Consider the following 52,521-nt stretch of genomic DNA (forward strand, 5'->3'; position numbering starts at 1 on the left):
CAGGTCGTAGAGCAGCCGGCCCTGGGGCGTCAGCAGCGCGCCGAACCTGGCTTCGCCCGGCGCCAGGGTCTCGACATCCTGGGTGATCAGGCCCTGGAGGAAGCTGCGCCAGTCCTCCCCGTCCAGGGCGATCAGGGCGCGGCTCTGCAAATGCGCGAAGGCGACACTTTCCGACATGCCGCCAATTTGGGCCCGCCGCCGGTGGAGCGCCAGCGGGGACGTGCGTATAGGGACGGGGATGCCCCCCGCGTCCGGATTCCCCATCCTCTTCATCACCGCCACGCGGATCGGCGACGCAGTGCTGTCGTCCGGCCTGATCCGGCGGCTCGCCGACGAGATCCCGAACGCGCGCTTCACGATCGTGGCCGGCCCCGACGCCGCGCCCCTGTTCGCCGACGTGCCGGGCCTCGACCGGGTGATCGTCTTCGAGAAGTCCAGGACCGGCAGTCACTGGTTCGAACTCTGGCGCAAGGTGCGGCGCCGCAAGTGGGGCCTGGTGGTCGACCTGCGCGGCTCGGGCCTGTCGCGGTTCCTCTCCACGAAGCGGCGGGCCATCCACCGCAAGCCGACGCAGCCGGTGCACAAGGTCATCGAGGCCGCGCGCGTCCTGAGGATCGAGGACGAGCCTGCCCCGCCGCACATCTTCACCAGCCCGGACGTCGAGGCCTACGCCGACGAGCTGACGGCCGGCAAAGGCCCGATCCTCGCCTTCGCGCCCGCCGCGAACTGGATCGGCAAGACCTGGCCCGTGGAGCGGTTCAGCCAGGTGGCGATGCGGCTGCTGCGCGAGCCGTGGAGCCCGCTCCAGGGCGGCCGGCTGATGGTGCTGGGCGGCCCGGGCGACGAGAGGCTGAGCCGCCAGCTCCGCGACGCGGCCGGGCGCAACTTCATCGACCTGGCCGGGAAGGCCGACGTGCTCACGGCCTATGCCTGCCTGAAGCGCGCCCGCCTGTTCATCGGCAACGATTCCGGGGCCATGCACCTGGCGGCGGCGGCGGGGACGCCCACGATCGGCCTGTTCGGCCCCTCGGACGAGCGTCTGTACGCGCCATGGGGCGAGGCGACGCGGGCCGTACGGGGCGCGCGCAGTTTCGAGGAGATCAAGGCGGCCGACCCTGGCTTTACCCAGATGGTCTGCCACATGATGGACCTGCCCGTGGACAAGGTCGTCTCCGCGGCGCGGGAACTGCTGAAGGCGACCGAGAAGGCCTAGAGACCCGATGCCCGAAACCTTCGACCTGATCGTCCGGGGCGGCGAGGTGGTGAACCATGCCGGGCGCGGCTTCGCCGACATCGGCGTTCGCGGCGGCCGTTTCGCCGCGATCGGCGACCTCTCCCAGGCCAGCGCCGGCGAGGTGTTCGACGCCACCGGCCTCACGGTGATGCCGGGGGTGATCGACACCCAGGTCCACTTCCGCGAGCCCGGCCTGGAGTGGAAGGAAGACCTGGAGACGGGGTCGCAGTGCGCGGTCCTGGGGGGCGTCGTCGCCGTGTTCGAGATGCCGAACACCGAGCCCACCACCACCGACCCGGACGCCCTGGCCGACAAGCTGGCGCGGGCGAAGGACCGGATGCACTGCGACCACGCCTTCTACGTGGGCGGCACGCACGAGAACGCCCGCTTCCTGGGCGAGCTGGAGCGCCTGCCGGGCTGCTGCGGGATCAAGGTCTTCATGGGCGCCTCGACCGGCACCCTGCTGGTGCAGGACGACGCGGGCGTGGAGGAGGTGCTGCGGCACATCAACCGGCGCGCGGCCTTCCACTCCGAGGACGAGTACCGCCTGGCCGACCGGCGGCCGCTGGCGCGCACCGGCGACTGGACCAGCCACCCCGAGGTGCGCGACGCCCAGTCGGCGATCCAGTCCACCGAGCGGCTGGTGCGGCTCGCCCGCAAGACCGGCAAGCGCATCCACGTGCTGCACGTGACCACCCGGGACGAGATCGAGTTCCTGGCCCACCACAAGGACGTGGCCTCGGTGGAGGTGACGCCCCAGCACCTGACGCTGGAAGGGCCCGAGGCGTACGAGCGCCTGAAGGGGTTCGCCCAGATGAACCCGCCGATCCGCGACCGCGCGCACCGGCTGGGGATCTGGGAGGGTGTGGCGAACGGCGTCGCCGACGTCCTCGGCTCGGACCACGCGCCCCACACCCGCGAGGAGAAGGCGCGGCCCTACCCCGCCTCGCCCTCGGGCATGCCCGGGGTGCAGACCCTGCTGCCCGTCATGCTGACCCACGTGGCCGAGGGGCGGCTCACCCTGGAGCGCCTGGTGGACCTCACCAGCCATGGCGCGAACCGCCTGTTCGGCCTGGCCGACAAGGGCCGCATCGCCGTGGGCTACGACGCCGACCTGACCATCGTCGACCTCAAGGCTCGCCGGACGATCACGCACGACCAGATGGCGACCCGCGCGGGCTGGACGCCGTTCGACGGCATGGAGGCCAGGGGCTGGCCCAAGGCCACGATCATCCGCGGCCAGGTGGTGATGCGCGACGACGAGATCGTCCTGAAGGGCCGGGGCCAGCCGGTCCGCTTCCAGGAGACGCTGAACGCCTGACGGCGCCCAAGGCCTTCACTCCACGCCTGAGAGGCGAGTGGGCTGGACCCCACAGGCGAGCGGCGATTAGCTCCTCTTTCGGGGGCTAGTGGGGAGAGGAAGATGACCTTCACCTTGAGAAGCGCCGTGCTGGGAATCCTGGCCGCCGGCGCCATGGCCGCCTCGGCGGGCGCCGCGGAGATCGCGGTCGTCAGCTACGACATGCCGAACGGCTCCGGGCAGGCGTCGGGCGGCAGCTTCAACTACTGGGACCTCGGCTACTCCGGCAGCGGATCGACGAACGTCGACGGCGCCGCGCTCACGGGCGGCGTGGGCGACCTGACCGACGGCGTCGTGGCGACCGACTACTGGTTCAACGTCGAGAATTCCGCCGGCAGCGGACCCTACGTCGGCTGGTACGCCTTGCGGACGCTGAACCCGCTGATCACGTTCAACCTGGCGTCGGCGGCCAACATCACCCAGATCGACATCCACCTCGACAACAGCTTCGTCGGGGGTGTCTTCGCCCCCAGCGCGATCTGGGTCGACGGCGTCGCCCAGGCCTTCACGGCTCCGGCGCCCGGGTCGATCGGGACGGTCAGCCTGACGGGCCTGAACCTCACGGGGACCAGTCACACGATCCAGTTCTTCCAGGCGAACCAGGGGTGGACCTTCGTCAGCGAGGTCGACTTCATCGGCACGACCGCCGTGCCTGAGCCAGGGACCTGGGCGCTGCTGATCGGCGGCTTCGGGATGGCAGGGGCGGCCCTGCGCCGGCGCCGCGCCGCCGCGGCCTGATCCTCCCGGCTGCGTCGCAGCCGCCCGCAACTTCGGGTGGATGGTCGCGCGATTACCTGCCAAGCTTCGCCTTAGGGAAGCATCTGGGGGGTGAGCGTGAGTGTATCCGAAGCGGACGGCGCGGGCGCGCCACTGTCGATCAGCCAGCGCGGCGACACCGCGTCATTCCTCGGGCTCAGCCTGAAGAACAGCCTGCTCAACATTGTGACGCTCTCCCTCTACCGGTTCTGGGGGAAGACGGAGATCCGCCGGCGGATCTGGAGTACGACACTCATCAACGGCGAGCCGCTCGAGTACACCGGGCGCGGCATGGAGCTCTTCCTGGGCTTCCTGTTCGCCCTGCTGATCGTGGGCCTGCCGTTCCTGCTGATCGTCTTCGGGGCGCAGTTGCTGGGCCCGGTACTGGCCGCGCTGGTGACGCTGCCGGCCTATCTCGGGCTTCTCTTCCTGTTCGGGTTCGGGGTCTTCACGGCTTTCCGCTATCTGGCCAGCCGCACGTCCTGGAGAGGGGTGCGCTGGAGGCTTCGCGGGTCGCCGGGAGACTACGGCGTCACCTACCTCGGCTACGCCCTCCTGAGCGCCATCACCCTGGGATGGTTCTGGCCAGCCGCGTCGCGACGATTGTCCGGGCGCCTGTGGGGCGGCCTGACCTTCGGCGACCTCCACTTCGCCTTCGACCTGGACGCCGCGCGCCGGGAAAAGGTCTACGGCGCCTATGCGCTGGGCTGGGTCATCGTGGCCGCCGCCTATGTGCTCTTCGTCGCCATGATGATGTCCGTGATGGGCGCAGCCGTGCAGGCCGGCGACGACGGCGCGCCGCCTGTCCCGGATACTGGGATGTTCGTGACCGTGTACATCGCCGCGATCGTCTTCGCCGTGGCGGCCGCGGTGGCGTTCGCCCCCTATACGGCCGCGGCGCTGCGCTCGGTGGCGGCGGGCGTCAAGGTCGGCGATGCCCGCTTCACGCTGACCGTCACCTGGCTCGAGATCGTGTGGCTCAGCCTCTCCAACTTCGCGCTGGTTCTGGTCTCCTTGGGCTTTCTGCTGCCTTTCGTGCAGATTCGTACGGCCCGGTTTGTGGTGTCCCGGCTGCGGCCCTCCGGCAACGTAGACCTCGACCGGGTGGCCCAGACGCCGGACACCGGCCCACGCACCGGCGAAGGGCTGGCCGACGCCTTCGGCTCGTCGGTGATCTGACCGCGGTGCACGGCAAGTTCCACGATGGGCTGACCAGCGCCGCCTGGGAGGTGACGGCCGAGGCGAGTGACGGCGCGCTGCGGTTCTCCGCGGGCGGGGTCGACCACGTCTGGCCGCTGGCCGACATTGGCGCCGAAACAGTGGCAGGGGGCGTCCGTCTTGCGCGACCTGGAGCGCCGGCCCGTCTCACGGTAAGCGCCGCGGACTGGCGCGGCCTAGGCTTGGCGCGGCGCTTCGACCGCCGGTCGCGTCGCGCGGAGCTGGCGCTGGTGGCGGGGCTGGCCGCGGCGGCCCTTCTGGTCGTCCTGGTGGTGTTCGTGGGCGTGCCGCTGGCCTCGGGTCCGCTCGCGCGGGCCACGCCGCCGGCCTTCGAGGCAGGCATAGGCGAGAACTTCCAAGCGCAGCTATCGGTGGCCTTCCCAGCTTGCACTGGAGCCGCCGGACAGGCTGCGCTCCAGAGGCTGGGCGCGCGGCTGGGCGAGGCGGCGGGCTCGCCGTTCCCGATCCGAGTCGAGGCCGTGGAGGCCCCCATGGTGAACGCCTTCGCCCTGCCGGGCGGCGCTATCGTGATCACCGACGACCTGATCGCGATGACCCGGAGTCCCGCCGAGCTCTCCGCGGTGCTGGCGCATGAGGTGGCCCACGTCGAGCGGCGCCACGTGATGGAGGCGGTGTGGCGCTCGCTGGGCTTCGGCCTGATCCTGGACGCCGTCGTGGGCGGCGGTTCGGGCGCGGGGCAGCAAGCGATCCTGCTGGCTGGGACCTTCGCCGATCTGCGCTACAGCCGCGACGTCGAGCGTGAGGCGGATGCCGCCGGGCAGGCCCTGCTGGCCCGGCTGGGCCTGTCGTCGCGAGGCATGGCCAGCTTCTTCGAGCGTCTGAGCGAGCAGGAGGGCTCGAAGAGCGCCGCCGGGGTGGCCGAGCTCGTCTCCTCGCACCCCGACACCCGGCGGCGGGCGGAGCTCAGCCGCGCGCGCTCGCGCGACGGCGGGGCCGCGCTGGCGCCGAGCGAGTGGGCGGCGGTCCGCGCCGCCTGCGCCCGCGACCCCAAGCGCGGCCTCATCCCGCGCTGAGCGCGATCGCCGCCAGAGAAGTTGCAGTGGGCGTCGCCAAGGCGGTCGAATCCCTGATCCGTCGCGCGTCTCTCCGGTGACGCTGGCATCGGCGTCGCGCAAACTCGCAACAGGACCCAGGAGACGACCATGCAGTACATGATCCTGATCTACGAGCCCGAGGACGCCTATGCCGGCGAGGCGGGTCAGGCGGCGCTGGGCGAGATCGTCGCCAGGCACATGGCGCTGGCCGAAGACCTGCGCGCCAAGGGCTGGATGAAGGACGGGTCGGGCCTGCAGGAGTCCTCGACCGCCACCACGGTCGTCACCCGCGGCGGCCAGCAGACGCTGCACGACGGACCGTTCGCCGAGACCCGCGAGCACCTGGGCGGCTACTATCTCATCGAGGTCGACAACCTGGACGACGCGCTGTCGGTCGCCCGCAGGGTCCCCGTCATGGACGGCGGCAAGGTCGAGGTCCGGCCCCTGGCGGTCTACGACTGATGGACCGCTTTGGCGCGGCGATCGCCGACGCGCGTCCCCGCGTGGTCGCCGCGCTCGCCGCCCGCCTGCGCGACCTGGACACGGCCGAGGACGCCTTCGCCGACGCCTCCGCCGCGGCCCTGGTCGCCTGGCCCAACCAGCCCCCGCGCGACCCGGCGGCCTGGCTGTGGCGCGCGGCGCTGCGGCGGGCGATCGACGCGCGGCGCCGGGCCGCCGTGCGGGATCGCGCCGTCCTGGACGCGCCGGAGCCGGGCCCCACGCCCGAGGAGGCCCTATTGGCCGCCGAGATCCCCATTCCCGACGACCGGCTGCGCCTGATCTTCGTCTGCTGCCACCCCGCGTTGGCGCCCGACAGCCGCGCGGCGCTGACGCTCAAGGTGGTCTGCGGCCTGTCCACCGAGCGCCTGGCCCGCGCCTTCTTCACCGCCGAGCCCGCCATGCTGCAGAGGATCACGCGCGCCAAGCGCAAGATCGCCGCGGCCGGCGTGCCCTTCGAGGTCCCGGGCCGCGAGGCCTGGCCCGAGCGGCTGGACGCCGTGCTGACCACGCTCGAGATCGCCTACGCCCAGGCGTACGAGGACGCGGCCCTGGCCGCAGAGGGGGCGATCTTCGCGACCGAGGTCCTTCGCCTGTCGGGCCTGCTGGCCGAGCTGATGCCCGAAGAGCCGGAGGTGCTGGGCCTGGCGGCGCTGGTCCGCTTCGCCGAGGCGCGGCGGCCGGCGCGGCTGGACGACGGCGGCGCCATGCTGCCCCCGCCCGAACAGGACGCCGGCCAGTGGAACCGGCGTCTGATCGCCGAGGGCGCGGCCCTGCTCGGCCGCGCCGCCCGCCTGGCTGCGAGCGGACCGCGGCAGATCCTGGCGACGATCCACGCCACGCACTGCGCCCGGGCCGAAACCGGCGCGACCGACTGGGCGACCATCGCCGCGCTCTACGACATCCTGCGCGAGCTGCGCCCGCACGCGGCGACCGAGGTCAACCGCGCCGTCGCGATCGGCGAGGCCGCGGGAGCGGAGGCCGGACTGGCGGCGCTGGATGCGGTCCGGGGCGTCGAGGGCTGGCTGCCGTACCAGGCCGCGCGCGCGGCGCTGAGCGCCCGGGCGGGCCGTCGCGCAGAGGCCCGGGCGGCCTACGATGCGGCGCTCGCGCTGGGCCCGGCCCTGGCCGAGCGGCTCTACCTCGAGGCCCGCCGCCGCGAGCTCGGCTAGGTTCGGCTCGACGCCCCGAAGGCCGGGATCCAGTTGGAATGGCTCAGATGTGGGTTCCGCAGGCTCGGCGCCCTTCCGAGCCTTCGCCGGGACGGTCGGAAGTCGTTGAATTCGCTGATATCGAAGTGAGCCTGAACCGTTAGTCCCTGCGACTGAGGTGGTAGAGCGGGAAAGTGCCGTAGCCCTTGGGCAGGTCGACCTGGCCCACGTAGTTGCACATGAAGCTGTGCTCGGCCTCCATCTCGAGGACGGCGGCGAAGGGTTCGGTCACATAGACGCTGCCGGGCGGCGTCACCGGCTCGATGCGGGCGGCGCGCGAGACCTCGGTGCCGTAGTAGTTGGTGCGGCGGGTCACCGGATCCTCGCCCCAGTAGGTCGGCCCGAAATGCAGGGCGATTCGCATGGCGGCGCCTTCGCGCACGCCGAGCGCCTGGGTGTCGATCGACTTCAGCGCCTCGCAGAGCTCCAGGGACGTGCGGGCCGCCTCCAGGGCGCCGTCGAACACCACGTACAGCGCGTCGCCCCAGGTGTTCGAGTAGCGGATCGCGTTGGAGTTCCGGTCGAGCGCCGCGCCGGCCCGGGCCATGACCTCGACCTGGAAGGTCGGCAGCACGCGCTCGTCCAGCCGCGCGAATCCCGGAAAGTCGGTGAACATCAGCCCGTGGGTCCCGCGGCCGACGTCGGACTCCGCCGCCGGCCCCGGCGGCTTCGGCGGGCGCCTTATGCCGTCGGCCTCCACGATGATCGAGGCGCCGCCGGTGTCCTGCCAGGCCCGGATGTCCGAGCGGGTGAGCGTGCCGCTGGCGTCGGCCGTCTCGGCGACCGCCACCTGGACGGCGCGCGAGTTGAGGTGGCGGGCCCGCAGCCGCGCCATGCCCATCGCCACCTTGGCGCCGTAGGCGAACTGCCCCTGCCCGCCCACGTGGCTCATGGTCGACGAGAAGGTGAGCGACGACGCTTGGGCCCGGCAGGCCCGGTAGCGCTCGGCCCAGGCCCCGCCGGCCGGCGCGACCGACTGCGCGACGAAGTCCTCTTCGGCGACGGGCAGGACCACGTGCAGTTCGCCCCCGCGCGCGAGCACGCGCTCGGCGATCAGGATGTCGCTGCCGGCCGCCAGCGATCCGTAGGCGTAGCCGACGTTCTCCTTCGCCAGCGCCTGGTCGACGCGGACGCGGAGATCCGCCTCCAGCGCCGGGTCCTCGAGGAAGATGTGCCCGCAGTAGCTGGCGACGGACGGCGGCCGGACCAGCGCGAGCAGCGGCCCGATCGCCTCGCGCTCGGGAATGGTCGGCTCCAGGCGCTGCAGCTGCAGCACGGTGGTGGAGCGCTTGCCCGCGTCCACGTCGGGGGCCGCGAGCGCCGCCTCCAGCGAGGCGGCGGCCCCGGCGAAGTCGCCGAGGACCAGCTTCGCCTCGGCGGCGGTGGCCAGTCCGTAGTAGTCGCTGGCCGCCTGGACGCCGGCGTTCGCCAGCACCGCGCGCGCCAGCTGCCGCGCCAGCGCCGCCCGGCCGGTGATCCACGCCAGCGTCGCCGCATTGACCGCCGGATACGAGTCCCGGGTCCGGCGGAAGACCCGGGCGTAGAGCCGGCAGGACTCCGCCAGCACGCTGGCCCGCTCCCGGCCGCTGGAGGCGAAGCCCTTGTCCTTGAGAAGCCGCGCCTGCAGCGAGAGCGCGTCGACGTCCTGGCGCTCGGCCAGGCCATAGGCCTCGTAGAGCTTCAGCGCCCGGTCGGTGTCGCCCAGGCGCGCCAGGGTGAGCACACGGAGGTAGTCCAGCGCGCCGTCCTCGCGGTCGGCGACCTGCTGCAGGATGTCGTACGCCTCCAGGAGCGCTCCGCGCGCCAAGGCCGCGCGAGCCCTCGTCGCGACGCTCCTCTCCGGCATCCTCAACGTCCCCTGCCCGGCCACTCATTTGCCACGTACGGCCGGGCCCCGAAAGGGTATGCAATCCTCGCGGGGCGCCGGGGGCGCGGCGCCACCTCGGGTTTGCGCACGGACCGCGGGGCTGTGCTACGACGCCGCTGAAAGCCAACCAGCCAAGAGCCACCGATGACCACGTCCCGCCAGATCCGCCTTGTCCGCCGCCCGCAGGGCATGGTGCGCCCCGACGACTTCGCCGTCGCGGCGGTCGAGACGCCCGACGCCGCCGAGGGCCAGGTCCAGCTCGAGGCGCTCCTGGTCTCGGTGGACCCCTACATGCGGCCGCGGCTGGACGCCGACCAGCCGCTCGACGCGCCCATGCTCGGCAGCGGCATCGCGCGGGTCGTGCAGTCGCGGAACGCCGAATTCCGCGAGGGCGATCTCGTGCGCCACTTCGCGGGGATGCAGGAGCGCTTCGTCTCCGACGGCCGCGGGCTCCAGAAGCTGAACCCCGACCCCGACCTCCCGCTCAGCGTCTACATGCACGCCCTCGGCGGCACCGGGATCACGGCCTACGGAGGCCTGCTGGAGACGGGCGCCCTCAAGGACGGGGAGCAGGTGTTCGTCTCCACCGCGGCCGGCGCGGTGGGCTCGGTCGCCGCGCAGATCGCCAAGATCAAGGGCTGCTGGGTCGCCGGCTCGACCGGATCGGACGACAAGGCCGCCTGGCTGCGCGACGAGGCCGGCCTGGACGCCGTCGTCAACTACCGCACGACGCCGCTCGCCGGCGCGCTGCGCGAGGCCATGCCGAAGGGCATCGACGTCTACTTCGAGAACGTGGGCGGCGAGCACCTCGACGCCGTCCTGCCGCGGATGAACGTCCGCGGCCGCATCCCGGTGTGCGGCATGATCTCGACGTACAACGGCGACCGGGTGGGCGTGCGCAACCTCTCCAGCATGATCTACAGCCGGGTGCGGATGGAGGGCTTCGTGGCCAGCGACTTCGGCCACCTGCAGCCCCAGTTCCAGGCCGACATGACCGCCTGGCTGAAGGCCGGGAAGATCAAGTACCAGGAGACGGTCCTGGACGGCTTCGAGCGCGCACCCGAGGCGCTCGTGGGCCTCTTCGAAGGCCGCAACGCGGGCAAGATGCTGGTCCGCGCCGCGGCGTAAGGCTTTTCTTTCGCGCCGCGGCCTCGTAACCCTCGCGCCCATGGACGCCGAGCTGCGCACCGCCACCGCCCCCTTCCGCGACCCGCGCTATGCGCCGCGTCGGCTGGAGGTGGAGCGGCGGCCGGGCGGCGAGGTGGTGCTGACCAACCCGACCCCCTTCGACACGACGTTCCGGACGACCATCGCGCCTCTGGGACACTGGGCGGCCGCGACGCCGGACACGATCTGGCTGGCCGAGCGCTCGGGCGAGGGTTGGCGGACGCTGACCTTCGCGGAGGCCTGGCAACGCATCTCGGCGCTGGCCGCTGGCCTGCGGGAGATGGGGGTGGTGGGAGAGCGGCCGCTCCTGATCCTCGCCCGCAACAGCATCGACCACGCCCTGGTCACCTACGCCGCCATGGGCCAGGGCATGCCCGTCGCGCCGGTCTCGCCGCAGTACGGCCTGCCGGGCGCCAACCTGGCGCGCCTGTCGCACGCCTGCGAGGTGCTGCGTCCCGCCGCCGTCTACACCGAGGACGCCGCCCTGTTCGCGGAGGGGCTGGGCGCGGACGCGCTGGCGGGCCTGCCGGTGATCGCCTCGGCCAACGCGCGGCCCGGCGACACGCCGCTGGAGCGCCTCTACCGCGCGGGCGAGGCCCAGCCCACCGCCACGCCGGACCAGCACGCCAAGTACCTGCTCACCTCGGGCTCGACCGGCCTGCCCAAGGCGGTGATCTGCCTGCACCGCAACATGGCGGCGAACGGGGCCCAGATCGCCGCCTGCTTCGACGATCCCGACCCGCCGGTGATGGTGCACTCCGCGCCCTGGAGCCACAGCCTGGGCGCCAACGCGATCCTGCACATGAGCGCGCACCGCGGGGGCACCGTCTACATCGACGCCGGCCAGCCCACGGCAGGGCGCTTCGGCGAGACAATCCGCAACCTGAAGGACGTCGCGCCCACGTACCAGAACATGGTGCCCGCGGCCTGGATGCTGTTCGCCGAGGCGCTGGAGCAGGACGACGACCTCGCCCGCAACTTCTTCTCGCGCGTCCGGCTGCTGCAGTACGGCGGCGCGGCGCTGTCCCAGGCCTACGCCGACCGCATCCAGGCCGTGGCGGTCCGCACCGTCGGCGAGCGGATCTCGTTCGGCTCGGGCTACGGCGCCACCGAGACGGGCCCCACCGCCGCCAACGTACACTGGCCGAACGCGCGCATGGGCCTCATGGGCCTGCCGCTGCCGGGGACGTCCGTCCGGCTCCTGCCCGAGCACGGCAAGCTGGAGTTCCGGGTGAAGGGCCCGCAGGTCTCGCCCGGCTACCTCAACCAGCCGGAGCGCTCCGCCGCGGCGTTCGACGACGAGGGCTTCTACCGCCTGGGCGACGCCGCCCGCTTCGTGAACCCCGACGAGCCGCGCGAGGGCCTGGTCTTCGACGGCCGCATCTCCGAGAACTTCAAGCTGACCTCGGGCACCTTCGTCATCGTCAGCGACCTGCGCCTGGGCGTGCTCGGCGACATCGGCGGCGCCGTCACCGACGGGGTCGTCTGCGGCGAGAACCAGGACCGCATCGGCGTGCTGTTCTACCCGAACCCGACCCTGGACCGCGCGGCCGTCCGCGACGCCGTCCGCAGGGGCGTGGCCGCGTTCAACGCCCGCGCCAAGGGCTCGGGCGGCCGGATCGCCCGGGCGCTGGTGCTGCCCGACGGGCCCGATGCGTCCGCCGGCGAGATCACCGACAAGGGCTACATCGCCCAGAGCCTCGCCCGCGCCCGGCGGGCCGAATTCGTCGACCGGCTGTTCGCCGACCCCGCCCACCCCGACGTGCTGGAGTTCTGAATGAACGGCGCCGACGCCCTGATCTCGACCCTGGTGGCCAACGAGGTCACCGCCTGCTTCGCCAATCCCGGCACGTCCGAGATGCAGTTCGTGGCCGCTCTGGACGGCGTCCCGGCCATGCGCCCGGTGCTCTGCCAGTTCGAGGGCGTGGCCACCGGCGCCGCCGACGGCTACGGCCGCATCGCGGACAGGCCCGCCTGCACCCTGCTGCACCTGGGCCCCGGCTACGGCAACGGCGTGGCCAACCTGCACAACGCGCGCCGCGCCTTCACCCCCATCGTCAACGTGATCGGCGACCACGCCACCTACCACCGCCAGTACGACGCGCCGCTGAATTCCGACATCGCCACCCTGGTGAAGCCGAACTCCATCTGGGTGAAGTCGGCCGACACGCCCGACAGCGTGGCCGCGGTCACGGCCGAGGCCGTCGCGGCCAGCTACGGTCCCCCGGGCGGCCCGGTCAGCCTGATCCTGCCCGCCGATGCGGCCTGGCTTCCCGCCGCCGGCGAGCCGGTGCTGGCGCAGAAGCCCGTCCGCCCCGCCCCGGCGGGACCGGCGGTCGACGCCGCCGCCAAGGCCATCAAGGCCGCGAAGAACCCGATCGTCCTGCTGGGCGGCCAGGCGTGCCGCGCCGAGGCGCTCCAGGCGGCTGCCCGGCTCGAGGCGGCCGGCGTCACCGTCTACACCGACACCTTCGTCGCGCGGCAGCCGAAGGGCGCCGGCGTCTTCGCGCCCCGGAAGATGCAGTACTTCGGCGAGATGGCCCTGGCCGAGCTCGAGGGCGTGGACCTGATGGTCTTCGCCGGCACGACCATGCCGGTGGCCTTCTTCGCCTACCCGGACCGGCCCAGCGTGCTCGTCCCCGAAGGCTGCCGGACGCTCACGCTGTCCGAGCGCAACGAGGATTCCGTCTCGGGCCTCCACGCCCTGGCCGACGCCCTGGGCGCGCCGAAGGCCGGTCCGGTGCAGACCCTCGCGCTGCCCGACGCCGCGCCGACGGGCAAGCTGACCGCCTATGCGGCCGGCGCCTCGATCGCCCGGCACATGCCCGAGGGCGCGATCCTCTGCGACGACGCGGTGACCTCCGGCGGCGGCGTGGCCGCGGGCACGGCGGCGGCCCGGCCGCACGACGTGCTGGCCCTGACCGGCGGCGCGATCGGGATCGGCCTGCCGCTGGCGATCGGCGCGGCCGTGGCGGCGCCCGACCGCAAGGTGCTGAGCCTGAACGGCGACGGCGCGGCGATGTACACGATCCAGGCGCTCTGGACGATGGCGCGCGAGAACCTGGACATCACCGTCGTCATCTTCGCCAACTACACGTACCGCATCCTCAACGTGGAGATGGAGCGGACCGGCGCGGGCAAGGCCGGCCCCTCGGCCAAGAAGCTCCTGGACCTGGGCGATCCCAACATCGACTTCGTGTCGGTGGCCAAGGGCATGGGCCTGCCCGCCGTCTCCTGCGACACGGGCGAGGCGTTCGAGAAGGCCTTCGCCGGCGCCATGACCCAGCGCGGCCCGATGTTCATCGAAGCGCGCATCTGATCCCCCTCGCCGTCCATCTTCCCGGGCGCTGCGACCGGAATGCCGGTACAGCTTGGACGGTCCGGGTCGCCGCCGGAAACGGAAGCGCCGCCGGCCCGGGGGGCCGACGGCGCTCCAAGCTCATCGGTCGTCGGTCGGTCTAGGCGACCGAACCCACCCGCCGGCGGCTCCGCAGGGCCGTGCCCGCCAGGCCGAAGCCGCCGATCATGAGGGCCCAGGTGGCGGGCTCCGGCACGCCCGCCTGCACCAGGTCGTAGCTCAGGGTCGCCTGAAGCGAGTAGCCGGTCGGCCCGGTAGCCAGGCCGTTGAGGTTTCCGGTGCCCCCCGCGACGTCGCCGCCGATCCCGGCGTGGGTGTCGTTCACGATCACGCGGAAGTCGTTGTTCCCGGCCATGAAGCCCGACGTCACGTTGATGTTCCGGGCGCCTTGGGGCAGCGAATAGGCCCACGCGACGTTGCCGGACCCGAAGTTGAAGAACCCGCTCCCGGGGGCGAAAATCCCCGTCTGATCGACGGTCGCGCCGTTGAGCTGAACAACCGCGCGGTCGTCCGCTTCGAAGAACGTGATGTTGAGAACGGCGTTCGTGAAGTTGGTCGGCAGCGTGAAGTCCAGGTCGGTGATGTAGAACGCATTCGCGCTGCTGCCCGAGCTGTTCAGGTTCACGACCACAGCGTTCGCGGCCGTCGCGGTGAGCGAAAGCGCGCCGACCGCGCCGATCAAAGCAAGCTTAAGGTTCATGTTACTTCCCCACTTCGGATGGATTCAGAAGAGCTCGGCAGCCGAAACGGTCAAACCGATTCAACGAATGGGCGAGAGCGACACGCGCCGGCTGCGTGTCCGCAAGCTGAGCAAGAGGGCGGCGCGGCGGCTCACCTCACGGCGGACGGGTGCAACGCTTGGGTCGCGTCCCACGCCGCCGCCGCCCTCTCCCGGCCTCTCCCTCGCCGCTTCGAAGGTCTGCCTTCGCGCCGCCTGCCGGCCGATTGCGGAGGTCCGCCGCGAGCCCTGGCTCATGGGCCGGGTCGGCAGTTCAGGGACAGCGCGCACTGTTCTGGCGCACCTGCTCGGAGAGGGTTGTCGGCAGTCCGAGGCGACGGCGGCGCGCGTCGACGCCGGTCTCGTCTTCCATCGGGGAGGGCCGCCATTCGCCCGGACCGACACATGCGCCCTGCAGGCCAAACCGCTGCAACTCGCCCGCGCCGGCGGCCCAGCGGTCGAACAGGTACGGAAACCGCCTTGGCTCCGTCTCACCCCGGTCCGCCAGGGGTTCGAGGACCGCGATCATGCGCTTCTGGAAGGCGCGATCCTGGTCCCCGTGCTGCACGATCAGCCAAGCCGCCCCGTCCGCGGACGCGCCGTCGCGGCTGATGGTGAACCAGCCGCGGCGGCCAACCGCCGCCGACAGCCAAGCCTGGTTTTCGCGGTCGATCGCCACGGCATCGTTGCTGATGAGCCCGCGCAGGAGCCGCACGGCGAGAGGCGAAAGTCCGGCCGCGAACTGGGACTGCGCCTCGGCGGATAGGCTTTCGCGCGCGCCCTGATCACGCGCCGCACGGCGGAACAGCTCCGCGACGTCGGCGTCCGGCGACGTCCGTGAGAGCTTGCTGAAGCGCTCGGCCGACGTCCAGCCCCGCAGGGGCGAGGTCCCGGTCCGCAGCAAGGCGCTCACCGCCGAGCGTCTGCGGAGGTCCGCCTCGCGAGCCTGCCGGCAGGCCGTCGCCCACTCTTCCGCCGTCGCCTTGGCCCGATCCGCCGCAATGGCGGCAAGCGGGGCGGCCAGGTGCGATACGCCCAGACACTGCTGGAGGTCTGCGGGCGTGATCTCGGCGGCAGGCGTGCTCGACGCGATCAGCGTCGCCGCGAGCGAGAGACCCAGCATCTTCACCTCGACCCTCGCCGCACGCCAGAACACCGACGGGCGTCCCGCCAACCCAGCAGTTGTTGGATGGCAGCCTGCCCCTCAACCCCGGCCGCCGTCCAGCGCCCCCGCAAAGCAAAGGGCCCGCGGATCGCTCCGCGGGCCCTCGCGTCAGCCGGTGAGGCCGATCAGGTGTTGCCGGGCAGCTTGCAGTTGCCCGCGAAGGCGCAGCCGACCACGTTGACCGCGTTGATCGCCGGCGTCGACGAGTACTCGATCATGTAGCCCTTCAGCTTGTCCGCGCAGGCGACCTCCACATAGGTCGTGCCCTTGTCGGTCTTGCCCACGACCCGGCTGTTGGAGACCTCGCAGGTCGTGCCCTGCTGCAGGCGCTTCAGGTCGCTGGTCAGCGAGGCGAAGCCGTTGTCGCTGCCCATCGAGCACTTGTAGCCGGCGATCGGCGCGCGGCCGCAGTCCACGACGGTGCTCTTCTGGCCCGCGGTCGACATCAGGATCGCGCCCTTGCCGTCCTTGCAGACCAGCTCGACCACTTCCTCGCGGGGGTTGCGGGTGGGGAACAGCGCGTACTTCTCGACCTCGCACTTGCCGCCGGCGTTGGACACCAGGCGGGTGTAGAGGCCGGCCTGCTCGCTCTGCGCCTGGCGGGCGTCGGTCAGCGTGCAGCCGCCGAGGATCTGGGTGGCCTTGGCGCACTCATAGGTCTCGACCAGGTTTCCGCCGACGGCGGTCTTGTAGATGTAGCCCTTACCGTCGTTGCAGGAGGCCTCGTAGAACGTGGAGCCGTCCTTGGCGATGCCCACGAAGCGGCGGTCCTTCACGGCGCAGCCGTTGTTCGCCGCGGCCGCGACCTTGTCGATGACGGCCATGCGCGCCGTCTTGTCCGACAACGTGCACTTAATGTTGGACTCGGATTCATCGTACAGGAGGCAGTTCTGCGCCTGCAGCGGCTTGGCGCCGTCGAAGGGCACGCTGGCCAGCAGGATGTAGCCCGCGCCGCCCTGGCAGGCGACTTCCATGTAGGTGTTCGACTTGGTCTGGCCGATGCCGCGGGCGGACTCGGGCAGGCATTCCACGCCGGCCGTCTTCATCAGCGGCTGGAGGAGGGCCTTGGGGTTCTGGTTGCCCGGCAGGATGCAAGGCGCCGACGGAGCCTGGCCCGGGGCGGGCGGGGTGTTGGCCTCGATGCAGCTGAAGGCGGTGGGCGCGCCGGCGGCGGGCGCCTGCAGCACGTAGCCCATCTGGCCGGCGCCGCACGCGACCTCGTAGTAGTTGACCTTGTTCTTCTTGTCCTCGCCGATCTTGCGGGCGTCCGAGACCTGGCAGGGCAGGCCCGCCGCCTGCAGGACCGCCGGCGCTTCCTTGGCGCCCTGTTCGCGCGCCGCCTTCGGGATATCGGCGTCCTTCTTGCCTTGCGACACCCCGTAAGCGGGGACCATCAGCGTGGCCATCAAGGCCATGGCGAGCCCGATCGCTCCCACCCTGCCTGCCTTCGGCGTCTTCACCGTCGTTCTCTCCTGGGTCTTCCTTGGGGGTCTTCCTGGGGCCGGCCGTGGGCGGCCGGGGATTTTGCGGGCACATAAGCGCCGCGAACTTACGCGGGTCAAGCTGCCCAACGATGCCGGCCGAAGTGTGGCGGGAATCCAATCGCTTAAGCTTGCACCCCAGGCGCCGGACCGGCGCTACGCGCGGCGCACCCGCAGCCGCGCGCCGGCGACTCCCGTGACCTGGACGGCGGCGCCGGTCTCGAGCGTCTCGCCGTCGTCGACCTCGGCCGCCCACTCCTTGCCGTCGATGAAGACGCGGCCCGAGCGCCCGGCGAAGGCGCTCACCACGGCGCCGCGCTGGCCCACGAGGCGGGCCACGTTGTCGTTGATGTCGACGCCTTCCTCGACCAGCGGCCGGGGCAGGTACCGGCGGGCCAGCAGGGTGGAGAACAGCGTCAGCAGCGCGAACGCCAGCAGCGCCGTGGGGACCGACACGTCGAAGATGGCCGTCAGGATGGCCGTCACGCCCGCCGAGGCGGCGGCCCACAGCAGCCACCCGGATCCGGTCAGCACCTCGACGCCCAGGATCGCCGCCGCCAGGGCCGCCCAGAACCAGAACGGCTGGTCGGCGTAGAGCCCCATGATGGTGTCCATCATGGCTCAGGCCCCCGTCGCGGGAACCGCGCCGCGTCCGCGGGCGGGCGGCGGGCGGGGCGCGGGGCCGTCGCCCCCGATCGCCTTCACCAGCTCTCCGATGCCGCCGACGGTGCCCACGAGGGCGCCCATCTCGGCCGGCACGATGACGGTCTTCTGCTGCGGGCTTCGGGCGAGCTCGGCGAACGCCTCAACGTACTTCTGAGCCACGAAATAGTTGATCGCGTTGACGTCCCCGGCGGCGATGGCGTTCGAGACCATCTCGGTCGCCTTGGCCTCGGCTTCCGCCTCGCGCTCGCGGGCCTCGGCGTCGCGGAAGGCCGCCTCGCGGCGGCCCTCGGCCTCCAGGATCGCGGCCTGCTTGGCGCCCTCGGCGCGGGCGATGGCCGCGGACTTCTCGCCGTCGGCCTCGGTGATCACCGCGCGCCGCTCGCGCTCGGCCTTCATCTGGCGCGCCATGGCGTTGGTGATGTCCGGCGGGGGCTGGAGATCCTTGATCTCGATCCGCGCGGCCTTCACCCCCCAGGGGCCGGTGGCCTCGTCGATGACATTCAGCAGCCGCGTGTTGATGGCGTCGCGCTGGGACAGGACCTCGTCCAGCTCCATCGAGCCCACCACCGTGCGCAGGTTGGTCATGGCGAGCTGCTGGATGGCGAAGTTCAGGTTGTCCACGCGGTAGGCCGCGGCGGCGGCGTCCATCACCTGGATGAACACGATCGCGTCCACCTGGACGGTGACGTTGTCCTTGGTGATCACCTCCTGGCGCGGGACGTCGAGCACCTGCTCCATCATGTTCACCCGCCGGCCGACGCCCTCGACGAACGGCGTCAGGAAGCTGATGCCCGGCTTGAGCGTGCGGGTGTACCGGCCGAAACGCTCGACGGTGTATTCGCGGCCCTGCGGCACGATCTTGATCGCCCCCAGGGCGACCACGATCGCGAGGAACAGGAAGACCGCGGCGACGATCAGCCCCAGGCTCATGGCGTCCCTCCCAACCTAACCCGAGGGCAAGTCTATCCAGACTGCGCCGTCACCGCCACGGAAACCGGCGGGCCGGGCTCGCGCGGCGCGCCCGCCTCTGGTAGCGAGCCGGGATGACCCGCGCCGTCCTCCTGCTCCTGCCGGCCGCGCTCGCGTGTCTCGGCGCCGCGCAAGCGCCGAAGGCGCCCGCCGCCAAGCCCGCCCCGGCGAAGGCCGCGCCGGCCCGGCCCGCGGCCGCGGCGGGGTCCTTCGACGCCCAGAATCCCAACGCCTTCGTGGCCCTCCTGGAGGCGGCCGGCGCCAAGGCCCAGGCCAGCCGACGGGAAGAGGACTCGGTGTTCATCCCCGTCACCTCCCCGCTCGCCAACTTCTCGATGCAGTTCGCGGGCTGCACGCCGCAGGGCCGCGGCTGCCGCGCCGTCCTGCTGGACGCGGCGCTGGAGCGCAGCCCCGCGACCCTCGCCCAGGTCAACGCCTTCAACCAGACCTCGGTGATGTGCCGCGTCTACCAGGACAAGGCCGGCCTGCCGCACGTCGTCTATTCGGCGATCCTGTTCCGCAGCATGACCCGCGACGACGCCACCACGCACCTGCAGGCCTGGCAGGGCTGCCTGGCCGACGCCCGCGACTTCCTGAAGGACCCGGTCGGCTACCTGGCGAACGCGGCGTAGCGCCGGCGGAGCGCCGCGCCCGCCAGCCCGAACCCCGCGATCATCAGCGCCCAGGTCGCCGGTTCCGGAACGGCGCCGGGCGGCGAGTTGAAGAGGCCGGTGCCGTCGCGCACGTTGTTGATCTGGGTGACGTTCCAGTCCGCGCCGCCGAAGCTCTTCACCACCATCTGGCCGAACACCACGCCCGGGCCGCCCACGTAGTCGGCGTCGGGCGCGAGGACCGAGCCGGCCATGGCGATCCCGCGGAAATCGAGAGTCGTCGCCTCGGCGTAGTTCCAGAACAGCCGCGACCCCAGGTTCTGGTGCGCGAGGTCGATGAACTGGCCGTTGAAGAACATGCCCGAGTTGGCGAACTTCCCCGTCGAGCCGGTGACGTTGATCAGCGCATAGCCGTCGGACGGCAGGACGATGTTGAACGTGTTGGTCGTGGCCAGCCGCGCGCCGTCCACCGTGAAGACGTTCAGGCCGCTGAGGCCGCCCGTGAGGGTGATCTGGCAGGCGCCGCAGAACTGGTAGCTCGTCGTGCCCGTGGCCGCGTAGCCCGCCAGAATGTCGCTCAGGTCGCGCAGGCGCTGCGCCTCGGCGGCGAAGTCGACCGGCGACGGGGTCCCGCCCGGCAGGATGTTGCTGGGCGCCCACGACGCGTCGGTGCTGACGCTGCCGCCGACGATGGTCTTGCCGTAGGCCGACCCGCTGCGGGCGTCGAGATTGCCGCCCACCACCAGGTTCACGTCGCCCGGATCGGCCAGCAGGCCCACCGAGTGGTGGCGCGCGTAGAAGTCGCCGCCGACCGCGACCCGGCCTTCCTCGTCGGAACCGACCGCCCGGAAGTTCTCGAGCACGAACAGGTTGAAATCGGCGGCGGTCTCGGCCGCGGCGGACGTGGTCGTCAGGACCGCCGCAGCCAGCGCTGCGACGACGGTAAGCTTACGCATGAGGATCCCCAGAGCTCGGCCATGCCTAGCAGATCGCCGCGGCCGGCAAAGCCGCGTCGCCCGCCGGGGGAATCCGGAACCCCGGATTGCGCGTCGCGGTTGGCCGTCAGGCCGTGACCGCGGCGCCCTTGCGGATCGCGGAGACGCGGTCGATGGCGGCTTCCGCCTCGGACACCAGGCGCCTGACGATCTCGCCCGCGGGCAGCACCTCGGTGACGCCGCCGGCCGACTGCCCCATGGCGAAGCACGAGCTGTCGGGGTCGAGGCCTTCCAGCTGGCCGCCGATGCCGCCCATCACGCCGGCCTTCGTCGAGTGCATGGCCTGGTACGGGAACGGCTGGATGTCCTGCGGCCGGCTTTCCCAGTCGTCGACGTAGGGGTTCTTCTTCACCCGCATCGGCTTGCCGGAGTAGCAGCGGGTGCGAACGGTGTCCTCGTCCGAGGCCGCCAGGATGGTCTCGTGGTACATGCGCGCCGCATGGGCCTCCTGCGAGGCGATGAAGCGGGTGCCCATCCAGACCCCCACGGCGCCCAGGCTCAGCGCCGCCGCGAGGCCGCGTCCGTCGTAGAGGCCGCCCGCGGCGACCACAGGGATCTTCACCCGCTCGACCGCCTGGGCCACCAGCGGCAGGGTGCCCACGAGGCCCGTGTGACCCCCGCCCTCGCCGCCCTGGCAGATCACCGCGTCGCAGCCCGCCTGCTCGGCCTTCACGGCGTGCTTCACGGCGCCGCAGACCACCATCACCTTCAGGCCGGCCTTCTTCAGCTTCTCCATGATCGGCATGGGCACGCCCAGGCCGGCGACGAACGACGAGGCGCCCTCCGCGATGATCACGTCGACCGAGGCGGTCAGGCTCTCCGGAGAGGCGGCCAGCAGGTCGACGCCGAACGGCTTGTCGGTGAGCTTGCGCACCTCGCGCATCTGGTCGCGGATGAAGTCCGGGCTGCGCCCAGCCATCCCGAGGACGCCGTAGCCCCCGGCGTTCGACACGGCGGCCGCCAGTTCGGCGAAGGACACCCCGCCCATGCCGGCGAGCATGATCGGATGCTCCACCCCCAGCAGATCACAGAGTTTGGTGTGAAGGGTCATCGGCGTCCTCCCGCGTCTTTGCTCGAACCATGGCGCCGCGGGCCGGCGATGGAAACCGTGACGCGAGGTCAGCGCCTCTCGGCGGGTCCGCCCCCAGCCCGGCGGGCGCGCCTCAGGCCGCCGTCCACCCGCCGTCGATCGAGAGCGCCGCGCCGGTCACCGACCCGCCGGCGTCCGAGACCAGGTAGAGCAGCAGGCCGGCCAGCTGCTCGTACCCCACGAAGCTGCGGTTCGGCTGGGCGGCCAGGATCACCTCGTCCACCACCCTGTCCATGGGGATCCCGCGCGCCTTCGCCTGGTCGGCGATCTGCATCTCCACGAGCGGCGTCTTCACGTAGCCGGGGCAGATGGCGTTGACGGTGATGCCGCTGCGCGCGACCTCCAGGGCGCAGCTCTTGGTGAAGCCCACCACCCCGTGCTTGGCCGCGACATAGGCGGACTTGAACGGCGAGGCGACCAGCCCGTGCGCCGAGGCGATGTTGACGATCCGCCCGCGCCCGCCCGCCTTCATCAGCGGCAGGGCGTGCTTGGTGGCGTGGAACACGGACGACAGGTTGATGCCGATGATCGCGTCCCACCGGGCCTCGGGAAACTCGTCCACCGGCGCCACATGCTGCACGCCGGCGTTGTTGACCAGGATGTCCAGCCGGCCCAGCTCCTTGTGGGCGAACGCCACGAGATCCGCGATCTCGGCGGGCTTCGTCATGTCGGCGCCGTGGTAGAGCACCCGGGCGTTGGCCGCCGCCGCGGCCTGCATCGCCGCCCGGTCGGCCTCGATCTTCGCCGCCTCGCCGAAGCCGTTCAGGACCACGCTCACGCCCTGCCCGGCGAGCGCCGCGGCCATCGCGTGGCCGATCCCCGACGTGGAGCCCGTGACGACGGCCACCTGGCCCTCGAGGTGATAGTCGACGGCCATGGTCAGGCTCCTTTGCGGGCCGCTGCGGCCGGCGGCGGCTGGGGCCGGCTGAAGGTCCACTCGTCGTCCGACGAGAGGTGCGGCTGGAAGCGGTATCCGTCCGCGTCGAAGGCCTTGAGGTCGGCGGCCTTGCGCAGGCGGTTGTCGATCGCGAAACGCGCCATGGCGCCCCGGGCGCGCTTGGCGAAGAACGAGATGATCCGCGCCTCGCCGTCCTTCTCCTCGAGGAACCGGCACGACACCACGGGCGCCTTCAGCGCCTTGCGGTCGACGGCGCCGAAGTACTCGCCGCTGGCGCAATTCACGATCGTGCGGTCCTTGTGCCCGGCCAGGTCGGCGTCCAGCGTCTCGGCGATCCGCGACCCCCAGAAGTCGTAGAGGCTGCCCCCCCGCCGGGTCTTGATCCGCACGCCCATCTCCAGCCGGTAGGGCTGGATGGCGTCGAGCGGCCGCAACACGCCATAGAGTCCGGAGAGGATGCGGACATGGTCCTGGGCGAACGACAGGGCCCTGCGGTCGAGCTCGCGGGCGCGCAGGCCCAGGTAGACGTCGCCGTTGAACGCGAAGGCCGCCTGCAGCCCGTCGTCGCTCTGCGGGTCGAAGGCCTGGAACCGCTCGCGGTTCAGCGTCGCGAGGCTGTCCGACAGGTGCATCATCCGCTTCAGGTCGGCCGCCCGCAGCTTCTTCGCCGTCTTCGCGAGCTCGGCGGTGTCGTCCGTCAGGCGCGGCGCGGACAGGGGCGCCGAGTCCGGCCCGGCGGTGAAGTCGAGCGCCTTTGCGGGGGAGAGGACGATCAGCATGCCGCCGACCCTTTGCCGTGACTTGGCGGTGGCGCCAAGGGCGGCGCGCGCCGGGGCGCGTCGAACACCTTGCATCGATGGGAGAAGCGGCGACAACAGTACAGCATGAGTTCCGTCCGCAATGACCGTGCGGTGGTCGCGCTGCTGGGGGGCTTCGTCGCCCTGGCCGTCGTGCTGGCGGCCGCGCTCTGGTTCAACGCACAGCAGGACACAGCCGCCGGCCGCGTGCGGCACACCCTCGAGGTGCAGAACCGGCTGAGCCACGTCCAGACCCAGGTGCTCGAGGCGGAGGCGGCCCAGCGGGGCTATCTGCTGACGGACGGATCGTCCTTCCTGGACACCTACCGCACGGCTGTGGGGGCCCTGCGCAAAGACCTGGACCGCCTCTGCGGCCTGGCCGCCGACAACCCGCGCCAGAGGGCCAACTGCCGGCGCCTGCGGGCCGCCGTGGTCGAGCGCGCGGCCCTTCTGGACGAGAACCTGTCCCTGCACGCCGAGGGCCGGACCGTCCCGGTCGAGAGGCTGCAGCACGGGCGCGAGCTGATGGATGCGACCCGCCTCGTCCTGGCGGACATGCGCGCCGAGGAAGAGCGTCTGCTGGCCGAGCGCACGCTGCGCGCCGACAGGGACTCCTTGATGGCCCGCGTGACCCTCGTCGCCGGAGGCCTGGCGATGCTGATGCTCGGCGTCTTCGCCGTCGCCGACGCCCGCCGCAGGCTCACGGCGGCCATCCAGACCAACGCGGCGCTGCAGGCCGAGGCCGCCAGCCGCGAGGCCGCCGAGGCGCAGGTCCGGCAGTTCCAGAAGAACGAGGCGATCGGTCAGCTCACCGGCGGCATCGCCCACGACTTCAACAACATGCTGGCCATCATCATCGGCTCGCTCGACCTGGCCAAGCGGCGCCTGCACAGCGACCGGGCCCGCGCCGAGGCCTGCATCGACAGCGCCCTGGAGGGCGCGACCCGCGCCGCCCAGCTGACCGCGCGCCTGCTGGCCTTCTCCCGCCAGCAGCCCCTCAACCCGGTGGTGCTCGACGTCAACAAGCTGGTCGGCGGCATGTCCGAGCTCCTGCGCCGGACCATCGGCGAGGACATCCGCGTCGAGACCGTGCTGGCCGGCGGCCTCTGGCGCACGCTGATCGACGCCGCCCAGCTCGAGAACGCCATCGTCAACCTTTGCGTCAACGCCCGCGACGCCATGCCCGACGGCGGGCGGCTCACCCTCGAGACCTCCAACGCCCACCTGGACGACGCCTATGCCGCCGCCCACGCCGAGGTCGCGCCCGGCCAGTACGTGATGATCTCGGTCACCGACACCGGGACCGGCATGCCGCCCGAGGTCGTCGAGCGCGCCTTCGATCCCTTCTACACCACCAAGGGGCCCGGGCGCGGCACCGGGCTCGGGCTCAGCCAGGTGGAGGGCTTCGTCAAGCAGAGCCGCGGACACGTGAAGATCTATTCCGAGCCGGGCGTCGGCACGACCATCAAGATCTATCTGCCGCGCAGCCTGAAGGAGGCCGCGCAGGCCGAGGCGCTGACGCCTCCCGCCGGCGAACTGCCGCGCGGCCGGACCGACGAGATCGTGCTGGTGGTCGAGGACGACGAGCGGGTCCGCCACCTCTCGGTCGATGCCCTGCGCGAGCTCGGCTACACGGTCGTGCAGGCCTCGGACGCGGCCCAGGCGCTGGCGGTGCTGACGATGCAGCCGCGGGTCGATCTGCTGTTCACCGACGTCGTGATGCCCGACCTGAACGGCCGCCGCCTGGCCGAGAAGGCGCGCGAGACCCGGCCCGACCTCAAGGTGCTCTACACCACCGGCTATACGAAGAACGCCATCGTCCACAACGGCATGCTGGACGCCGACGTCGCGTTCATCGCCAAGCCCTTCACCATCGAGCAGCTGGCGCTGAAGGTGCGCCAGGTCCTGGACGCTCCGGTCAGAACAGAACCCGCGGATTGAGGATCCGCTTGGGGTCCAGGGCGCGGCGGATCGCGCGCTGGGCTTCGAGCTCGACGGCAGACTTGTAGCGCGCGCCCTCGGCCGTCTTCATCGCGCCGAGGCCGTGTTCGGCGCTGATCGATCCGCCGAGGCGGGCGACGATGTCGTGGACGATGCGGCTGCCGGCGTCCCGCTTGGCGGCATGCTCGGCGTCCGACCCGCCGTCGGGCCGCAGGACGTCGTAGTGGATGTTGCCGTCGCCCACGTGGCCGAAGGCGGCGATCCGCGCGCCGGGCGCGAAGGCCTCCATGGCCGCCGTGGCCTCGGCGAGGAACTCCGCCACGCGGCTGACCGGCACCGCCACGTCGTGCTTCCAGGTGGCGCCCTCGGGCTTCTGCGCCGGCGACTGGTTCTCGCGCAGCGCCCACAGCGCGCGCGCCTGGGCTTCCGTCTGAGCGACCACGGCGTCCCGCACCAGCCCCGCGTCCAGCCCGTCGGCCAGGAACCGCTCCATCGCCGCCTCGGCGGACCCGGGCTCGCCCGACGCGAACTCGGCGAGCACGTACCAGGGGTGCGGCTGCGCCAGCGGGTCGCGCGTGCCGGGGATGTTCCTCAGTGCGAACTCGACCCCGAGGCGGCCCATCAGCTCGAACGCCTCGACGGCGCCGCCGGTCTCCTCCTTGGCCCGCGCCAGCAGCCGGATCGCGGCGTCCGGATCCGCCACGCCGATCATGGCCACCGCGTGCGACGCCATCACGGGGTAGAGCTTCAGCGCCGCCGCGGTGACGACGCCCAGGGTGCCCTCGGCCCCGATGAGAAGCTGCTTCAGGTCGTAGCCGGTGTTGTCCTTGCGCAGGCGCTTCAGCCCGTTCCAGACCTCGCCGTTGGGCAGCACCGCCTCCAGCCCCAGGACCAGGTTGCGCGCCATGCCGTAGCGCAGCACTTGCGTCCCGCCCGCATTGGTCGAGATCACGCCCCCGACCGTCGCCGAGCCCTCCGAGGCGAGGCCGATCGGGAAGCGGCGGCGCACCCCAGCGGCCGCGGCATGCACCTCCGACAGGGTGACGCCGGCCTCGGCGGTCAGGGCGTCGTCGAAGGCGTCCACCTCCCGGATCGACCGCATCCGCTCCAGCGACAGCAGGATCTCGCCCTGCGGGATCTGCCCGCCGACGAGGCCGGTGTTGCCGCCCTGGATGGTGATCGCCTGGCCCGCCTCGAAGCAGACGCCGACCACGCCCGCCACGGCCTCGGTCGAACCCGGCAGCGCCAGGAACGGCGTCGCCCCGACCCAGCGGTCGCGCCACTCCACCAGCTTCGGGCCGATGCGCTCGGGATCCTCGCTCCAGCCGCCCTCGCCCAGCACCGCCTTCAGGCGCGCGATCAGGTCGGCGGGGACAGGCGCGGTCATCCCCAAACCCTAAGCCCCCCGCCCCTCCTCCGCCAGTCCGGGGCCCTCACCTCCCGCCGCTTCGCGGGGGAGGCAAGGCGTTCGCAACGGCTCGGACGCAGACACCCATCCCCACTCACCCCGTCATCCCGGGCGCAGCGCTCGAAAGAGCGCGGAGACCCGGGACCCAGCCGCACGGCTTTCGGCGCGGCTCGAGGACGACGGCTTCACGAAAACGGGCCATCTCGCCGGTCATGGCGCAGCTTTGCGGGCGCAGGGGCTGGGTCCCGGGTCGCAGCGCTCTGGCGAGCGCTCCGCCCGGGATGACGGAGGCGGGCGGACCTCCGGGTCCGCGATCAGTCCCCAACCGTCCCAGCCGCTTTCCCACCTACGTCCGAATCTAACGGACCAGCCCGCCACGCTCCCGGCGTGGTCGATCAAAAGGGCCTTCGGCCTGAAGGGACCTAGCCCACGAACCCGGCCGCGCGCTTGAGGCGGTCGTTGATCGCCTCGCCCAGGCCCTCGTGCGGGATCGGCGCCACGGCGATGCCGGACGGGTGGGTGCGGTCCGCCGCGCGCAGGTAGGCGAAGAGGTTGGCCGCGGCTTCGGCGAGGTCGCCCGCAGGGCTGAGGTTCCACGGGCCCGCCCCGCCGGGGCCGAACGACAGCCAGGCCTCGCCGGGCTGTGGCGAGGTCGCGTCCAGCCGCACGGGCGCGCTGGGCGCATAATGCCGCGCCAGCCGCCCCGGCGAGCGCCGGGCGTCGGCGTCCGCCTCGGCCAGCGGACCCACGACCGCCTCGATCTGCGCGCGGGTCACGGCGCCGGGGCGCAGCAGGCGCGGCTGGTCCAGCAGCGCCACCACGGTCGACTCCAGGCCGACGCCGCACGGGCCGCCGTCCAGCGCGGCGGCCGCCGTCCCGCCCGTCTCCTCCACGGCGTCGGCGAAGGTGGTGGGGCTGGGCCGGCCCGAGCGGTTGGCCGAGGGCGCCACCAGGGGCCGGCCCGCGGCCGCGATCAGCGCGCGGGCCAGCGGGTGCGCCGGGGCGCGGACCGCCACGGTGTCCAGGCCCGCCCGCGCCAGGTCGCACACCGCCCGCTCGTCGGCCACCGGCAGCACCAGGGTCAGCGGTCCCGGCCAGAAGCGCGCCGCCAGGGCCTCGGCGCGCGGATCGAAGCGCGCGATGCGCCGGGCCATCTCCAGGTCGGCCACGTGGGCGATGAGGGGGTTGAAGCTGGGCCGGCCCTTGGCCGCGTAGACCGCCGCCACAGCCTTCGGGTCGGCGGCGTCGGCCGCCAGGCCGTAGACCGTCTCGGTGGGCAGGATCACGAGGCCGCCCGACCGGATCGCCTGGGCGGCCCGGTCCACGTCGGAAGGTGCTGCGCGCGGGTCCACGGGCGCTCGTTACACCGACGGCGTCGCCGGGCCTACCGCCTGGCGAACTCCACGTCGAAGAGCAGGTCCACGACATCCCCGGCGAAGGGCCGCGAGGCCGACATGCCGAACTGCGAGCGGCGCACCCGGCCCGAGCCGGAGAACCTGACGCGGTCGCCGCGCACCGCCTCCAGCTTCAGGTCCAGGGTCAGCGGGCGGGTCACCCCGTGCAGGTAGAGCTGTCCCGGCAGCCGGCCCCGCCCGCCCGGCTTCACCATCACGCCCGTCGCGGTGAACCGGATGGCGGGATACCGCTCGGGTTCGAACTGGCTGATCACGAGGCGGCTGAACTGGGCGTCGCCGGCCTCGATCGCCCGGGGATCCGCCGTGATCGACACGTTCGCCGCCGCCGTATCGGCTGGGTCGTAGGCGAAGGCGCCCGAGAGCCGGCCGAACCGCAGGGCGTAGCGGGAAAGCCCGCCGAACAGCGGCACGCGCACCACAAGGCTGGCGCGGCGCGGGTCCAGGACGTACTCGCCCGCGGGGATCTGCGCCGGCGGCGCGTCGGCCCGCGCGGCGGCCGCCGCCGAGAGGACCAACGCCAGGGCGATGAGAGCGGTGCGAAGCATCAGGACCTTTCCCGGGCGGCCGGACACGCCGGGCGGCCCACACTGACACCGCACTTTTCATGTTCCCAGGCTGCTTGGGCAGGCCGTAGAAGGCCGGAGCGAACTTTGTCGTCCGAGGGACCCTGATGACCTTCCGCGCCCCGATCCGCGATCTGGCCTTCGCGCTCAAGACCGTGGGGCACCCCGAGCTGATCACGCGTGCGTACCCCGAGCTGGACGACGACACCGTGCAGGCCGTGCTCGAGGCGGCCGGCGCCTTCGCGGACAACGAGCTGGCGCCGCTGAACCGCAGGGGCGACCTGGAAGGGGCGCGCTACGAGAACGGCAAGGTCACGGCCGCCCCCGGCTTCGCCGAAGCCTACCGCCACTTCGTCGAGCAGGGCTGGAACTCGCTGTCGGCCGACCCGGCCCACGGCGGGCAGGGCCTGACGAAGGCCATGGAGCTGGCGGTCTTCGAGATGGTGCACGCCGCCAACATGGCGTTCGGCCTTTGCCCCATGCTGACCCAGGGCGCCATCGAGGCGCTGGATCTGCACGGCACCGAGCGCCAGAAGCGCCTGGTCCTGCCGAAGCTCGTGTCGGGCGAGTGGACCGGCGCCATGTGCCTCACCGAGCCGCAGGCCGGCTCCGACCTCGCCGCCCTGACGGCGATCGCCCGGCCCGACGGGAACGGCCGCTACCGCCTGTCGGGGCAGAAGATCTTCATCACCTGGGGCGACCACGACGCGGCCGACAACATCTGCCACCTGATTATCGCGCGCACCCCCGACGCCCCGCCGGGCATCAAGGGCATCAGCCTGTTCCTGGCCAACAAGTTCGAGGTGAGGGACGACGGCTCGCTCGGCGCCCGCAACAGCTTCCGCCCCGCCTCCATCGAGCACAAGCTGGGCATCCACGGCTCGCCCACCTGCGTCATGCTGTACGAGGACGCCGAGGCCGAGCTGGTGGGCGAACTGGGCCAGGGCCTGGCCCACATGTTCGTCATGATGAACGCCGCGCGCCTGCAGGTGGGCGTCCAGGGCGTGGCCATCGCCGAGCGCGCCTTCCAGCAGGCGCTCGCCTTCAGCCAGGAGCGCAAGCAGGGCCGCGCCCTTTTCGAGGACGCCGGCGGCGCCATCTACGGGCATCCGGACGTGCGCCGGACCTTGATGCTGATGAAGGCCAGGATCGAGGCCGCCCGGGGCATCTGCCTGACCACCGGCGTGCTCTCCGACCTCGCCAGGCGCGCCGCGACCCCCGAGGAGCGCGAGGCGGCCAAGGCGCGCCAGGAGCTGCTCACGCCGATCGCCAAGGCCTGGTCCACGGACGTCGGCGTCGAGGTGGCCTCGCTGGGCGTCCAGGTCCACGGCGGGATGGGCTTCATCGAGGAGACGGGCGCGGCCCAGCATTACCGCGACGCCCGCATCGCGCCGATCTACGAGGGCACCAACGGCATCCAGGCCATGGACCTCATCGGCCGCAAGCTGCGCGCGAACGGCGGCGAGACGCTGAAGGGGCTGTGCGCCGAGATGGCGCTGACCGCGGAGGTGCTGACCGAGACCGCCGAGCTGGCGCCCGTGGGCCGGCGGCTGGCGGCCGGGATCGCGGCGCTGGAGCGCGCCGCCGACGCCGTGCTGGCGGCCGACAACATGACCGCCCTGGCCGCCGCCACGCCCTTCCTGAAGCTTGCCGGCGACGTGGTCGGCGGCTGGATCCTCGGCCGTCAGGCGCTGGCGGCGGCCGGGTCCGACGATCCTTGGCTCAGGTCGAAGGGCGCGCTCGCCCGGCTCTACGCGAGCCAGGTGCTGACCCAGGCTCCGGGCCTGGCCGACGGGCTCGGCGAGGCCGGCGAGGATCTCGCCGACACGCCGGCCCACGCTCTGGCGGGGTGATGCCGGCTACGCCGCGGCCAGCGAAGGGAGGTCGTGCAGCGAACGGTCGAGCCCGGCCCCCATCAGGTCGATGAAGTTGTCGCGGTAGAACTTCCGCTTCGCGGCGTCGCTCACGCCCTCGAGGTTCTCGTTGAACCGCTTGAGCGGGTTGCGGCCGCCCTCCACGTGCGGGAAATCGGAGGAGAAGAGCACCATCTCCTCGCCGGCGTTCTGCATGATCCAGGCGACGTCCTCGTGCGGATAGGGCGTCACCCGCAGCTGCCGGCGCAGGATGTTCGACGGCGTGTCCGACAGCTTCTGGAGGCGCTCCTCGCGGCCGAAGGCGGCGCAGCCGGAGTCCAGGAACTTCATCAGGCTGGGCAGCCAGGACGCGCCGAGCTCGATGGCCCCCCACTTCAGGCGCGGGAACCGGTCGAAAACCCCGTCGATCACCAGCGCCGACAGCGTCTGCCAGACGCTGAGCGGGATGGCCATGAAGGTGAGAGAGGTGAAGTTCTCGTCGCCGCCGTGGAAATCCTTCACGTAGGGCAGGCCGTTCTCCAGATAGGCCTTCTGCATCTTCTCCTCGCCGCCCACGTGGAAGAGAATCGGCAGGCCCGCCTCCTCCGCCACCGCCCACAGCGGGTCGAGCTCGAGGTGGCTGGGCGAGAAGCCCGGATGGCGCGACGGGATCACCAGCCCCTTGGCGCCCAGGGCGATGGCTTCGCGGGCGATCTGCGGCGCCCGCTGGCGATCGATCAGCGGCACGTAGCCCGTGGCCAGCAGTCGGCGGTCCACCGAGCAGAACTCGGCCATCATCCGGTTGTGGGCCCGGGCGGCCTCCAGGGCCAGGTCCACCTCGCCCATCTGCTCGAGGCCGAAGTTCGACAGGCAGGCGGTGGTGAAGACCAGCTGGCTCGTGAAGCCCAGGTAGTCCAGCGTCGCCGGCCGGTCCGCCGCGTCGAAGGCGCCCAGCGCCTCGTAGTTCTTGCGCAGCAGGATGTTGGCCTCGGCGCCGGCGCGGAACTCGGGGTCCCTCGCCTTCTCGGCGGCCTTGGCGAACCACTCGGGCAACACGTCCTTGCGGCCGGTCTTGGCGACGAACTCGTCGCGCCGCTTCGGATCGATGTAGCGGTTGATCGTGCCCGGCAGCTCCATGATGTGGCTGTCGGCGTCATGCACCGTCTGGCCTTCCACGTAGGGCATGGCGCATACCTCCCGGATGTCGTCTCTTGTTGGCGGGCATTCCGGACCTTCAAATTCCGCGCGTCAAGGCTGGCCGCGCGGCTTCTGGGAGCGTCATCCCGCCGAGGTGGCCGCCGACCTCATCGGCTGGACCGTGCGGGTGGACGGCGTCGGCGGCCGGATCGTGGAGACCGAGGCCTACCATCACGAGGATCCGGCCTCGCACAGCTTCTCCGGCCCCACGCCGCGCAACGCGGTGATGTTCGGGCCGCCCGCCCACGTCTACGTCTATCGCTCGTACGGCATCCACTGGTGCATGAACTTCGTCTGCTGGTCGGGAGCCCCGGGCGGCGCCGTGCTGATCCGCGCGCTGGAGCCCACCCACGGCCTGGAGATCATGGCCGAACGCCGCGGCCTCGCGAACCCGCAGGCGCTCTGCTCGGGACCCGGCAAGCTCTGCCAGGCGCTGGCCGTGACGCGCGAGCATGACGGGATGGCGCTGGACCATGCGCCGTTCGCGATATCCCCGGGCCCGGCGCGGGGCGTCGTGGCCGGCCCCCGCATCGGGATCAGCAAGGCGGTCGACACGCCCTGGCGCTTCGGCGAGGCCGGGTCGCGCTTCTGGAGCCGAGCCTTCCCGCGAGCCTAGCCGGGCGCAGGCGCTAGCTGACGATCTCCTCGCGCATGGTGCGGCGCGCGCTCCAGAACAGCCAGGCGCAGGGGATGGCGAGCAGGGCGAAGGTCATCAGCGACCAGCGGATCGCCTCGGCCTCGGAGAGGCCGCGCGCCAGCAGGACGTCCGAGAGGATCCCGACCGCCAGGGGGCCCAGGCCCAGGCCGATCAGGTTGGCGACGAACAGCAGGACCGCCGTCGCCGTGGCCCTCGTCTGCGGCCGGACCAGGCTCTGGACGACGCCGTACGCCGGACCCAGCCACATCGAGCCGAGCAGCCCCGGCGCCAGCAGCAGGGCGAAGGCCACGAGCAGCGAGTCGGCGTTGAGCATGGCGAGCGAGAACGGCAGCGCCGCGACCGCGCCGACCGCCGGGATCGTCGCATAGGCCCGTCCGTCCTTGCGCGCGAAATGGTCGGCGAGCCGTCCGCCCAGCAAGGTGCCGACGATCGCCATCACCCCCGACGTGACGCCCAGGGCCAGGCCGAGGAAGCCCGCGCTCTTCAGGCCGAACATGGCCGAGTAGTGCGCGAGCTCGGGCCCGAAGTTGCGGAAGAAGAACGAGCCGGTGAAGGCCAGGGACCCGTAGGAGGCGAAGGACTTGATCGTCACGCCGCCGACGACCCGCCAGTAGGTGCGCTTGCCGGCCAGCTCCCGGAGGGCCTCGCGGAAGCTGGGGGCGTCCTGGGCCGCGGCGGTGACGCGCGGGAGGCTGCGGCGGGGCTCGCGCAGGGTCAGGGCGGCCAGGACCGCGAGCGCGAGGCCCGGCAGGCCCACCATCACGAAGGCCATCCGCCAGCCGAAGGCGTCGGCGATCAGGCCGCCCAGCGCCAGCCCGAAGATGCTGCCGACCGGGGCGCCCAGCATGTAGACCGAGACGGCCGAGGCGCGGCGCTCGGCCGGCACGGTGTCGGCGATCAGAGACAGCGCCGGCGGCGTGCAGCCCGCCTCGCCGACGCCCACGCCGATCCGCGCGAGGATCAGCTGGGTGAAGCTCTGCGCCAGGCCGGAGAGCGCGGTGAAGCCGCTCCAGACGGCGACCGCGACGGCGATGATCAGCGGTCGGTCGCCGCGCTCGGCGACGCGGGCGATGGGCACGCCGAGGACCGTGTAGAGCACCGCGAAGGCCAGTCCGGTCATCAGCCCGAGCTGCCAGTCGGCCAGGCCGAGCTCCTGCTTGATCGGCTCGGCCAGGATCGAGACCACCTGGCGGTCGATGAAGTTGACGACGTAGATCACCATGAGCAGCCCGAGCGCGTAGCTGCGGTAGGCCCGGCCCGGCAGGGCCATGGGCGCGGCGGGCGCCTCGCCGACTGTGGCGGTCATGGCCGATCCTCCCGTGTGCCCGTCGCTCTTCCGGCGATCTTGAAACACGTTATGGGCCGGTCGAGGGAAGTCAACGCGGCCCCCACGTCACCCCGACGGTTGATCGGCGCCACGCGGCGGCGTCACAGTGGCCGGACGTTCCTGCCCTCAGCGCGAGCCGCCCATGCGCCCCACGACCTCCCGCCGCGACCTGCTGGCCGCCGCCGCCCTGGCCGCCGCGCCGGCCTTCGCCCAGGCGCCGTCGGCGGCGATGGAGGAGGTCCTCGACTATGCGCGGGCCCAGAAGACCACGGGCTTCCTGGTGGTGCGCGACCGGCGCACGCTGGTGGAGCGCAACTGGCCGGCGCCCGAGGCGGATGCGGCCCGGTTCCGCGCCTCCTACGCCTACGAGACCACGCCCGAGGGCGCGCTCCTCGAAGACGTGGCTTCGCAGCAGAAGAGCTTCGTCGCGATCCTGGCCGCCATCGCCGTCGACAAGGGCCTCCTCGACGTGGAGCGGCCGGTCTCGGACTACATCGGCCCGGGCTGGTCCAAGGCCGCGCCCGAGCAGGAACGCGCGATCAGGGTGATCCACCTCCTGACCATGTGCTCGGGCCTCGGCGAGCCGCTGAACTACCTGGCGCCGGCAGGCTCCACGTTCTTCTACAACACGCCCGCGTACGCGATCCTCAAGCCCGTGCTGGCGGCGGTGGCGGGGCAGCCGCTCGAGACGATCACCCGCGACTGGCTGACCCAGCCTGCGGGCATGCGCAACACCGGCTGGCGGCCGCGGCCGGCGGCGTTTGCCGGCGTCGGCAACCCCACCGGCCTCGTCACCTCGCCCCGCGACGTCGCGATCATGGGACAGGTGGTGCTGGACGGCGGCCGCGCCGCGGACGGCCGGCGGATCGTCTCGGAAGCCGGGATGAAGGCGATGCTGTCGCGCTCGCCCGCCAACCCCGCCTACGGGCGTCTGTGGTGGCTGAACGGCGGCGCCTACACGGTCCGCCCGGCGGGGCGCGCGGAGGGCCCGCTCATCCCGGCCGCCCCGGCCGACCTCGTCGCCGCGCTGGGCGCGCTCGACCGCAAGCTCTACGTCGTCCCCAGCCGCCGCCTGATCGTGGTGCGCATGGGCCTCGCGGCCCCCGACCGCGACTTCGACCAGCAGCTCTGGCTGCGACTGGCGCGCGCCCTAGCGATCTAGCCCCAGCGCGCGATCGAGTTCGGGATCACCGACCGCGGCGGCCATGTCGCGGGCGCTGCGGCCCTCCGCGTCGCGCAGGTCGAGGTTCGCACCCCGTCGCCGAAGCAGGGCGGCGGCCTCCAGCTGGCGCGCCTCGATGCTCCGCATGAGCGCCGTGCGGCCCTGCGCGTCGGCCGCGTCGATCGGCGCGCCACGCGCCAGCAGCCGCGAGATCTCCCGCACCTGGCCCGCCGCCGCGGCCGCCCGCAGCCGCTCGGCCCATTCGGCCGCCTGGCCCTGCGGCGCGGGCGGCGGGAGCCGGCGCGCGGCCGCGGCGGCCGCCCGCTTCTCGCTGGTGACCACGATCTCGGAGAGCTCGCCGGCGCCGGCCGGCGCCGCCGCCGGAGGCGTCCTCGGCATGACCGGCGGCAAGCCTAGCGGCGGGATCGAGGGCGGCGGCGGCGCTGGCGGCGGAGGCGGTGGCGGTGGCGGTGGCGGTGGCGCTGCGAGGTCCCCGGACTCCACAGCCGGCCGCCGCGACGCGCTGACCACGACTTCGGCCGCGCCGGGCGCCGGGCCAGGCGGCAGGCGCGCCGCGGCGGGCGCCGGCGGCGGCGCAGCCTGGACCGGCGCAGCGGGACGACCCGATGGCGCGGCTGGCGGAGCAGCCGCGGACGGCGTGGGCGCGGCCGGCGTCGCAGGGGCCGGCGTCGCGGGGGCCGGCGGGCGCAGCGGGTCGGGCCGGAAGACCTGGGTGGCCACGAAAACGCTGATCCCGCCGACGCTCGCCGCAGCCAGCCAGCCGGGCCACGCCGCCCGCCGGCGCGGCGCCGCCGGAGGGGCTTCCGCCTGCGCCGACACAGCGGCCAGGACCCGGGCCCGCCGGGCCGCGCGGGCCGCCTCGTCCGCCAGGACCGCCTCGGCCTGCGCATAGGCCTGGTCGACGGGATCGGTCATCGCGTTCGGATCAGACATGGGCCGACCTCTCGCCTGCCAGGAGCTGGCGCAGCCGGGCCCGGGCGTAGCGGAGGCGGCTCTTGGCCGTCTCCATCCCGACCCCCGTGGCGACCGCGATCTCCTCCAGCGACAGCCCGGCCTGGGCGAACATCACGAAGACGCCGCGCTGCTCGAGCGGCAGCGCCTCGACCGCGGCCACGATCCGCTCGGCCAGTTCGCGGGACTGGACCTGCTCAAGGGGCGTCTGGCCGGGGTCAGGGATCGTCATCGCCGCGTCCTCGTCCTGCGCCTGCGCCAGCACCGCCACCTTCTGGCGGCGGAAGTGATCCCACGTCTTGCGCCGCGCGATGGTCAGCAGCCAGCCGCGGAAGCTGGACTTCTGCGGATCGAACGCGGCGGCGTTGCGCGCGACGGCGACCCAGGTCTCCTGGTGCAGATCCTCGGCCGCCTCGGCGTGCGCGGGCCCCAGCAGCCGCCGGATGAACTGGTGGCAGACGCGGTCGTGGCGGTCGTAGAGCCGCCCGAACGCCAGCGGATCGCCGTCGGCGTGGGCGCGCAGAAGGCCGGCGTCGTCCGCGTCCTCGGGCTCCATCCGGGCCAAGCCTACCTGCCGCACCGCGCCATTCCTACCGCCTGACCCCGGAGCCGAACGGGCGGCCCCGCGGCCCCTGTTCCGTTTCCACGGCGTCCAATCTCCCGAGCCTGCATGGAAACATACGCCGTGGCGCGTCCAACGGGGTTGAACGCGTGAAGGCGGGCCGCGTCCCGTGCGGGCGGGCGGCTCGGCAGCCACAAGACGGACACGGCGGAGGCGCGGGCCTCGGCGCCCCAGCCGGCACAGGTCAGCCGGCGGCCACCTGCGACATGATCGCGAGCGGGCGTTCTTCCGGATCGTGGAAGAAGGCCATCCATTCCTCCGTTCCATCCTCGTGGGTGTGGATCAGGTGCGGGGCCGACACGAACCGCGCCCCCCGCCGCTCCAGCTCCGCGTGGGCGGCGCGGATGTCCGGGACCCGGAAATAGATCACCGACTCCGCCTTGACCGGCCCTTCCTCCAGGAACAGGCGCACGCCGCCGCAGTCGAAGAAGGCCAGCGGGCCGTGGGTGAAGAGGTGCGGAAGACCGACCACGTCCCGGTACCAGGCCTCGGCCTCGGCCACGCGCCTCACCGACCGGGAGATCTGGCCCACCGGGCCAAGCACTGGCTGCGCGTCCATTTGGGAGACCCTCCGTCCCAGGTTGCTGTCCCGCCGCACGCCGGCCCAGGCGCGGAGCGCGGCGCGGTCGTCCAGGCCGAGCTTCAGGATCGCGTTGGCGACATGGAACTTGACCGCATCCAGGCTGATGCGCCGGCGGGTCGCGATCTGGCCGTTCGTCAGGCCGTGCCGGACCGCCTCGACGACGCGCCACTCGGCCGGCGTCAGGACATCACCATGGCGAGGTCGCCCGCGATTGCTCATGGCGGCGGAGACTAGCCGACGAACACTCGAATTTCCCTCCCCCGCGCCTCACACCAGGGCGTCGGCGACCAGCGCGGCGATGGCGGCGACGCCGTCGGGGTGGGCGAGTTCGTCCTGCCGCACCTCCAGCTCCAGATAGTCGAGCCCGCGGGGATCGCAGTGGTGCGGCACGGTGAAGTCGTCGCCGTCCATGCGGTAGGGCTCGTTGTCGCCCACCGCCTCGCCCAGGCGACCGCGCAGCCGCGCGAGCACGGACCGGCTGAGCGGGGAGTCGTCACGGTGCAGCACGCCCAGGCGCCAGGGCCTGCGCTGTCCCTGCATCACGGGCGTGAACGAGTGCAGCGACACCAGCCGACGCCCTGGCCGGGCGTCCAGCGCGGCGGCGATCGCGGCATGGTAGGGCTCGAAGATCTCCCGCCGCCGGCGGACCCGCTCGCGGTCGCCGAGCCCGGCGTTGCCGGGGACGGACGTGCCGTCGCTGGTCTCCACGATCGACTGCGGGTGGTCGGGGCTCCGGTTGCAGTCGATGACCAGGCGCGAGTAGCGCTGGCTGATGAACGTCGCGTCCAGCCGGACGGACAGGGCGCGGCCCAGGGCGGCCACGCCGAGGTCGCAGGCGATATGGCGCGCCCGGTCGGCCGGCCCCACGCCCAGGTCGCCGAGCCGCGGCGGTATCGCGTCCCCCGCATGATCGCCCACGAGCAGAAAGCCCGAGGGGGCGCCCGGATTCAGCACAGCGACGGGACTTTCCGCCGCAGCGGCAGCCGGTCGCGTGGACGGCGCCCCGGAATCGTCGGCCCGATGGGTCAATGCCGCGTGTCTCCCTTCTTCATCGGACCACGTACCGGTACCGCAACCCGGTCGCCCTGGGCGAGCACCGGGCGATGGCGCGGCCGATGGAGTCGTTCGACCAGCACGTCCTGTCCGCCGATCTGACGATCACGCCCGAGCCTTCGCTCGTGCGGACGATCCACGACCTGAGCAACGCCGCCGTGACCGCCGCGCGGTTCGAGGGACGGGCGGACCATCTGGAGTTCGTCCTGCGGGCCGAGGTGGAGCATCGGCCCGAGCGCTGCGCCAGCGCGCAGGACGACGACACCGTCCTTGGGACCGACGGCTTCGCCTACGCCCCCGGCGACGCCCACGCGCTGAGCCCGTTCGTCGGGAACGCGGCGGACGCCGGCGACGCCGCGGTGGACCCGTGGGCGCGGCGTTTCCTGAAGCCCGTCGGCCGCACCCGTATCGCGACCCTGCTTTCGGACATGACGCACGCCATCCGCGACGAGTTCGCGTACGAGCTGCGGGTGTCCGGCAAGCCCCAGCCGGCGGCCGAGACGCTCGAGCGCCGGCGCGGGAGCTGCCGCGACTTCGCGGTCCTGCTGATGACGGCCGCGCGGCGCCACGGCCTCGCGGCCCAGTTCGTCTCGGGCTACGTCTACGGCGCGCCGGGCGGCGGCGCCCCGACGGGCGGTGGACACACCCATGCCTGGGCCCGCGCCTACCTTCCCGAGGTGGGATGGTGCGACTTCGATCCGACCAACGGGATCATCGGAGCTCGCGGGCTGATCCGCGTGGCCGCGGTCGCGAACCCTCGCGACGCCGTCCCGCTGCACGGAAGCTGGTCCGGCTTCGCCTCCGATTTCATCGGCCTCGATGTCGAGGTGGCGATTTGCGCTCACGATCCCGCCGATACGCAACCGATTGAAGAGAAAGGAATTGCGCAGCAGGTCATTTAGAGGACGCCATGCGGATCAGAGCCGGATTTGAGATTGCCTTCGAGTGCCCGGCGCCCACGCCCCTGCTCCTGATGCTGAGCATCCGCCCGGAACGGCGCGGCCAGCTCGAGACGCCCGACGTCCTGTCCGCCACTCCGGCGACCCCCATCCGGCAATATGTCGACGACTTCGGCAACGTCTGCAGCCGGGTGACGGCTCCCGCCGGCCTGATCACGCTGCGCAGCGACTTCATCATCCGCGACACGGGCCAGCCCGATCCGAGCGCGCCCGACGCCTGCCAGCATCCCATCGAGGACCTGCCGGACGACGTCATCCTGTTCCTGCTCGGCTCCCGCTACTGCGAGACCCAGCACCTGAGCGACCTCGCCTGGCGGCTGTTCGGAAACACGCCGCCCGGGTGGGCGCGCGTCCAGGCGATCGTGGACTACGCCCACGCGCGCATCGCATTCGGCTATCCCCACGCCCGCGACACCCGGACCGCCTGGGAGGCGCATGAAGAGCAGGTCGGCGTCTGCCGCGACTTCGCCCACCTGGCCATCGCCCTGTGCCGCTGCATGAACATCCCCGCCCGGTACTGCACCGGCTACCTGGGCGACATCGGCGTGCCGCCCTCGGACGCGCCCATGGACTTCAGCGCCTGGTTCGAAGTCTACCTCGGCGGCGCCTGGCGCACCTTCGACGCCCGGCACAACCGTCCGCGGATCGGCCGCATCCTGATGGCCGTGGGCCGCGACGCCACCGACGTGGCGATCAGCACCAGCTTCGGCCCGGCTAGGCTCGCGGGCTTCGAAGTGTTCACGCACGAGGTGAGCGCCGGCTCCGTCGTCCGTCAGGACAGGAGCCTGACAGCGGGCCTTCCGGCAGCCTAGGCTTGCCCATCCCTCAGCGCCATCCGGTTTCGACGCATATCGGACGGCTGGAAAATCGTGAGGACTCCTCTCCCAAGCGCGGCAGCGCTGTGGGAGAGGCCGGGAGAGGGCGGCGCGGCTGGACGGGCCGAAGACGCCGCGTGGGACCCGGTCGCAGGTCAGGGGCGGAAGGCGCCTGATTCCGCTCGACGCCGCTCGATGTGACGCCCACGTCGGCTGGGGTCGGACTCGCGACAGGCGCTCAGGATGCGCCAGCTTGACCGGTCGAGATCCTGGAGCGCGGCGGCGTTGCCGAAGCGAAGCACGAGCAGGCCCTTCCCCCGCAGATAGGCGTCACGGCGGTCGTCGTAGACCGTGCGCTCGGCATGCACGCCGCCGTCCAGTTCGACCACGACCGCAGCCTCGAGGCACAGGAAGTCGACGATGAAGCGACCGACGACGGCTTGGCGACGCCACTTCCAGCCGTCCATCCGGGCGCCGCGCAACATCTCCCAGAGGCGGGCCTCGGCTTCGGTCTGCTCGCGTCGGAGCCGGCGGCCCGATCACGCCGCAGCTTGGCGGTGACGGACATGACCTTGCCCACAGGCGTCGCCTCCTGGTCCAACGGCGGCGCGGCGCGCGCAGCTCAGCGCCGCCCTCTCCCGGCCTCTCCCACGGCGCTGCCGCGCCTGGGAGAGGGGGGGCGAAACAAGCAGGAACATCAAGAGTGGCGGCAAGCGGGTTCAACGCCCGAAGGCCACCCCGTGCGGACGTTCAGGAGGTCCGCTCCACGTCGTCGTCAAGCTCTAGGCGAGTTCGACGGCTTCGCGGCTGCGGGGAGAGTCGGTGCGCAGGAAGGTGAGCAGGGGCTTGGACCAGGCCTCCGCCGCCGCGCGCGTGAGCGGCGCGCCCGACTGGTTGTGCTTCATGAGGTTGCGGTAGAACTCGGACGCCGCCAGCGTGAGGCGCAGGTCGGTGGCCAGCGACTGCAGGGTCGTGGCCTGGGTCAGCATGGCGCGCATGGCCTGCTGCGGATCGCTCTCGCAGGCCGCGACGGCGGCGCGGACGATCTTCAGCGCCTGGTTGACCTTCTGCTGGTAGGGCGTCTCGGAGCCGTCGGTCTTGCGCTTCAGCGGGCCCGCGTACTCGCCCGAATTGAACCGCCGCCGGTCGGGGCCGATGTACTCCATCCCCTCCACCCAGTCCCGCTCCTTGACCGTGACCGCCTCGAGGCGGCGGAGCAGGTCCTTCATCGAATAGGGCTTGCGGAGGAACTCGTGCACGCCGGCGTCGCGCGCCGCGAGGATCATCGCCGCGGTGGCGGCCCCGGTGACGGTGATGATCGGCGCCTTGCGGCACAGCCAGTTCGAACGGCGGATCCGGCGGGCGATGGCCAGCCCGTCGACCTCGGGCGTGCCCAGCTCCAGGACGATGAGCTGCGGGTCGCAGGTCTCGGCGATGCGGAGCGCGCGCTCGGTCGTCCCCGCGACCCAGACGTGGCTCTGGGCGATGTCGCGCATCAGGTCGGTGAACAGGCGGGCGCTGGCCGGCTGCGGATCGGCGACGACGACGCGCTTCAGCCTGGGCGCGATCTTCTCGATGATGCGTTTGTCGCCGTCGAACAAGGCGCTGGCTCCCCCCGGACCTTCGGAGGAGGTCATAGCCGGTATCCGTAAAGAGACGTTTGATACGCCCGGGCGGCCCTTGGGGGACGCGCCGAGGGCAACGACCGTCCTCCCCCGCCGGGGGGCGCGGTGGAGGGGGGCTAGGCTCGGCGCTCGAGACCCCTCCACCATGCTGCGCATGGTCCCCCTCCCCTTGCAGGGGAGGACCGGGGGGCGGCCAGCCCTCAGTGTCCGCTTGCCCTCTCCACCACCCGCTCTTCGGCGGGCGGTCCCCCTCTCCCGCTTTGCGGGAGAGGAAGGTGCGGCGGCCGAAGGACCGTCCTCCCCCGCAGAGGAAGGGAGCCGTCAGTCCTGGAAGGGGTCGCGCATCAGGATGGTGTCGTCGCGCTGGGGGCTGGTGGACAGGAGGGCCACGGGGGCGCCGATCAGTTCCTCGATGCGCCGGACGTACTTCACGGCGTTGGCGGGCAGGTCCTTCCAGGAGCGGGCGCCCTGGGTGGTCTCGCTCCAGCCCTCCAGCTCCTCGTAGACCGGCGTGAGCGCGGCCTGCGCCTTCAGGCCGGCGGGCAGGTAGCCGATCTCCTCGTCGCCCAGGCGGTAGCCGGTGCAGATCTTCAGCGTCGGCAGGCCGTCGAGCACGTCGAGCTTGGTGAGCGCGATCCCGGTGATGCCGTTCAGGGCCACGGACTGGCGGACCAGGGCCGCGTCGAACCAGCCGCAGCGGCGCGAGCGGCCGGTGACGGTGCCGAACTCGCGGCCCACCGTGCCCAGGTGCTGCCCAACCTCGTCGGTGAGCTCGGTGGGGAACGGCCCCTCGCCCACCCGCGTGGTGTAGGCCTTCACGATGCCCAGCACATAGCCCGGGCCCTTGGGGCCGAGGCCCGAGCCGGCGGCGGCCTGGCCGGCCACGGTGTTGGAGGACGTCACGTACGGATAGGTGCCGTGGTCGACGTCGAGCAGCGCGCCCTGGGCCCCCTCGAACAGGACCCGGCGGCCGGCCTTGACCTCGCCGTCCAGGAGCAGCCACGCCGGCCGGGCGAAGCTGAGGATGCGCGGCGCCAGCGCCTCGAGGTCGGCCAGCAGGGCCGCGGCGTCGACGTCGGGCAGGCCCAGGCCGCGGCGAAGCGGCGCGTGGTGGGCGAGCAGGCGGTCGATCTTGGCCTCCAGGGCCGCGCGGTCCGCGAGGTCGGCGACGCGGATGGCGCGGCGGCCGACCTTGTCCTCGTAGGCGGGGCCGATGCCGCGGCCGGTGGTGCCGATCTTGTTCGTGGCCGCCGCCTCGCGCGCCTGGTCCAGGTCGCGGTGGATGGGCAGGATCAGGCAGGCGTTGTCGGCCAGGACCAGCAGGTCGGGGGTGATGGCGATCCCCTGCTGGGCGATGCCGTCGATCTCCTTCAGGAGGTGCCAGGGGTCGACCACGACGCCGTTGCCGATGATCGACAGCTTGCCCTGCACGACGCCCGACGGCAGCAGCGACAGCTTGTAGACCTGGTTGCCGACCACCAGCGTGTGGCCGGCGTTGTGGCCGCCCTGGAAGCGCACGACGACGTCGGCCCGGTTGGAGAGCCAGTCGACGAGCTTGCCCTTGCCCTCGTCGCCCCACTGGGCGCCGATCACGGTGACATTGGCCATCTGGGTACGATCTCCCGACCTGCCCGGAGAACGCGCCACGGCCCTTCGACAGGTGCTCGGCCGGACGCGGAGATCGAAATGCGGGCGGGGTTTAGCGGAACGCCCGACGGCTGTCATCAGGTCAGTTGGGGCGAGCCCATGCGCATGAGGGGCGCGCTCGCAGCCGCACGGCGGTGGGTGTCGGGGTGGTTCTGAAACGCGGAGTCTGTGGGCCCCGGTCTTCGCCTGGCGGCGAAACCGGGATGACAACGCTTGAGGTGGCGCCCACACCCTCTCAGCTGTCCTCCCGGCTTCGGCGTAGCCGAAAAGCCGGGACCCATACGCGCCCGATGGCGGAGGCGGCCCGCAAGCGTCACCGCCGCGCTCTTTCCGGACCCACGGAGTCTATGGGTCCCGGTCTTCGCCTGCGGCGAAACCGGGATGACATTGGAGGGGGGAGCGCTCAACTCCGTAGGCCACCGCGCGCCAACTGGCGGTTCCGTGCGGGGGTCGGGCGGGGTATCAGGCGGGGATGGATATTCCGCGTTTCCACCTGGCGTTTCCGGTCCGCGACCTGGCCGAGGCGCGGGCGTTCTATGGGGGCCTCCTGGGCTGCCCCGAGGGCCGCTCCAGCGACGAATGGGTCGACTTCGACTTTCACGGCCACCAGATCGTGGCGCACCTGTCGCCGGGCGAGGCGGGGCATGGCGCCACCAACCCGGTGGACGGCCACGACGTGCCGGTGCGCCACTTCGGCGTGATCCTGACGCTGCCCGCGTGGGAGGCGCTGGCCGAGCGGCTGAAGGACGCCGGCACGGCGTTCGTGATCGAGCCCAACATCCGCTTCAAGGGGCAGCCCGGCGAGCAGGCGACGATGTTCTTCCTGGACCCGTCGGGCAATGCTCTGGAGTTCAAGGCCTTCGCGCGCGACGAGATGGTGTTCGCGAGATGAGCAGGACGGACGGGCTGGCGATCTCGCTGGCCGACATCGAGGCGGCGGCGGGCCGGATCCGCGGCTGGGCGGTGGAGACGCCGCTGCTGGAGAGCGCCGCCCTGAGCGACCGGCTGGGCCTGCGCGTGCTGATCAAGCCCGAGACGCTGCAGCGGGTGGGCGCCTTCAAGTTCCGGGGCGCGTTCAACCGGCTGGTCCAGCTCTCGGACGAGGAGAAGCGGACGGGGGTGGTGGCGTTTTCCAGCGGCAACCACGCCCAGGGCGTGGCGCTGGCCGCGAAGCTGCTGGGGATCCCCGCGCTGATCGTGATGCCGGCCGACGCGCCCCGGGTGAAGGCCGAGGCGACGAAGGGCTACGGGGCCGAGGTGCGCTTCTACGACCGGCTGACCGAGAGCCGCGAGAACATCGCCGCCGCCATCGCCGCCGAGCGCGGCGCGGTCGTCGTCCCGGCGTTCGACGATCCGCACATCATCGCGGGCCAGGGGACGGCGGGCCTGGAGCTGGTGCGCCAGGCGCGGGCGCTGGGCGCGGAGCTGGACGCGGTCATCACCCCCTGCAGCGGCGGCGGCCTGCTGGCGGGCGTGGCCACGGCGGTGAAGGCCCTGTCGCCGGCGACGGCGCTGATCGGCGCCGAGCCCGCGGGCTATGACGACACGCTGAAGTCGCTGCAGGCGGGCGTGCGCACGCCGATGACGCCGACGCACCGGACGCTCTGCGACGCCCTGGAGACCCCCTGCCCCGGCGAGCTGACCTTTCCGATCCTGAAGGCGCACGTGGCCGACGTGGCGGTGGTGACCGACGCCGAGGTGGCGGAGGCGATGCGGTGCGCCTTCTCGACGCTGAAGCTGGTGGTGGAGCCGGGCGGTTCGGCGGGCCTCGCGGCGCTGCTGGCCGGCAAGGTCCGCGGCTTCGAGGGCCGGACGGTGGGGCTGGTGCTCTCAGGCGGCAACGTCGACCCCGAGCAGTTCGCGCAGGTGCTGCGCGGGGAGCTGTGACGGGCCGGCGGTGGGGCCCTGCCGGCCGCTTGCCCTTTCCACCACCCGCTCTTCGGCGGGCGGTCCCCCTTTCCCGCGAGCGGGAAAGGAAGGCGCGCTAGAGGCGGTCTTCGGGGATCGGGCGGGGCGGGACTTCGCGGGGGGTGACGACGCGGGCGAGCTTGGGCTTCAGCCAGTTCTCGAAGTCGTCCACGAAGCGGTAGACCACCGGCACCAGGACCAGCGACAGGACGGTCGAGGTGATCAGGCCGCCGATCACCGCCACGGCCATGGGCTGGCGGAATTCGGCGCCCTTCTCCAGGGCGAACGCCGTGGGCAGCATGCCGGCGGCCATGGCGAAGGTGGTCATGACGATCGGGCGCGCCCGCTCGCGGCAGGCGTCGATCAGCGCATCGTGCTGGCTCATCCCCTCGCGCTCGCGCTCGATGGCGTACTCGACCAGCAGGATCGAGTTCTTGGCGGCCAGGCCAAGCAGCATCAGGAACCCGATCAGCGACGGGATCGAGAGCGACAGGTCGAAGGCGAGCAGGCCCGCGAAGGCCCCGCCGACGGCGGTGGGCAGCGCCGAGAGGATCACCACCGGCTTGAAGAAGCTGCGGAACAGCAGGACCAGCACGCCGTAGATCATCGAGACGCCGGTGAAGATCGCCATGCCGAAGCCGCCGAACAGCTCGGCCATGGCCTCGGCGGTGCCGATGGCGGCCGGGCGGACGCCCTCGGGCATGTTCTTCATGATGGGCAGGTTGTTCACCGCCTTCTGGGCCTGGCCCAGCTGGTAGCCGCCGTTCAGTTCGGCCTGCACGGTGATCCGCCGCTCGCGGTTCAGGCGGTCGATGCGGGCCGGACCGGCCTTGAACTCGATCTCGGCGACGCTCTCCAGCGTGGTCGTGCCGCCGGAGGCGGTGGGGACGCGCAGGGCGCGCAGGCGCTGGATGTCGCTGCGCGCGTCGGCGGGCAGGCGCACCCGGATCGGGATCCGGCGCTCGCCCTCGTTGAACTTGGCGACATTGGCGTCGATGTCGCCGGCGGTGGCGACGCGGATGATGTTGGCGAGCGCGTCCGACGAGACGCCCAGGCGCGCGGCCTCGTCCGGCCGCGGACGGATGACGATCTCGGGCCCGACGGGCGGGGTCGACTGCTTCGGGTCGGCCACCTCGGGCAGGGTGCGCATCTGGCGCTCGAGCTCGAGGGCGGCGGCCTCGAGGTTCGCCGGGTTGGTGCCGGTGAGGATCTGCTGGAAACCGGCGCCGCCCTCGAAGTCGAGGAAGCCCAGGCGGACGTCGGGGATGCGGCGCAGGTCGTCGCGCAGGCGGTCGCGGATCTCGGAGCCGCGGACCGAGCGGTCCTCGTTCAGCAGGATGGTGGCGGTGCCGCGGCGGACGTCGCCGCCGCCGCCGCCCGACATGCCCGGGCCGAAGCTGGAGACGGTGGAGCCGATCTGGATGAAGACGCCGCGCACCTCGGGCTGCCTCTCGAACAGCTCGGTGAGGCGCTGGGCGGTGACCTCCATGTCCCGGGGCGTGGCGCCCGGCGGACCCTGGATGTCGACGTACATGTAGTCGGGGTCGCCCGCGGGCTGGAACCCGGCCGGCAGCAGCGGGACGAGGGCCAGCGAGCCGATGAAGAACACCCCGCCCAGGAAGGCGGCGATGATCCGGTGCGCCAGGGCCCACTCCAGGGCGTTGCGGTAGAAGCCCTTGAACGGCTTGCGCTCGTGGGGCGTGGCGGTGGGCTTCAGGAAGTAGGCGGCCAGCAGCGGGGTGACGAGGCGCGCCACCACCAGGGAGAAGAGCACGGCCACCGAGACCGTGAGCCCGAACTCCTTGAAGAACTGGCCGGGGATGCCCGGCATGAACGAGACCGGGGTGAACACCACCACGATCGAGAAGGTGGTCGCGACGACGGCGAGGCCGATGGCGTCGGCGCCCTCGATGGCGGCCTGGTAGGGGCGCTGGCCGCGGGCCACGCGCTTCTCGATGTTCTCGATCTCGACGATGGCGTCGTCGACCAGGATGCCGATGACCAGGGTGAGCGCGAGCAGCGTCACCATGTTCAGCGAGAAGCCCGCCATCTGCATGATCAGGAAGGTCGGGATCAGCGAGATGGGCATGGCCAGCGCGGTGATCGCCGTGGCCCGCCAGTCGCGCAGGAAGAAGAACACCACGATGGCGGCGAGCAGCATGCCCTCGCCCAGCACGTTCTTGGTGGCCTGGAAGCTGGCGCGGGTCTCGGTCACCGACGAGAAGATCGTCGAGAACTTCACGCCCGGGTGGGCCGCCTCGAGCTCCTTGAGCTTCGCGAGGACCGCGTCCTCGGCGTCGACGTCGCTGGCCTCCTTGGTCTTGGAGACCTGGAAGCCGACCACGGCGCGGCCGTTCAGCCGGGCGAACCCGCGCTCGTCCGAGGAGCCGTCGCCGATCTCGGCCACGTCGGACAGGCGCACCGAGCCGCCGCCGGCCGTGGGGATCATCATCTCGCGCAGGCGCGCCACGGTGGTGACCGAGCCCAGGACGCGGACCGTCTGCTCGCGGCCGCCCACCTCCACGCGGCCGCCGGGCGCGTCCACCTGGAAGCCGCGCAGGGCGTTGTTGACCTGAGCCGCGGTCAGGCCGCGGGCGGCCATGCGGTCGGGATCGACGATGACGTTGATCTCGCGGGCCACCCCGCCCACCCGGGAGACCTGCGACACGCCCTTGGCCGCCTGCAGCGTCCGCGAGACGGTGTCGTCGACGAACCACGAGAGCTCGTCGTCGCTCATGGCGGGCGCCTCGACCGCGATGGTCATGATCGGCGCGGCGTCGTCGACCTCGATCTGGTTGACCTGCGGCTCGTCGATGTCGCGCGGCAGCTGCGCGCGGATCTGAGCGACCTTCGAGCGGAGCTCGTCGGTCTTCTTCTGCAGGTTCTCGCCGATCTCGAACTGGATCGAGGTGGTGGAGACGCCCTGGGTCACCACCGACTGGATGCTGCGCACCCCCGTGACGCTGGCCACCGCGTCCTCGACCGGACGGGTGATCTGCGTCTCCATCTCCCCGGGGGCGGCGCCGGCCTGGGTGACCGTCACCGCGATCAGCGGGAACTGGATGTTGGGGTACATTTTGACCGCCAGCATCTGGTAGGCGATCAGGCCCGACATCAGCAGGCCGATGAACAGCACCGCGACGGGGATCGGGTTGCGGATCGCCCAGGCGGAGATCGCGAAGTGGCGCTGGGGCTGCTCGCTCATTTGGCGGCCGGCGGGCTGGCGGCGGCGGCGCGCGGCGCGGCGCCCGCCGGGGTCGGGCCGGCGGCCACGGGACGCACGAGGTCGCCATCGAGGAACAGCGCGCCGGCGTTGGCGACGATCCGGGTCCCGTTCGGCGGGCCCTTGACGATCTGGACGAGGCCGCCGCCGCGGGCGCCGGTCTGCACCGGGACGCGCTTCACCTTGTTGTCGGGGCCGACGACCATGACTTTGGCGCCGTCGGCGTCGTAGCGGATCGCCGCTTCGGGGACCGCGCTGACGGTGGTCTGGGCGTCGTCGAAGATGGCGCGGCCGAAGCCGCCGGCGCGGATGTCGCTGCGGACGGGCAGCAGCAGGCGCACCTCGCCCAGCTTGGTCTGCGGGTTGATCTGCGGGCTGATGAGGCGGACGCGGCCGGTGACCGTGGCGCCGCCGGGCAGGCTGACCGTCGCGGCCTGGCCGACGCGGACCCGGCTCAGGTCGGTCTCGGACAGCTCGGCGCGCAGCTCGACCTGGCCGTCGCGGGCCATGCGGAACCACGGCGTGGCGCCGCCCGCGGCGAGGTCGCCCGGACGCACGTTGCGTTCGAGGATGACGCCCGACACGGGCGCCACGACGTTCAGCTTGCGCTGCTGGGTCAGCAGGCTGCGCAGGCGCGCGGCGGCGGCCTGGGCCTGGAAGCGGCGCTGGGCGATCTGCTCCTGGGGCAGGACGCCCTGGTTCTCGAGGCCCTTGACGCGGTTGGCCTGGTCCTCGGCCTGGGCGGCCTGGGCGCGGGCCTCGGCGATCTGGGCTTCGAGGAGCGTGGGATCGAGCTCGGCCAGGGTCTGGCCGGCGCGCACGTAGTCGCCCACCTCGGCGCGGACCGCGCGGACCCGGTAGCCGGTCACTTCCGGCATCACCGCGGCCTCCTCGCGCGGGGCGAGGTCGCCCGAGGCGGTCAGCGCGCCGGTGATCGCCCGGGGCTCGACCTGGACCACGGTCACGGCGCGGGCGCGCTCGGCCTCGGTCTCCTTGCGGGGCGGCTTCTTGCAGGCCGCGACCGAGAGGGCGGCCGGCAGGAGCAGGACCAGCAGGGTGAATGTTGCGCGCTTCATTGCGGTCTCACTTGGCGGCGTAGGCCTGGGCCGGCCAGCCGCCGCCGATGGCCTTCATGGCCTGGACGGAGCGGCGCAGGGCCTGGACCTGGGCCGAGGCGAGCTGGGCGCGCACGGCGCGCCAGGCCTGTTCGGCGGAAAGGGTGGTGGAAAGGTCGGTGAGCCCGCGGGCGTAGCCGGTGCGCGCGGCCTCGTAGGCGCGGCGGGCGCGGGCCTCGCCATCGCGCAGCAGCACGACGCGGCGGCGGTCGGCGTCGAGGTTCACGAGCGCGGCCTCGGCCTCCTGGAACGCGGTCTGCACCGTCTTCTCGTAGGCGGTGACGGCCTGTTCGGTGCGGGCGTTCTGGACCTTGAGCTCGGCCAGCAGGCGCGGAATGGACAGGAGCGGCTGGGTGATCGAGCCGCCGATGCTCCAGCTCGAGGTCTCGGACGAGAAGTTCGGCTGCTCGATCCGCGCCCAGCCGAGGCCCGGCGAGAGCGTGAAGCTGGGGAAGAAGGCGAGGCCCGCCAGCCGCTGCTGGCCGGCGGCGGAGCGCAGGGCGGCCTGCGCCTGGCGCACGTCCGGACGGCGCTGCAGCAGCTCGGACGGCAGGGACGCCGGCACGGCCGGCGGCTGGCCCACCTCGGGCGGCGCGGCGATGCTGGCGGTGGGCTCGAAGACCCGGCCGGCGAGGATCAGGATCGCGCGCTTCTGGGTCTGGAGCTGGGCGTCGAACGCGGCGACGGCGGCCTGCGCCTGGGCCAGGTCGCCGGCGATGCGGTCGGGCTCGGAGGTGGCGGCCAGCCCCGCCGCCGCGCGGCGCGAGGCGACCTCGTACAGCTCCTGCTGGATGCGCGCGGTCTCGCGGGCGTCGGCGAGCTGGATCGCGAGGCCGCGGGCCTGGAAGTAGGCGTCGGCCGTCTGGGCGGCGATCTGGGCGCGGGTGGCCTCGAAGGCGAAGCGCACGCGGTCGACCTCGGCGTTCGCGGCGCGGTAGGCGACGAAGCCGCGACCCCAGGGATCGATCTCCCAGGCGACGTTGAAGTTGGCCTGGTACTGCTCGGACACGCCCGACGTGGAGAAGCCGGGGATGTTGGCCGCCGTGCCGCCGATCTGCTCGGTGTCGGTGCGCCGGCCCTGGGCCGTCAGGTCGCCGCGCGGGAGGTACTGCAGGATGGCCTGCGTGCGCTGGGCGCGGATCTCGTCGAGGCGCGAGCGGGCCGTGCGGACGTCGGTGTTCCGCTCCAACGCCTGCTGCACGAGCTCGGTCAGCTGGTCGTCGCCGTAGGCGGTCCACCAGGTGTCGAGGGGGATGGAGCCGGCGGGCGCTTCGGGCGCCTGTTCGTAGGCGGCCGGAAGGCGCACGTCCGCGTCGCGCGGCGTGGCGCATCCCGCCAGGACGAGGCCGGCGGCCAGGACAACGATCTGAAGGCGCATGCTGTGCCTTGGGAGGGAGGACGCTGACGCCGAACTGCGGCGCCCGTCTACACCGCCGATCGCGTCTCGGGAATTGCACAAAGGACACATAGGCGGCGAAGCTTGAGGTAACCGCGCTCGCCGAAAGCGCGCTGGCGGCATGCCCCACCGCTCGCTAGGGTCGCGCAACTTTCGCCCCCTCCTCCCGAGTGACCGATGAAAAAGCTGCTCATTGGCGCCGCCGTCGCGGCGCTGATCTGTCCCCCCGCCCTGGCCGCCGACCCGGTCGTGAACGTCGAGCGGATCCTGCGCGACACCCAGGTGCTGTCGTCCGACGCGTTCGAGGGGCGCGGCCCGGCCACCGAGGGCGAGCGGAAGACCGTCGCCTACCTGATCGAGCAGATGAAGGCGGCCGGCCTGCAGCCCGGCGGCGACCGCGGCAAGGACGGCGCGCGCGCCTGGACGCAGGACGTCCCGCTGGTCCGCTCGGCGACCAAGGGTCCGGTGGCGGTCAGCGTCTCGGTCAACGGCGAGCGGAAGAGCTGGACACAGGGCCAGGAGGTGGCCATCCGCGCCACCCTGATCGGCGACCGGCTGACGGTGAAGGACGCGCCGGTGGTGTTCGTGGGCTACGGCGTGAAGGCGCCCGAGCGGAACTGGGACGACTTCAAGGGCGTGGACCTGAAGGGCAAGGTGGCCCTGGTGCTCGTCAACGACCCGGACTTCGAGACCGGCCAGGGCGACTTCGGCGGCAAGGCGATGACCTACTACGGCCGCTGGACCTACAAGTTCGAGGAGGCGGCGCGGCAGGGCGCGGTTGGCTTCCTGGTGATCCACGAGACTGCGCCGGCGTCGTACGGCTGGGCCACGGTCAAGAACTCGAACACCAACGAGATCTTCGACGTCATCCGGCCGGATCCTTCCACCGACCACGCGCCGCTGGAGGGCTGGATCCAGCGCGACAACGCCGCCGAACTGCTGGCGGCCGCGGGGCACGACTTCGAGGCGCTGAAGACGCAGGCCCGGACGCGCGACTTCCGGCCGGTGGAGCTGAAGGGCGTGACCTTCTCCACGGACTACGCCGTCGACGCGCAGAAGGTCGTGTCGAAGAACGTGGTCGGCGTGCTGCCGGGGACGAAGCGGCCCGAGGAGCGCGTGCTCTACACCGCCCACTGGGACCACCTGGGCGTGGGCCAGCCCGACGCCAGGGGCGACCGGATCTACAACGGCGCCCTCGACAACGCCTCGGGGACCTCGATGCTGCTGGAGCTGGCGCGGGCGCACGCCAAGGCGGGCCGGACCGAGCGCAGCCTGGTGTTCCTGGCGGTGACCGCGGAGGAGAAGGGCCTGCTGGGGTCGGAGTACTACGCCTCGACGCCGCTCTACCCGCTGGCCACCACGGTGGGCGTGCTCAACATGGACGGCGTGGGGCCGAGCGGGCTGGCGCGCGACTTCACGACCTCGGGCAACGCGCCGCTCACCCTGCAGGACGAGCTGATCGCCGTGGGCAAGACGCACGGCCGCTACTATTCGCCCGACCCGCGGCCCGAGGCCGGCAGCTTCTTCCGCTCGGACCACTTCCCGTTCGCCAAGGTCGGCGTGCCGGCCATCAGCTTCGGCGGCGGCCGCGACCTGGTCGAGGGCGGCAAGGAAGCGGGCGAGGCGCGCTCGCGGGCCTACACGGCCGACAAGTACCACCAGCCCGCCGACGAGTTCGACCCGACCTGGGATCCGAAGGGCTTCGTCGCCGACGGCGCGCTGCTCTACGACCTGGGCCGCAAGCTCGCCAACAGCCGCATCTGGCCCGAGTGGAAGGACGGCGCCGAGTTCAAGGCCGAGCGCGACAAGACCCGGGCGCAGAGAAAGTAGGCCTCACCCCTTCCTGAAGAAGGCGTGGAAGTTCTCGCCGAAGCTGTTGGTCCAGCGTTCCGGCGGGATCCGCACATGGTCGGCGCGCAGCATGTGCGGGGCCAGCGTCTCGGCGTCCACGCGCCGGACGGCGGG

At 72.3% G+C, this 52,521-nt stretch carries 44 protein-coding genes and 2 pseudogenes; 20 read left to right on the plus strand and 26 right to left on the minus strand.

Going from position 1 to position 52,521, the window contains the following annotated elements; genetic code table 11:
- Positions 1–177 (minus strand): annotated as a pseudogene (locus JNK30_RS06920) (folate-binding protein); the annotation flags it as partial.
- Positions 178–238: 61 nt separating this feature from the next.
- Here JNK30_RS06920 and JNK30_RS06925 point away from each other — a divergent pair.
- The 7 genes from JNK30_RS06925 (at position 239) to JNK30_RS06955 (ending at position 7,293) form a co-directional block, all read left to right on the plus strand.
- Positions 239–1,213 carry a glycosyltransferase family 9 protein gene (locus JNK30_RS06925; RefSeq protein WP_293481327.1) on the plus strand — a complete coding sequence of 325 codons (975 nt, stop codon included), beginning with the start codon at positions 239–241 and terminating at the stop codon, positions 1,211–1,213.
- Between the two features lie 7 nt (positions 1,214–1,220).
- On the plus strand, positions 1,221–2,555 hold the full coding sequence (locus tag JNK30_RS06930; protein WP_293481328.1) for a dihydroorotase: 1,335 nt from the start codon (positions 1,221–1,223) through the stop codon (positions 2,553–2,555).
- Positions 2,556–2,657: 102 nt separating this feature from the next.
- On the plus strand, positions 2,658–3,332 hold the full coding sequence (locus JNK30_RS06935; RefSeq protein WP_293481329.1) for a PEPxxWA-CTERM sorting domain-containing protein: 675 nt from the start codon (positions 2,658–2,660) through the stop codon (positions 3,330–3,332).
- A 96-nt stretch (positions 3,333–3,428) separates the two neighbouring features.
- A complete protein-coding gene (locus tag JNK30_RS06940) occupies positions 3,429–4,529 on the plus strand; it encodes a DUF898 family protein (protein ID WP_293481330.1) in 1,101 nt (366 codons plus the stop codon).
- Between the two features lie 5 nt (positions 4,530–4,534).
- Positions 4,535–5,602 carry a M48 family metallopeptidase gene (locus JNK30_RS06945; protein ID WP_293481331.1) on the plus strand — a complete coding sequence of 356 codons (1,068 nt, stop codon included), beginning with the start codon at positions 4,535–4,537 and terminating at the stop codon, positions 5,600–5,602.
- A 129-nt stretch (positions 5,603–5,731) separates the two neighbouring features.
- Positions 5,732–6,085, plus strand: a complete 354-nt coding sequence (locus tag JNK30_RS06950; RefSeq protein WP_293481332.1) for a YciI family protein — start codon at positions 5,732–5,734, stop codon at positions 6,083–6,085.
- Positions 6,085–7,293: a DUF6596 domain-containing protein gene (locus JNK30_RS06955; protein ID WP_293481333.1), complete on the plus strand. Its 1,209-nt coding sequence runs from the start codon at positions 6,085–6,087 to the stop codon at positions 7,291–7,293. The genes JNK30_RS06950 and JNK30_RS06955 overlap by 1 nt, the downstream gene beginning before the upstream one ends.
- Positions 7,294–7,432: 139 nt before the next feature.
- Here JNK30_RS06955 and JNK30_RS06960 read toward each other — a convergent pair whose 3' ends face one another.
- The gene (locus tag JNK30_RS06960) at positions 7,433–9,139 is read right to left on the minus strand and encodes an adenylate/guanylate cyclase domain-containing protein (protein WP_293481334.1); all 1,707 of its coding nucleotides are present in this window, start codon (positions 9,137–9,139) and stop codon (positions 7,433–7,435) included.
- A gap of 204 nt (positions 9,140–9,343) precedes the next feature.
- On the opposite strand from JNK30_RS06960, the gene JNK30_RS06965 reads away from it, so the two are divergent.
- The 3 genes from JNK30_RS06965 to JNK30_RS06975 are packed head-to-tail and all read left to right on the plus strand — an operon-like array spanning position 9,344 to position 13,685.
- A complete protein-coding gene (locus JNK30_RS06965; protein WP_293481335.1) occupies positions 9,344–10,327 on the plus strand; it encodes an NADP-dependent oxidoreductase in 984 nt (327 codons plus the stop codon).
- 40 nt (positions 10,328–10,367) lie between these two features.
- Entirely contained in the window at positions 10,368–12,143 is a 1,776-nt protein-coding gene (locus tag JNK30_RS06970) for a feruloyl-CoA synthase (protein WP_293481336.1), read from the plus strand.
- The gene (locus JNK30_RS06975; RefSeq protein WP_293481337.1) at positions 12,144–13,685 is read left to right on the plus strand and encodes an acetolactate synthase large subunit; all 1,542 of its coding nucleotides are present in this window, start codon (positions 12,144–12,146) and stop codon (positions 13,683–13,685) included.
- Between the two features lie 139 nt (positions 13,686–13,824).
- Here JNK30_RS06975 and JNK30_RS06980 read toward each other — a convergent pair whose 3' ends face one another.
- From JNK30_RS06980 to JNK30_RS07000, 5 genes are all read right to left on the minus strand, one after another.
- Complete coding sequence (locus tag JNK30_RS06980; RefSeq protein WP_293481338.1) at positions 13,825–14,424, minus strand: PEPxxWA-CTERM sorting domain-containing protein; 600 nt, start codon at positions 14,422–14,424, stop codon at positions 13,825–13,827.
- Positions 14,425–14,716: 292 nt separating this feature from the next.
- Positions 14,717–15,565: a DUF6624 domain-containing protein gene (locus tag JNK30_RS06985; RefSeq protein ID WP_367118734.1), complete on the minus strand. Its 849-nt coding sequence runs from the start codon at positions 15,563–15,565 to the stop codon at positions 14,717–14,719.
- Between the two features lie 167 nt (positions 15,566–15,732).
- Positions 15,733–17,067 carry a hypothetical protein gene (locus tag JNK30_RS06990; protein ID WP_293481340.1) on the minus strand — a complete coding sequence of 445 codons (1,335 nt, stop codon included), beginning with the start codon at positions 17,065–17,067 and terminating at the stop codon, positions 15,733–15,735.
- A gap of 177 nt (positions 17,068–17,244) precedes the next feature.
- Positions 17,245–17,706 carry an NfeD family protein gene (locus tag JNK30_RS06995; RefSeq protein ID WP_293481341.1) on the minus strand — a complete coding sequence of 154 codons (462 nt, stop codon included), beginning with the start codon at positions 17,704–17,706 and terminating at the stop codon, positions 17,245–17,247.
- A 3-nt stretch (positions 17,707–17,709) separates the two neighbouring features.
- Complete coding sequence (locus JNK30_RS07000) at positions 17,710–18,678, minus strand: SPFH domain-containing protein (RefSeq protein ID WP_293481370.1); 969 nt, start codon at positions 18,676–18,678, stop codon at positions 17,710–17,712.
- A gap of 119 nt (positions 18,679–18,797) precedes the next feature.
- On the opposite strand from JNK30_RS07000, the gene JNK30_RS07005 reads away from it, so the two are divergent.
- A complete protein-coding gene (locus tag JNK30_RS07005; protein WP_293481342.1) occupies positions 18,798–19,355 on the plus strand; it encodes a YbjN domain-containing protein in 558 nt (185 codons plus the stop codon).
- Here JNK30_RS07005 and JNK30_RS07010 read toward each other — a convergent pair.
- The 4 genes from JNK30_RS07010 to yaaA all read right to left on the minus strand — a co-directional run bounded on the left by JNK30_RS07010 (position 19,334) and on the right by yaaA (position 23,096).
- Complete coding sequence (locus JNK30_RS07010; protein WP_293481343.1) at positions 19,334–20,290, minus strand: choice-of-anchor A family protein; 957 nt, start codon at positions 20,288–20,290, stop codon at positions 19,334–19,336. The genes JNK30_RS07005 and JNK30_RS07010 overlap by 22 nt on opposite strands.
- Positions 20,291–20,396: 106 nt before the next feature.
- Entirely contained in the window at positions 20,397–21,380 is a 984-nt protein-coding gene (locus JNK30_RS07015) for a nitronate monooxygenase family protein (protein ID WP_293481344.1), read from the minus strand.
- A 112-nt stretch (positions 21,381–21,492) separates the two neighbouring features.
- Positions 21,493–22,296 carry a 3-hydroxybutyrate dehydrogenase gene (locus JNK30_RS07020; RefSeq protein ID WP_293481345.1) on the minus strand — a complete coding sequence of 268 codons (804 nt, stop codon included), beginning with the start codon at positions 22,294–22,296 and terminating at the stop codon, positions 21,493–21,495.
- Positions 22,297–22,298: 2 nt separating this feature from the next.
- Complete coding sequence (gene yaaA, locus JNK30_RS07025; protein ID WP_293481346.1) at positions 22,299–23,096, minus strand: peroxide stress protein YaaA; 798 nt, start codon at positions 23,094–23,096, stop codon at positions 22,299–22,301.
- 105 nt (positions 23,097–23,201) lie between these two features.
- Here yaaA and JNK30_RS07030 point away from each other — a divergent pair, with 105 nt between their 5' ends.
- Complete coding sequence (locus JNK30_RS07030) at positions 23,202–25,055, plus strand: CHASE3 domain-containing protein (RefSeq protein WP_293481347.1); 1,854 nt, start codon at positions 23,202–23,204, stop codon at positions 25,053–25,055.
- Here JNK30_RS07030 and JNK30_RS07035 read toward each other — a convergent pair.
- From JNK30_RS07035 to JNK30_RS07045, 3 genes are all read right to left on the minus strand, one after another.
- The gene (locus JNK30_RS07035; RefSeq protein WP_293481348.1) at positions 25,033–26,442 is read right to left on the minus strand and encodes an FAD-binding oxidoreductase; all 1,410 of its coding nucleotides are present in this window, start codon (positions 26,440–26,442) and stop codon (positions 25,033–25,035) included. The two genes, JNK30_RS07030 and JNK30_RS07035, sit on opposite strands and share 23 nt — an antisense overlap.
- A gap of 443 nt (positions 26,443–26,885) precedes the next feature.
- Positions 26,886–27,815 (minus strand): L-threonylcarbamoyladenylate synthase, encoded by a 930-nt coding sequence (locus tag JNK30_RS07040; RefSeq protein WP_293481349.1) that lies wholly within the window; start codon positions 27,813–27,815, stop codon positions 26,886–26,888.
- Between the two features lie 32 nt (positions 27,816–27,847).
- Positions 27,848–28,423, minus strand: a complete 576-nt coding sequence (locus JNK30_RS07045) for a YceI family protein (protein WP_293481350.1) — start codon at positions 28,421–28,423, stop codon at positions 27,848–27,850.
- Between the two features lie 125 nt (positions 28,424–28,548).
- Between JNK30_RS07045 and JNK30_RS07050 the strand changes: the two genes are divergently transcribed.
- Positions 28,549–30,294, plus strand: coding sequence for an acyl-CoA dehydrogenase (locus tag JNK30_RS07050; protein ID WP_293481351.1), 1,746 nt, complete (start codon positions 28,549–28,551; stop codon positions 30,292–30,294).
- Positions 30,295–30,300: 6 nt separating this feature from the next.
- Here the strand turns inward: JNK30_RS07050 and JNK30_RS07055 are convergent, their stop codons facing one another.
- Positions 30,301–31,479 carry an amidohydrolase family protein gene (locus tag JNK30_RS07055; protein ID WP_293481352.1) on the minus strand — a complete coding sequence of 393 codons (1,179 nt, stop codon included), beginning with the start codon at positions 31,477–31,479 and terminating at the stop codon, positions 30,301–30,303.
- A gap of 16 nt (positions 31,480–31,495) precedes the next feature.
- Between JNK30_RS07055 and JNK30_RS07060 the strand changes: the two genes are divergently transcribed.
- Positions 31,496–32,107, plus strand: a complete 612-nt coding sequence (locus tag JNK30_RS07060) for a DNA-3-methyladenine glycosylase (protein WP_293481353.1) — start codon at positions 31,496–31,498, stop codon at positions 32,105–32,107.
- A 13-nt stretch (positions 32,108–32,120) separates the two neighbouring features.
- On the opposite strand, the gene JNK30_RS07065 is transcribed toward JNK30_RS07060, so the two are convergent.
- Positions 32,121–33,455: an MFS transporter gene (locus JNK30_RS07065; RefSeq protein ID WP_293481354.1), complete on the minus strand. Its 1,335-nt coding sequence runs from the start codon at positions 33,453–33,455 to the stop codon at positions 32,121–32,123.
- Between the two features lie 163 nt (positions 33,456–33,618).
- On the opposite strand from JNK30_RS07065, the gene JNK30_RS07070 reads away from it, so the two are divergent.
- Positions 33,619–34,638: a serine hydrolase gene (locus JNK30_RS07070; protein WP_293481355.1), complete on the plus strand. Its 1,020-nt coding sequence runs from the start codon at positions 33,619–33,621 to the stop codon at positions 34,636–34,638.
- Here the strand turns inward: JNK30_RS07070 and JNK30_RS07075 are convergent.
- The 4 genes from JNK30_RS07075 to JNK30_RS07090 all read right to left on the minus strand — a co-directional run bounded on the left by JNK30_RS07075 (position 34,627) and on the right by JNK30_RS07090 (position 37,769).
- On the minus strand, positions 34,627–35,592 hold the full coding sequence (locus JNK30_RS07075; protein WP_293481356.1) for an ankyrin repeat domain-containing protein: 966 nt from the start codon (positions 35,590–35,592) through the stop codon (positions 34,627–34,629). The genes JNK30_RS07070 and JNK30_RS07075 overlap by 12 nt on opposite strands.
- Positions 35,585–36,190 (minus strand): sigma-70 family RNA polymerase sigma factor, encoded by a 606-nt coding sequence (locus JNK30_RS07080; RefSeq protein ID WP_293481357.1) that lies wholly within the window; start codon positions 36,188–36,190, stop codon positions 35,585–35,587. The genes JNK30_RS07075 and JNK30_RS07080 overlap by 8 nt, the downstream gene beginning before the upstream one ends.
- Before the next feature lie 226 nt (positions 36,191–36,416).
- Positions 36,417–37,034, minus strand: coding sequence for a LuxR C-terminal-related transcriptional regulator (locus JNK30_RS07085; RefSeq protein ID WP_293481358.1), 618 nt, complete (start codon positions 37,032–37,034; stop codon positions 36,417–36,419).
- 48 nt (positions 37,035–37,082) lie between these two features.
- Positions 37,083–37,769, minus strand: coding sequence for an N-formylglutamate amidohydrolase (locus JNK30_RS07090; RefSeq protein ID WP_293481359.1), 687 nt, complete (start codon positions 37,767–37,769; stop codon positions 37,083–37,085).
- A gap of 74 nt (positions 37,770–37,843) precedes the next feature.
- On the opposite strand from JNK30_RS07090, the gene JNK30_RS07095 reads away from it, so the two are divergent.
- Together JNK30_RS07095 and JNK30_RS07100 are read left to right on the plus strand one after the other, a co-directional pair.
- On the plus strand, positions 37,844–38,770 hold the full coding sequence (locus JNK30_RS07095) for a transglutaminase family protein (protein WP_293481360.1): 927 nt from the start codon (positions 37,844–37,846) through the stop codon (positions 38,768–38,770).
- A gap of 8 nt (positions 38,771–38,778) precedes the next feature.
- On the plus strand, positions 38,779–39,639 hold the full coding sequence (locus tag JNK30_RS07100) for a transglutaminase family protein (protein ID WP_293481361.1): 861 nt from the start codon (positions 38,779–38,781) through the stop codon (positions 39,637–39,639).
- Between the two features lie 158 nt (positions 39,640–39,797).
- Here JNK30_RS07100 and JNK30_RS07105 read toward each other — a convergent pair.
- The 3 genes and pseudogenes from JNK30_RS07105 to JNK30_RS07115 form a co-directional block, all read right to left on the minus strand.
- Positions 39,798–40,163: pseudogene (locus tag JNK30_RS07105) on the minus strand (endonuclease domain-containing protein); the annotation flags it as partial.
- Between the two features lie 261 nt (positions 40,164–40,424).
- Positions 40,425–41,243, minus strand: coding sequence for a response regulator (locus JNK30_RS07110; RefSeq protein WP_293481362.1), 819 nt, complete (start codon positions 41,241–41,243; stop codon positions 40,425–40,427).
- Positions 41,244–41,588: 345 nt separating this feature from the next.
- Positions 41,589–42,875, minus strand: coding sequence for an adenylosuccinate synthase (locus JNK30_RS07115; RefSeq protein WP_293481363.1), 1,287 nt, complete (start codon positions 42,873–42,875; stop codon positions 41,589–41,591).
- A gap of 511 nt (positions 42,876–43,386) precedes the next feature.
- On the opposite strand from JNK30_RS07115, the gene JNK30_RS07120 reads away from it, so the two are divergent.
- Together JNK30_RS07120 and JNK30_RS07125 are read left to right on the plus strand one after the other, a co-directional pair.
- Entirely contained in the window at positions 43,387–43,806 is a 420-nt protein-coding gene (locus JNK30_RS07120; protein ID WP_293481364.1) for a VOC family protein, read from the plus strand.
- On the plus strand, positions 43,803–44,801 hold the full coding sequence (locus JNK30_RS07125) for a threonine/serine dehydratase (protein WP_293481365.1): 999 nt from the start codon (positions 43,803–43,805) through the stop codon (positions 44,799–44,801). Before JNK30_RS07120 ends, JNK30_RS07125 begins: the two co-directional genes overlap by 4 nt.
- Before the next feature lie 97 nt (positions 44,802–44,898).
- Here the strand turns inward: JNK30_RS07125 and JNK30_RS07130 are convergent, their stop codons facing one another.
- Genes JNK30_RS07130 through JNK30_RS07140 form a run of 3 tightly spaced genes read right to left on the minus strand, consistent with a single transcriptional unit; the run spans position 44,899 to position 50,538 of the window.
- Positions 44,899–48,027 carry an efflux RND transporter permease subunit gene (locus JNK30_RS07130; RefSeq protein WP_293481366.1) on the minus strand — a complete coding sequence of 1,043 codons (3,129 nt, stop codon included), beginning with the start codon at positions 48,025–48,027 and terminating at the stop codon, positions 44,899–44,901.
- Entirely contained in the window at positions 48,024–49,121 is a 1,098-nt protein-coding gene (locus JNK30_RS07135; protein WP_293481367.1) for an efflux RND transporter periplasmic adaptor subunit, read from the minus strand. The genes JNK30_RS07130 and JNK30_RS07135 overlap by 4 nt, the downstream gene beginning before the upstream one ends.
- Positions 49,122–49,128: 7 nt before the next feature.
- A complete protein-coding gene (locus JNK30_RS07140) occupies positions 49,129–50,538 on the minus strand; it encodes an efflux transporter outer membrane subunit (protein ID WP_293481368.1) in 1,410 nt (469 codons plus the stop codon).
- 195 nt (positions 50,539–50,733) lie between these two features.
- On the opposite strand from JNK30_RS07140, the gene JNK30_RS07145 reads away from it, so the two are divergent.
- On the plus strand, positions 50,734–52,386 hold the full coding sequence (locus JNK30_RS07145; RefSeq protein WP_293481369.1) for a M28 family metallopeptidase: 1,653 nt from the start codon (positions 50,734–50,736) through the stop codon (positions 52,384–52,386).
- Positions 52,387–52,521: the final 135 nt, after the last annotated feature.

This window comes from Phenylobacterium sp., from assembly GCF_016793225.1.
Taxonomy (GTDB): Bacteria; Pseudomonadota; Alphaproteobacteria; order Caulobacterales; family Caulobacteraceae; genus Phenylobacterium.

What these genes read in the sequence shown, in the direction of transcription:
- JNK30_RS06970 (WP_293481336.1), top strand. Translation starts at nt 10,368, where the DNA reads ATGGACGCCGAGCTGCGCACCGCCACCGCCCCCTTCCGCGACCCGCGC.
- JNK30_RS07030 (WP_293481347.1), top strand. Translation starts at nt 23,202, where the DNA reads ATGAGTTCCGTCCGCAATGACCGTGCGGTGGTCGCGCTGCTGGGGGGC.
- JNK30_RS06955 (WP_293481333.1), top strand. Translation starts at nt 6,085, where the DNA reads ATGGACCGCTTTGGCGCGGCGATCGCCGACGCGCGTCCCCGCGTGGTC.
- JNK30_RS06935 (WP_293481329.1), top strand. Translation starts at nt 2,658, where the DNA reads ATGACCTTCACCTTGAGAAGCGCCGTGCTGGGAATCCTGGCCGCCGGC.
- JNK30_RS07075 (WP_293481356.1), bottom strand. Translation starts at nt 35,592, where the DNA reads ATGTCTGATCCGAACGCGATGACCGATCCCGTCGACCAGGCCTATGCG.
- JNK30_RS07115 (WP_293481363.1), bottom strand. Translation starts at nt 42,875, where the DNA reads ATGGCCAATGTCACCGTGATCGGCGCCCAGTGGGGCGACGAGGGCAAG.
- JNK30_RS07045 (WP_293481350.1), bottom strand. Translation starts at nt 28,423, where the DNA reads ATGCTTCGCACCGCTCTCATCGCCCTGGCGTTGGTCCTCTCGGCGGCG.
- JNK30_RS06965 (WP_293481335.1), top strand. Translation starts at nt 9,344, where the DNA reads ATGACCACGTCCCGCCAGATCCGCCTTGTCCGCCGCCCGCAGGGCATG.
- JNK30_RS07120 (WP_293481364.1), top strand. Translation starts at nt 43,387, where the DNA reads ATGGATATTCCGCGTTTCCACCTGGCGTTTCCGGTCCGCGACCTGGCC.
- JNK30_RS07070 (WP_293481355.1), top strand. Translation starts at nt 33,619, where the DNA reads ATGCGCCCCACGACCTCCCGCCGCGACCTGCTGGCCGCCGCCGCCCTG.
- JNK30_RS06975 (WP_293481337.1), top strand. Translation starts at nt 12,144, where the DNA reads ATGAACGGCGCCGACGCCCTGATCTCGACCCTGGTGGCCAACGAGGTC.
- JNK30_RS07065 (WP_293481354.1), bottom strand. Translation starts at nt 33,455, where the DNA reads ATGACCGCCACAGTCGGCGAGGCGCCCGCCGCGCCCATGGCCCTGCCG.
- JNK30_RS07100 (WP_293481361.1), top strand. Translation starts at nt 38,779, where the DNA reads ATGCGGATCAGAGCCGGATTTGAGATTGCCTTCGAGTGCCCGGCGCCC.
- JNK30_RS06980 (WP_293481338.1), bottom strand. Translation starts at nt 14,424, where the DNA reads ATGAACCTTAAGCTTGCTTTGATCGGCGCGGTCGGCGCGCTTTCGCTC.
- JNK30_RS07130 (WP_293481366.1), bottom strand. Translation starts at nt 48,027, where the DNA reads ATGAGCGAGCAGCCCCAGCGCCACTTCGCGATCTCCGCCTGGGCGATC.
- JNK30_RS07035 (WP_293481348.1), bottom strand. Translation starts at nt 26,442, where the DNA reads ATGACCGCGCCTGTCCCCGCCGACCTGATCGCGCGCCTGAAGGCGGTG.
- JNK30_RS07010 (WP_293481343.1), bottom strand. Translation starts at nt 20,290, where the DNA reads ATGCGTAAGCTTACCGTCGTCGCAGCGCTGGCTGCGGCGGTCCTGACG.
- JNK30_RS07020 (WP_293481345.1), bottom strand. Translation starts at nt 22,296, where the DNA reads ATGGCCGTCGACTATCACCTCGAGGGCCAGGTGGCCGTCGTCACGGGC.
- JNK30_RS07060 (WP_293481353.1), top strand. Translation starts at nt 31,496, where the DNA reads ATGTCGTCTCTTGTTGGCGGGCATTCCGGACCTTCAAATTCCGCGCGT.
- JNK30_RS07055 (WP_293481352.1), bottom strand. Translation starts at nt 31,479, where the DNA reads ATGCCCTACGTGGAAGGCCAGACGGTGCATGACGCCGACAGCCACATC.
- JNK30_RS07050 (WP_293481351.1), top strand. Translation starts at nt 28,549, where the DNA reads ATGACCTTCCGCGCCCCGATCCGCGATCTGGCCTTCGCGCTCAAGACC.
- JNK30_RS06930 (WP_293481328.1), top strand. Translation starts at nt 1,221, where the DNA reads ATGCCCGAAACCTTCGACCTGATCGTCCGGGGCGGCGAGGTGGTGAAC.
- JNK30_RS07015 (WP_293481344.1), bottom strand. Translation starts at nt 21,380, where the DNA reads ATGACCCTTCACACCAAACTCTGTGATCTGCTGGGGGTGGAGCATCCG.
- JNK30_RS07125 (WP_293481365.1), top strand. Translation starts at nt 43,803, where the DNA reads ATGAGCAGGACGGACGGGCTGGCGATCTCGCTGGCCGACATCGAGGCG.
- JNK30_RS07140 (WP_293481368.1), bottom strand. Translation starts at nt 50,538, where the DNA reads ATGCGCCTTCAGATCGTTGTCCTGGCCGCCGGCCTCGTCCTGGCGGGA.
- JNK30_RS07145 (WP_293481369.1), top strand. Translation starts at nt 50,734, where the DNA reads ATGAAAAAGCTGCTCATTGGCGCCGCCGTCGCGGCGCTGATCTGTCCC.
- JNK30_RS07005 (WP_293481342.1), top strand. Translation starts at nt 18,798, where the DNA reads ATGACCCGCGCCGTCCTCCTGCTCCTGCCGGCCGCGCTCGCGTGTCTC.
- JNK30_RS07085 (WP_293481358.1), bottom strand. Translation starts at nt 37,034, where the DNA reads ATGAGCAATCGCGGGCGACCTCGCCATGGTGATGTCCTGACGCCGGCC.
- JNK30_RS06995 (WP_293481341.1), bottom strand. Translation starts at nt 17,706, where the DNA reads ATGATGGACACCATCATGGGGCTCTACGCCGACCAGCCGTTCTGGTTC.
- JNK30_RS06950 (WP_293481332.1), top strand. Translation starts at nt 5,732, where the DNA reads ATGCAGTACATGATCCTGATCTACGAGCCCGAGGACGCCTATGCCGGC.
- JNK30_RS06985 (WP_367118734.1), bottom strand. Translation starts at nt 15,565, where the DNA reads ATGCTGGGTCTCTCGCTCGCGGCGACGCTGATCGCGTCGAGCACGCCT.
- yaaA (WP_293481346.1), bottom strand. Translation starts at nt 23,096, where the DNA reads ATGCTGATCGTCCTCTCCCCCGCAAAGGCGCTCGACTTCACCGCCGGG.
- JNK30_RS07135 (WP_293481367.1), bottom strand. Translation starts at nt 49,121, where the DNA reads ATGAAGCGCGCAACATTCACCCTGCTGGTCCTGCTCCTGCCGGCCGCC.
- JNK30_RS07095 (WP_293481360.1), top strand. Translation starts at nt 37,844, where the DNA reads ATGCCGCGTGTCTCCCTTCTTCATCGGACCACGTACCGGTACCGCAAC.
- JNK30_RS06925 (WP_293481327.1), top strand. Translation starts at nt 239, where the DNA reads ATGCCCCCCGCGTCCGGATTCCCCATCCTCTTCATCACCGCCACGCGG.